This is a genomic window from Pseudoclavibacter sp. VKM Ac-2888 (assembly GCF_015351285.1).
In the GTDB taxonomy this organism is placed as follows: Bacteria; Actinomycetota; Actinomycetes; order Actinomycetales; family Microbacteriaceae; genus Pseudoclavibacter.
In genome coordinates this window covers 1-56,634 of sequence record NZ_JADKSM010000002.1, presented here as the reverse complement: position 1 = coordinate 56,634, position 56,634 = coordinate 1, and the positions used below count along the sequence as shown (strand labels likewise).

The 56,634-nt window shown below is 70.2% G+C and carries 49 protein-coding genes and 1 tRNA gene (1 of these 50 only partly in view); 24 read left to right on the top strand and 26 right to left on the bottom strand.

The annotated features are described in order from the left end of the window. From ITJ61_RS15725 to ITJ61_RS15695, 7 genes are all read right to left on the bottom strand, one after another. Positions 1–4,321: the 5' portion of an Ig-like domain-containing protein gene (locus ITJ61_RS15725; RefSeq protein WP_194686802.1), read on the bottom strand. Its footprint begins 1,025 nt before the window's first position; the window shows 4,321 of its 5,346 coding nt (coding positions 1–4,321); its start codon is at positions 4,319–4,321; the stop codon falls past the left edge of the window. Between the two features lie 147 nt (positions 4,322–4,468). Then, a complete protein-coding gene (locus ITJ61_RS15720) occupies positions 4,469–5,260 on the bottom strand; it encodes a hypothetical protein (protein WP_228497128.1) in 792 nt (263 codons plus the stop codon). 26 nt (positions 5,261–5,286) lie between these two features. After that, complete coding sequence (locus ITJ61_RS15715) at positions 5,287–7,038, bottom strand: serine/threonine-protein kinase (RefSeq protein ID WP_228497127.1); 1,752 nt, start codon at positions 7,036–7,038, stop codon at positions 5,287–5,289. Positions 7,039–7,040: 2 nt separating this feature from the next. Beyond that, on the bottom strand, positions 7,041–8,810 hold the full coding sequence (locus ITJ61_RS19940; protein WP_228497126.1) for an FHA domain-containing protein: 1,770 nt from the start codon (positions 8,808–8,810) through the stop codon (positions 7,041–7,043). Positions 8,811–8,812: 2 nt separating this feature from the next. Next, positions 8,813–9,703 carry a PP2C family protein-serine/threonine phosphatase gene (locus ITJ61_RS15705; protein ID WP_258063054.1) on the bottom strand — a complete coding sequence of 297 codons (891 nt, stop codon included), beginning with the start codon at positions 9,701–9,703 and terminating at the stop codon, positions 8,813–8,815. Positions 9,704–9,835: 132 nt separating this feature from the next. Continuing rightward, a complete protein-coding gene (locus ITJ61_RS15700; RefSeq protein WP_194686801.1) occupies positions 9,836–11,593 on the bottom strand; it encodes an ABC-F family ATP-binding cassette domain-containing protein in 1,758 nt (585 codons plus the stop codon). Between the two features lie 297 nt (positions 11,594–11,890). Next, positions 11,891–11,966, bottom strand: a tRNA-Glu gene (locus ITJ61_RS15695). A 241-nt stretch (positions 11,967–12,207) separates the two neighbouring features. On the opposite strand from ITJ61_RS15695, the gene ITJ61_RS15690 reads away from it, so the two are divergent. Beyond that, the gene (locus tag ITJ61_RS15690) at positions 12,208–12,870 is read left to right on the top strand and encodes an MBL fold metallo-hydrolase (protein ID WP_194686800.1); all 663 of its coding nucleotides are present in this window, start codon (positions 12,208–12,210) and stop codon (positions 12,868–12,870) included. 52 nt (positions 12,871–12,922) lie between these two features. On the opposite strand, the gene ITJ61_RS15685 is transcribed toward ITJ61_RS15690, so the two are convergent. The 4 genes from ITJ61_RS15685 to ITJ61_RS15670 form a co-directional block, all read right to left on the bottom strand. After that, a complete protein-coding gene (locus tag ITJ61_RS15685; RefSeq protein WP_194686799.1) occupies positions 12,923–13,204 on the bottom strand; it encodes a Rho termination factor N-terminal domain-containing protein in 282 nt (93 codons plus the stop codon). 68 nt (positions 13,205–13,272) lie between these two features. Beyond that, complete coding sequence (locus ITJ61_RS15680; RefSeq protein ID WP_104298464.1) at positions 13,273–14,154, bottom strand: SDR family oxidoreductase; 882 nt, start codon at positions 14,152–14,154, stop codon at positions 13,273–13,275. A 174-nt stretch (positions 14,155–14,328) separates the two neighbouring features. After that, positions 14,329–15,549 (bottom strand): MFS transporter, encoded by a 1,221-nt coding sequence (locus tag ITJ61_RS15675; protein ID WP_194686798.1) that lies wholly within the window; start codon positions 15,547–15,549, stop codon positions 14,329–14,331. Then, positions 15,546–15,980 (bottom strand): Lrp/AsnC family transcriptional regulator, encoded by a 435-nt coding sequence (locus tag ITJ61_RS15670; protein WP_104330679.1) that lies wholly within the window; start codon positions 15,978–15,980, stop codon positions 15,546–15,548. Before ITJ61_RS15670 ends, ITJ61_RS15675 begins: the two co-directional genes overlap by 4 nt. Before the next feature lie 79 nt (positions 15,981–16,059). Here ITJ61_RS15670 and ITJ61_RS15665 point away from each other — a divergent pair, with 79 nt between their 5' ends. Both ITJ61_RS15665 and ITJ61_RS15660 read left to right on the top strand, forming a co-directional pair. Beyond that, complete coding sequence (locus ITJ61_RS15665; protein WP_104341577.1) at positions 16,060–16,887, top strand: AzlC family ABC transporter permease; 828 nt, start codon at positions 16,060–16,062, stop codon at positions 16,885–16,887. Then, positions 16,880–17,203: a branched-chain amino acid transporter permease gene (locus tag ITJ61_RS15660; RefSeq protein ID WP_104298460.1), complete on the top strand. Its 324-nt coding sequence runs from the start codon at positions 16,880–16,882 to the stop codon at positions 17,201–17,203. Before ITJ61_RS15665 ends, ITJ61_RS15660 begins: the two co-directional genes overlap by 8 nt. A gap of 91 nt (positions 17,204–17,294) precedes the next feature. Here ITJ61_RS15660 and ITJ61_RS15655 read toward each other — a convergent pair whose 3' ends face one another. After that, positions 17,295–17,441, bottom strand: coding sequence for a hypothetical protein (locus ITJ61_RS15655; RefSeq protein WP_181057770.1), 147 nt, complete (start codon positions 17,439–17,441; stop codon positions 17,295–17,297). A 98-nt stretch (positions 17,442–17,539) separates the two neighbouring features. Here ITJ61_RS15655 and ITJ61_RS15650 point away from each other — a divergent pair, with 98 nt between their 5' ends. The 3 genes from ITJ61_RS15650 to ITJ61_RS15640 all read left to right on the top strand — a co-directional run bounded on the left by ITJ61_RS15650 (position 17,540) and on the right by ITJ61_RS15640 (position 20,064). Beyond that, positions 17,540–19,006, top strand: coding sequence for a PLP-dependent aminotransferase family protein (locus ITJ61_RS15650; protein WP_194686797.1), 1,467 nt, complete (start codon positions 17,540–17,542; stop codon positions 19,004–19,006). Positions 19,007–19,009: 3 nt separating this feature from the next. Beyond that, positions 19,010–19,819: a Cof-type HAD-IIB family hydrolase gene (locus ITJ61_RS15645; protein WP_104298459.1), complete on the top strand. Its 810-nt coding sequence runs from the start codon at positions 19,010–19,012 to the stop codon at positions 19,817–19,819. Positions 19,820–19,926: 107 nt separating this feature from the next. Next, complete coding sequence (locus tag ITJ61_RS15640; protein WP_160072589.1) at positions 19,927–20,064, top strand: hypothetical protein; 138 nt, start codon at positions 19,927–19,929, stop codon at positions 20,062–20,064. A 214-nt stretch (positions 20,065–20,278) separates the two neighbouring features. Here the strand turns inward: ITJ61_RS15640 and ITJ61_RS15635 are convergent, their stop codons facing one another. Next, the gene (locus ITJ61_RS15635; RefSeq protein ID WP_194686796.1) at positions 20,279–21,781 is read right to left on the bottom strand and encodes an HNH endonuclease signature motif containing protein; all 1,503 of its coding nucleotides are present in this window, start codon (positions 21,779–21,781) and stop codon (positions 20,279–20,281) included. A 300-nt stretch (positions 21,782–22,081) separates the two neighbouring features. Between ITJ61_RS15635 and ITJ61_RS15630 the strand changes: the two genes are divergently transcribed. Next, on the top strand, positions 22,082–22,687 hold the full coding sequence (locus tag ITJ61_RS15630) for a GNAT family N-acetyltransferase (protein WP_104298457.1): 606 nt from the start codon (positions 22,082–22,084) through the stop codon (positions 22,685–22,687). Positions 22,688–22,802: 115 nt separating this feature from the next. Here ITJ61_RS15630 and ITJ61_RS15625 read toward each other — a convergent pair whose 3' ends face one another. Both ITJ61_RS15625 and ITJ61_RS15620 read right to left on the bottom strand, forming a co-directional pair. After that, positions 22,803–22,967: a hypothetical protein gene (locus tag ITJ61_RS15625; RefSeq protein WP_181057766.1), complete on the bottom strand. Its 165-nt coding sequence runs from the start codon at positions 22,965–22,967 to the stop codon at positions 22,803–22,805. 157 nt (positions 22,968–23,124) lie between these two features. After that, the gene (locus ITJ61_RS15620) at positions 23,125–23,412 is read right to left on the bottom strand and encodes a hypothetical protein (protein WP_104341581.1); all 288 of its coding nucleotides are present in this window, start codon (positions 23,410–23,412) and stop codon (positions 23,125–23,127) included. Positions 23,413–23,518: 106 nt separating this feature from the next. Between ITJ61_RS15620 and ITJ61_RS15615 the strand changes: the two genes are divergently transcribed. Next, a complete protein-coding gene (locus ITJ61_RS15615; protein ID WP_104240588.1) occupies positions 23,519–24,790 on the top strand; it encodes a DUF445 domain-containing protein in 1,272 nt (423 codons plus the stop codon). A 38-nt stretch (positions 24,791–24,828) separates the two neighbouring features. Here ITJ61_RS15615 and ITJ61_RS15610 read toward each other — a convergent pair whose 3' ends face one another. The 3 genes from ITJ61_RS15610 to ITJ61_RS15600 are packed head-to-tail and all read right to left on the bottom strand — an operon-like array spanning position 24,829 to position 27,916. Next, on the bottom strand, positions 24,829–25,767 hold the full coding sequence (locus tag ITJ61_RS15610; RefSeq protein WP_194686795.1) for a TAXI family TRAP transporter solute-binding subunit: 939 nt from the start codon (positions 25,765–25,767) through the stop codon (positions 24,829–24,831). Next, positions 25,761–27,257, bottom strand: coding sequence for a sensor histidine kinase (locus ITJ61_RS15605; protein WP_194686794.1), 1,497 nt, complete (start codon positions 27,255–27,257; stop codon positions 25,761–25,763). The genes ITJ61_RS15610 and ITJ61_RS15605 overlap by 7 nt, the downstream gene beginning before the upstream one ends. Continuing rightward, entirely contained in the window at positions 27,254–27,916 is a 663-nt protein-coding gene (locus ITJ61_RS15600; RefSeq protein ID WP_104240585.1) for a response regulator transcription factor, read from the bottom strand. Before ITJ61_RS15600 ends, ITJ61_RS15605 begins: the two co-directional genes overlap by 4 nt. A 167-nt stretch (positions 27,917–28,083) precedes the next feature. Here ITJ61_RS15600 and ITJ61_RS15595 point away from each other — a divergent pair, with 167 nt between their 5' ends. Beyond that, the gene (locus ITJ61_RS15595; protein ID WP_228497125.1) at positions 28,084–29,460 is read left to right on the top strand and encodes an MFS transporter; all 1,377 of its coding nucleotides are present in this window, start codon (positions 28,084–28,086) and stop codon (positions 29,458–29,460) included. A 273-nt stretch (positions 29,461–29,733) separates the two neighbouring features. After that, positions 29,734–30,537, top strand: a complete 804-nt coding sequence (locus tag ITJ61_RS15590) for an SDR family NAD(P)-dependent oxidoreductase (protein WP_228497124.1) — start codon at positions 29,734–29,736, stop codon at positions 30,535–30,537. A 20-nt stretch (positions 30,538–30,557) separates the two neighbouring features. Here the strand turns inward: ITJ61_RS15590 and ITJ61_RS15585 are convergent, their stop codons facing one another. Together ITJ61_RS15585 and ITJ61_RS15580 are read right to left on the bottom strand one after the other, a co-directional pair. Further along, entirely contained in the window at positions 30,558–31,916 is a 1,359-nt protein-coding gene (locus tag ITJ61_RS15585) for a 6-phospho-beta-glucosidase (RefSeq protein ID WP_194686792.1), read from the bottom strand. Then, positions 31,913–32,662, bottom strand: coding sequence for a DeoR/GlpR family DNA-binding transcription regulator (locus tag ITJ61_RS15580; protein WP_104240581.1), 750 nt, complete (start codon positions 32,660–32,662; stop codon positions 31,913–31,915). The genes ITJ61_RS15585 and ITJ61_RS15580 overlap by 4 nt, the downstream gene beginning before the upstream one ends. A 123-nt stretch (positions 32,663–32,785) precedes the next feature. On the opposite strand from ITJ61_RS15580, the gene ITJ61_RS15575 reads away from it, so the two are divergent. The 4 genes from ITJ61_RS15575 (at position 32,786) to ITJ61_RS15560 (ending at position 37,118) form a co-directional block, all read left to right on the top strand. Beyond that, positions 32,786–33,877, top strand: coding sequence for a carbohydrate kinase family protein (locus ITJ61_RS15575; RefSeq protein WP_194686791.1), 1,092 nt, complete (start codon positions 32,786–32,788; stop codon positions 33,875–33,877). Positions 33,878–33,987: 110 nt separating this feature from the next. Beyond that, complete coding sequence (locus ITJ61_RS15570; protein ID WP_104240579.1) at positions 33,988–35,346, top strand: ABC transporter substrate-binding protein; 1,359 nt, start codon at positions 33,988–33,990, stop codon at positions 35,344–35,346. Positions 35,347–35,388: 42 nt separating this feature from the next. After that, positions 35,389–36,303: a carbohydrate ABC transporter permease gene (locus ITJ61_RS15565; RefSeq protein WP_104240578.1), complete on the top strand. Its 915-nt coding sequence runs from the start codon at positions 35,389–35,391 to the stop codon at positions 36,301–36,303. Then, on the top strand, positions 36,300–37,118 hold the full coding sequence (locus ITJ61_RS15560) for a carbohydrate ABC transporter permease (RefSeq protein ID WP_104306176.1): 819 nt from the start codon (positions 36,300–36,302) through the stop codon (positions 37,116–37,118). The genes ITJ61_RS15565 and ITJ61_RS15560 overlap by 4 nt, the downstream gene beginning before the upstream one ends. On the opposite strand, the gene ITJ61_RS15555 is transcribed toward ITJ61_RS15560, so the two are convergent. From ITJ61_RS15555 to ITJ61_RS15535, 5 genes are read right to left on the bottom strand one after another with little or no spacing between them, the layout of a single operon-like run. Beyond that, entirely contained in the window at positions 37,108–37,968 is an 861-nt protein-coding gene (locus ITJ61_RS15555; RefSeq protein WP_194686790.1) for a citryl-CoA lyase, read from the bottom strand. The genes ITJ61_RS15560 and ITJ61_RS15555 overlap by 11 nt on opposite strands. After that, a complete protein-coding gene (locus ITJ61_RS15550; RefSeq protein WP_228497123.1) occupies positions 37,965–39,179 on the bottom strand; it encodes a CaiB/BaiF CoA transferase family protein in 1,215 nt (404 codons plus the stop codon). The genes ITJ61_RS15555 and ITJ61_RS15550 overlap by 4 nt, the downstream gene beginning before the upstream one ends. Then, positions 39,176–40,693: a tripartite tricarboxylate transporter permease gene (locus ITJ61_RS15545; protein ID WP_104240575.1), complete on the bottom strand. Its 1,518-nt coding sequence runs from the start codon at positions 40,691–40,693 to the stop codon at positions 39,176–39,178. The genes ITJ61_RS15550 and ITJ61_RS15545 overlap by 4 nt, the downstream gene beginning before the upstream one ends. Continuing rightward, positions 40,693–41,331 carry a tripartite tricarboxylate transporter TctB family protein gene (locus ITJ61_RS15540; RefSeq protein WP_104240574.1) on the bottom strand — a complete coding sequence of 213 codons (639 nt, stop codon included), beginning with the start codon at positions 41,329–41,331 and terminating at the stop codon, positions 40,693–40,695. Before ITJ61_RS15540 ends, ITJ61_RS15545 begins: the two co-directional genes overlap by 1 nt. Further along, complete coding sequence (locus tag ITJ61_RS15535) at positions 41,328–42,314, bottom strand: Bug family tripartite tricarboxylate transporter substrate binding protein (protein ID WP_258063047.1); 987 nt, start codon at positions 42,312–42,314, stop codon at positions 41,328–41,330. Before ITJ61_RS15535 ends, ITJ61_RS15540 begins: the two co-directional genes overlap by 4 nt. A 103-nt stretch (positions 42,315–42,417) precedes the next feature. On the opposite strand from ITJ61_RS15535, the gene ITJ61_RS15530 reads away from it, so the two are divergent. The 4 genes from ITJ61_RS15530 (at position 42,418) to ITJ61_RS15515 (ending at position 46,165) form a co-directional block, all read left to right on the top strand. Further along, complete coding sequence (locus ITJ61_RS15530) at positions 42,418–43,218, top strand: IclR family transcriptional regulator (RefSeq protein WP_194686789.1); 801 nt, start codon at positions 42,418–42,420, stop codon at positions 43,216–43,218. Positions 43,219–43,345: 127 nt separating this feature from the next. After that, entirely contained in the window at positions 43,346–44,335 is a 990-nt protein-coding gene (locus tag ITJ61_RS15525; protein WP_194686788.1) for a hydroxyacid dehydrogenase, read from the top strand. Continuing rightward, on the top strand, positions 44,332–45,033 hold the full coding sequence (locus tag ITJ61_RS15520; protein WP_194686787.1) for an RraA family protein: 702 nt from the start codon (positions 44,332–44,334) through the stop codon (positions 45,031–45,033). The genes ITJ61_RS15525 and ITJ61_RS15520 overlap by 4 nt, the downstream gene beginning before the upstream one ends. A 127-nt stretch (positions 45,034–45,160) precedes the next feature. Beyond that, entirely contained in the window at positions 45,161–46,165 is a 1,005-nt protein-coding gene (locus tag ITJ61_RS15515) for a zinc-binding metallopeptidase family protein (RefSeq protein ID WP_194686786.1), read from the top strand. Between the two features lie 294 nt (positions 46,166–46,459). Here the strand turns inward: ITJ61_RS15515 and ITJ61_RS15510 are convergent, their stop codons facing one another. Further along, the gene (locus ITJ61_RS15510; protein ID WP_104240568.1) at positions 46,460–47,122 is read right to left on the bottom strand and encodes a carbonic anhydrase; all 663 of its coding nucleotides are present in this window, start codon (positions 47,120–47,122) and stop codon (positions 46,460–46,462) included. Between the two features lie 235 nt (positions 47,123–47,357). Here ITJ61_RS15510 and ITJ61_RS15505 point away from each other — a divergent pair, with 235 nt between their 5' ends. From ITJ61_RS15505 to ITJ61_RS15480, 6 genes are all read left to right on the top strand, one after another. Further along, on the top strand, positions 47,358–48,593 hold the full coding sequence (locus tag ITJ61_RS15505; RefSeq protein WP_194686785.1) for an ROK family transcriptional regulator: 1,236 nt from the start codon (positions 47,358–47,360) through the stop codon (positions 48,591–48,593). A gap of 264 nt (positions 48,594–48,857) precedes the next feature. Then, positions 48,858–50,219: an extracellular solute-binding protein gene (locus tag ITJ61_RS15500; protein ID WP_104240566.1), complete on the top strand. Its 1,362-nt coding sequence runs from the start codon at positions 48,858–48,860 to the stop codon at positions 50,217–50,219. Then, positions 50,219–51,163 carry a carbohydrate ABC transporter permease gene (locus ITJ61_RS15495; protein WP_194686784.1) on the top strand — a complete coding sequence of 315 codons (945 nt, stop codon included), beginning with the start codon at positions 50,219–50,221 and terminating at the stop codon, positions 51,161–51,163. Before ITJ61_RS15500 ends, ITJ61_RS15495 begins: the two co-directional genes overlap by 1 nt. 89 nt (positions 51,164–51,252) lie before the next feature. Further along, positions 51,253–52,083, top strand: a complete 831-nt coding sequence (locus ITJ61_RS15490; protein WP_194686949.1) for a carbohydrate ABC transporter permease — start codon at positions 51,253–51,255, stop codon at positions 52,081–52,083. Positions 52,084–52,125: 42 nt separating this feature from the next. Next, positions 52,126–55,176, top strand: coding sequence for an alpha-mannosidase (locus ITJ61_RS15485; RefSeq protein WP_194686783.1), 3,051 nt, complete (start codon positions 52,126–52,128; stop codon positions 55,174–55,176). A 702-nt stretch (positions 55,177–55,878) separates the two neighbouring features. Then, complete coding sequence (locus tag ITJ61_RS15480) at positions 55,879–56,280, top strand: VOC family protein (protein WP_104240563.1); 402 nt, start codon at positions 55,879–55,881, stop codon at positions 56,278–56,280. Positions 56,281–56,634: the final 354 nt, after the last annotated feature.

Genomic DNA, 56,634 nt, shown 5'->3' with positions numbered 1-56,634 from the left:
CTCGCACCTGCCCGTCGACGAGGGAGACAGCCGATCCGGTGGCGGAGCCCGCGACCTCGCTCGCGGACATGAGCGTGAGCGGGGACTCGGGAAACGGGTTGAAGTCGTTGGCGGTGACGTCGACCAGGACGGGCCCGTTGCGGCGGGCCAGCTGCTCATCCGGCACGGCGCGCGGCAGCGGCTTGGAGGTGGAGACGACGGTCACCGTGACGGTTCCGGTCTGCACGAAGTCGCGGAAGGTGTAGGTGACCGTGTACTTGACGACGGTGCCGACCTTCGTGTCCACCCCAGCGGCGACCTTGACGGTGCTGCCGTCGAGGCTCGAGCGCAGCTCGCCCGTGCCGCCCGTGAGCTTCGAGAACTCCACCTGGGGGACGACGTCCTTGTTCGGGTGGCCGGTGGCGGTGCGGAGGTCGAAGCTCTGCTCGGTGCCCTGCTCGACGGTGAGCTGGGGCGCGACGAAGGTCGGTGCGACGTCGTAGAAGTCGGGGTCGCCGACCGTGATCGGGACGCGGATGGTCGCGATGCCGGCGTTCTGGTCGTCGGCGCTCTCCGCATCGCTCACCTGGAAGGTGATGGATGCCGGCCCGCGGAAGCCGGGCTTCGGGGTGAACTTCAGCCTGGTGTCGCTCTCCACGAGCGGGCTGCCGTCGGCCTGCTCGGCCCACACCTGCTCGGGGTTGATGAGCGAGACGCGGTTGCCGGACGGGGCGCGCACGAGGTCGTTGACGTCCCACGAGATCGACTCCCCGACCTTCGCATTCTGGGCGGGCAGGTCAGGGATGAGGAACGGGGACTGGCGCTTGGACTCCTCCGTGATGAGGGCTGGCACCATGATGAAGCCCGCCGCGGTGAGCCCCGTGTCCTCGGCGGTGAGCCGGTAGACGACGATCTGCCTGGCGTCGCTGAGGGAGACCGTGACCCGTCCGTCCTCCTCGACCGTCGCGGCTCCCGCGCCGGCCCCCGCCAGATCGACCGCGAGCTCGCTGACTCTCCCGCCAGGGTTGGTGGCGCCGTCTCGCACGTTGATGCTGAGCGTCTCGGAGGCGGCGAAGTCGTCGAGGCGCACCACGTGGTCGACCGCAGTCGGGGGAAGCGTGGGCGCATCCGCATTGATCGTGACGTGGATGAACGCGGCATCCTGCCCACCCTGGCCGTTGATGATCGTGTACGGCACGGAGATGAACTCGCCATCGCTCGGCACCGTGATGATGACCGAGTCGCCGTCGACCTCGGCCTCGAGGCTCGGGTCGACGCCGACGAGCTCTGGCACGACCTCGAGCGTGTAGCCGTTCGGATCGGAGTCGTTCTTCAGCACGGGGACCGCGATGCGCAAGCCCGGCTTGGCGCGCACGTTGTCGTCGACCGCGATCGGGGGCGCTGTCGCGGCGGGACGGGCGACGACGCCGACCCTGATCGTGCCCTCGGCGCGCTGGCCGTACCCGTCGACGACCTCGTACCGCAGCACGTCGGTGCCCGTGGCTCCAGGGAACGCCTCGTAGACGAAGGAGGTCTGCGTGAGCTCGCTCACGGAGCCGAGCGTCGGAACGTCGACGAGCTGCGTGAGCTCGACCGAGTCGCCGTCCGGGTCGATGCCGTCGAGCGGCACCTCGATGCGCACGCTCGCGCCCTCGAAGACCCTGGCGGTGTCGACGCCGGGGGCCGGGGGCCGGTTGCTCGACTCGTCGGGCGCCGTCACCTGGAAGGACACGGTCGCCCCCGCCTGCTCGCCGTGCTCGTCGACGACGGTGTAGCCGAGCGAGTAGGTGCCGGGCTCGGACGGGGCCTGGAGGCGGACGTCGTCGCCGGAGACGAAGGCGTAGCCGTCTCCGACCTGCACGGTGCTGAGGGCGGGCGAGAGGGACATCTGCGCCTCGTCCGGGTGGGAGTCGTTCTCGAGCACGGAGACGCTCGTGTAGTCGCCGGCGCGCACGCGCCTCGTGTCGTCGACGGCGACGGGCGGCTCGTGCGTCACGGCGGGCTCCACCGGGACGACGACGATGTAGCCGACCGACGTCGATGCGCCGTCGGTGATCGTGTACGGGAGCTCGATGGTCTGCTGGATCGCGGACTGCGAGGAGAGGCGCACGATCGTGTTGTCGATGAGCTCGACGGCGAGGCCTGCCGTGCGGGCCTCGTCGGTGGTCTCCACGCTCTGCACGGACAGCACGCCCGTTCCGGTGGACACGTCGTTGCCGAGCACGTCCACGACGTTCGACTGGCCAGGGCGGAGGTAGGCGAGGTCGCGCACCGCGGTCACCTGCGCCACGCCCTCGACGGGCTCCTCGACGTCGAAGCGGATGATGCCGACCGACGTGGCCGCCCCCGCCGAGACCGTGTACTGCACGTACGCGGTCATGGCGCTCGCCGAGGTGAAGGTGACGGTGCCGAGGTCGGGGTTGAAGCTCGCGCCCCCCGTGCTGGTGCCGAGCTCGGCGATCTCGACGAGCTCGAGCGCCTGACCGTTGGGCGAGAGGTCGTTCACGAGCGGCTGTGCCGTGATGGAGTCGCCGACCACTCCGCTCGCGAAGTCCGGCGTGCCGATCGGCCCGAGCGTGCCGGGCGCCTCGACGCGGATGCGCAGCTCGCCGGCCACCTGCGCGGTGCCGTCCGAGACGAGGTACGGCACGACCCGCTCCCCCAGCTCTGCGCTGACGGCGGTGAAGGTGAGGCGTCCGTCCGGTGTGAAGCTGACGGTGTCGCCCACGGGAGCGGTGGCCCCCTGGAGGAAGACGGGGTCGCCCTCCGGGTCCGTCCAGTCGGGCATCACGTTGTAGGAGATCTTCTGGCCAGCCTCGACCGCCACGGCGCTCGCGCGGTTCGTCGTCGGGGCCTGGTTCTCCGCGTCGGCCGGCTGGATGCGGATCGTGACCCGTGCCTCCGCCACGCCGCCAGGCCTGCCGTCCGAGGCCGTGTACGTGAGCGTCTGCTCGCCGGACGCGCCCTCCGTGGCGCGGAACTGCAGGGCCCGGCCGTCGTCGATGACCCGCAGCTCGCCGAACGATGGCGGCGGGTCGGCGGAGAGGCTGGTGATCGTGAGGATGTCGCCGTCGACGTCCGAGTCGTTGTCGAGGACCGTGAGGTAGGCGGTCGATCCGGCACGGACCCCGTAGGAGTCGTCGACGAGCTCCGGCGGGGTGTTCTCCTCGCCTCGCTCGGCGAGGGTCGCCTCGAACGATTCCTCGGTGGCCTCGTTCTCGCCCTCCGTGCCGTCGGTGTCCTCCGGCGGGACGAGCTCGTTCCAGTTCTCGACCAGGCGCATGTTCTCCTGCGGCAGCCACACCTGGCCCGTGGCGACGTCGTTGAGTGCGACGACGTTGCGGTTGACGCGGTAGAGGAGCTCGCCGAGGGGCGGCGTCGACATGGACTGCACGCTCGGCTGCTCGTCACCGCACGCGACCATCGTGACGGCCGCCTGCGCCCAGGCGGCGTGCGCGCAGCCCGCGACCACGGCGGGGCGCGCCGTGCCCTGGTCGGTCGCCAGCGAGCCATCGATTCCCGCCGGGAGCGCAACGGCCTCGCCACCGCCGAGCGGCACGCGCAGGATCCCGTCGCCGGTCGCGAACACCACATCGGGGGATGGCGCGCCCTGGAGCTGCACGCGCAGCGCGCTCTCCTGCACCTCACGGGCCTGCCCGTCGACGAGGAGCGCACGTGCGGCGGTGTCGAACACCACCGGCTGCTCGCCGACGGCAGTGAACTCGTAGTCGACGGGGGCTCCCGCGAGCGGCTCCCAGAGCTGCTCGCCGCCGATGCCCTCCATGCGCAGGATCTGCTGCTGCTCCGGTGCGACGGCGAGCACCGTGCCGAGCGAGGTCACGAGGACCTGGGCGTCGGCGCCGAGCTCCGCCACGGGCTCCGCGGTCGCGGCGTCGAACGCGAGCGGCTGCGTGGCGTCGACGAGCCAGAGCCGTCCCGTCGCCGGGTCGAGGAGCGCCAGGACGCCGCCGCCGTAGGAGCTCCGACTGCCCGCGGGCGTCAGGATGCTCTCGCGCAGGTCGGTGAGCGCGGGGTCGACGCGGCCGAGCGAGCCGCTGGTCTGGTCGTGCAGGAAGACGGTGTCGCCGTCCTGCAGGATGCCGACATCCGCCGTCACGAGGCTCACGCTCGCGTCGAGCTCCTGGATCTGCGCGTTGAGGCGGCCCGCTCGGAGGTCCGAGCTGTTCGACACCCAGACGTCGCTGCTCTCCAGTTCGACCTCGGCCGCGGGGAACCCCTCGTGCAGGAGGGCGAAGAGCAGGGGCGTGCCGATGAGGAGCGCCATGACCAGCGCCATCGCCAGCTGTCGGCGGCTTCGCGGGGTCAGCGCTGTTCGGCGCATGCGTACCCACCCCCAGCAGAGCTCGTCAGTGCCTCACCTCGGAGCGCACGAGACTTCATTGTGCACGAGGACCCGATGCCAGCGCGACAGGGAGTGCTGCCCGTGGCCCGGCGAGTGCGGCGCCGTGCGCCTGTCCGCCGAGTGCCGTCAGCGGCGGTCGAGCGTGTCCAGGTCGTCCGGCGTCACCAGGCGAGTCGAGATGGCGTACTCGACGAGACGTGCTCGTCGGTTCGAGGCGAGCTTGCTGCGGCCGCCGCGCAGCCCCGAGACGCCGAACTTGTCGAGCTTGTCGCACACGTTGTCGAGCTTGCGGTTGAACGTCGGGAGCGTCCAGCCGAGGCGAGCCGCAGCATCCGCCGAGCTCGGGATGACCCCGCGACCCGGGACGGCGTTGCGCAGGACGTCTTCCGCGAGGGCGAGGATCAGCTCGCGCTGCGACTCGGTGAGGTGGATGACCGCCTGCGTCGTGTTGCCGGACGGCGACATGTTCACGTGGGAAGTGTTGTAGAAGTCCGACGCGGAGTGGATCGCGAAATCGTAGGTCGTCGATCCCGCCGTGAACATGACCTGCATGTGCTGGAACACGACCGGGAGCTTGGCGCCAGGCGAGAGCCACGACTGCACCTGGCCGGAGTCGTCCGTGACCGTCGCGGAGAGCACGGAGCCGACGTTCGAGAGCCACCACATGCCGAACTCCGCCTGCAGCACCAGGAACTGGCGGTGCAGGTACGGGTTCTCGTCGATCACGAGGTCGGCGTCTCGGCCGATCGTGAAGGGCTCAGCCGGGTTCAGCTCGTACCACTCGCCGACGAACTCGACGCGGAGCGGCCCGAGCGGGGGCACCTGGCTCACGATTCGCTCATCGGAATCCGGAATCTCGATGGACTCTTCCGGAGCCTCGTTCGCTTCCGCGGCCGAGGTGTACTTGCTCTCACTCATGACACCATCATGGCGGATCGGCGAGGTCATTGCGGATAGCAGACTTCGAGCGGCTCGGAGCTGACCTTCCCTCCACGGCGGATCTCGACCTCGATGCACGTCACGGCGCCGTCCTGCACGTTGGGGATGACGACCGAGGTCTCACTTGTCGTCGCCCCTTCCTTGCCGCCCTCGCCGAGCCTCCAGTAGTAGACGTCGCCCGGCTGCGGGTCGGGGTTCGACCAGGAGAAGGTGACGGATCCGTCGGGGCTCCGGACGGCGACGGGGGCGACGAGCACCGGGGGGAAGCCGCCGGACTGGATGGAGACGGGGGTCGTCGTCGCACGGCCGATCTCCTCGTCTGCGGGGGCGAGCATCCAGGAGATCGCCGCGACGATGCCGATCGCGAGCACGAGCCCTCCGGCGATGACGCCGACGAGCCCGTTCCTGGAGAGCTTCCTCGACGAGGCGGCGGCGTTCGCCGCGCGCTCGCGCGCCAGCTCGTCTGCCCTCGACGCGGGCGCGTCGATCGTGCTCCCAGATGCCTCTCCGAACGTGCGAGCGGGCGCGGCGGCCACGGCGTCCGCACGAGCGGGGGTCGTGATGGGGCGAGCCGTCGTCGGACCCGAGTCGTCGCTCGGTGCTCCCCCGGTGTGCTCCGTCCCGCGGGGCCGCCTGCCGGTTCGGGGTCCGCTGGCCGTCTCGTACCTCGCGGCGAACCCGCCCCGGGACTGCTGAGCCGCGACCCTGACCACGGCGCGCGCCGAGGTCAGCTCGGCCTTGCTGGCGCGGGCCCCCTCGTGCACCTGGGCGTTGATGAGGGAGACGGGCCGCAGGCTCGTGGCGTCCGCATCGCCGCCGCCGGTCGCAGCCGTGGCCGAGATCGTCATGTTGGGCACGTCGATCGCCGTCGGGGCGTAGTTGAGCTCCAGCTCGACGCGCTGCAGCGCGTAGGCGAACTCGACAGCGCTCTGGTACCGGTGGGCTGGGTTGCGGGCCATGGCCTTGTGGAGCACGCTCACGAGCGACCGGGGCACGTCGCCGCGGAGGATCGGCGAGATGGCGCCGCGCTCGATGCGGGAGATGAGGTCGAGCGTCGTGTTGCGCTCACCGGGGCGCTCGAAGGGAGTGTGGCCGGCGACGAGCGAGTAGACGGTCGCGCCCAGCGAGAACACCTCGCTGCGCACGTCGGGCTTGGGCTCGTCCTCGAACATCTCCGGCGGCGACCATGGCACGGACAGGCCGCCACCACCAGTGGGGGGCGCCTCGACGAGGTCGTCCGCCTCTGCGAGCTCGTCGTCGACGGCGGACGAGATGCCGAAATCGGTGAGGGCGGGCCAGCCGAAGTCGTTCGTGAGGATGTTCGCCGGCTTCACGTCACGGTGCAGGATGCCGACGGTGTGCGCCGTCGCGACGGCGCTGGAGATGCGCACGCCCGTGCGCAGCGCCTCCTCGACGGGGATCTGCTCGCGCTTGTAGCGATCCGAGAGGCTGAGCCCGGACGCGTACTCCATGACGAAGTAGGGACGCCCGTCGCCGGCCACATCCGCCTGGAAGATCGTGACGATGTACGGGTGCGACGACATCTGCGCCATCAGGTTGGCCTCGCCGATGAACGCCTGCCTGCTGGTCTCGCCGAGGTCGTCGCCGCCGAGGAGCACCTTCACGGCGACGAGGCGCCTCGGGAACTGCTGCTCATACAGGAAGACGTCGGAGAACCCGCCGGAACCTAAGTGCTTTCGGTAGAGGTAGCCAGGGATCTCGGGCGGCTCGGCTGGGGATCGTCGCTGCCCTGCCATGGCTAGCGCCTCGCCGTCATGGCGAGGTTCCGCACGGTGAGGAAGACCCCGCTTCCGAGGTCGATGACCGTGTCCGGCATGACCGCGGTCGGCTCCCCCGCTCGCAGGCGCTGCGGGCCGCGTCCGGGCATGACGACGTCGGTGCCGTTGCGGGAGTGGAGGTCGGTGACGACGATGACGCCGCCCTCGACGGTGAGGAGCACGTGGTTGCGTGAGATGTCGGTGGCGCCGGTCAGCTTGACGTGGCGAGGCAGGACGCCGCCCGTCTGCTCCGCGCCCATGCTGGGCGCCCTTCCGAGCACGAGCGGACCCGCCAGATCGACGGTGGCACCCGTGGACAGCTCGACGATGTACGACGCATCTCCCCCGCCGGCGCGCTGCTCTAGCGGGTTCTGCGCAGGCGGGTTCTGCGCAGGCGGGTTCTGCTCAGCTGACGAGTCCGGTGAGACGTCGACGGCGCGCTGCTGCCGCCGCTGGTCGGCGGCGTGGGCCGTGAGGGAGGCGAGGTCCGCCTCCGGGCGCGTCTCGGAGGAGAGCGCCTGGACGAGCACGGTGTCGGCGAGGTCTCCGCCACGCGGGGCGGACTCGTGGCGGTGGGCGTCGTCGACGCGGAGGTCTCGGAGGGAGCCGCCGACGATCGTGAGGCCGTCGTGCTCCCCGACCTCGTCGAGCGCCGCCGGGGCCTCGAGCACCTCGGAGGCCGGAGGGGTCGCGTGGGCCGCAGGCTGCTGGGCGCTGCCGTCCCGGAACTCCTGGCGGGCGGCGCTGCGCGCTGAGGCCTCCTGGCGGATGCGGCTCGCCTCGGCGCTCAGGATCGTACGGCCATCGTGCTCCCCGACCTGATCCGCAGTGACCTCCGGGTCGAGGATCGGCACGGGGAAGGTCTGGACGTCACGGATCGGTGACTGGTCGCGGGTCGGCAGCTCGTCACGGTCGAGTCTCGGCGCATCGACGCCGTCGTCGGAGCCGGAGTCGGAGTCGGAGCCGGGTGTCGTCGTGGCCTCGGGCGGCAGGTCGAGGATGGTCGCCTCGGAGATGGCGTCGCTGCTATGCCCGCTGTCGCCGATGTGCCTGCTCTCTTCGCCGTCTGGACCTGAAGCCGGGTCCGCGTCCGGACCGTGGGTGCCGCGCGACTCGAGGGCCCGCGAGTGCAGGTTCGGCGTGTCGAGATCCGGGTCCGGGGCGACGACCGTCTCCGGTCCCACGCCCACGGGGGCGCGCGTCTCGGAGATCTCCTCGTCGCAGGCGGCGAAGAGCAGCTGGATCGGGACCTGGTCGAGTCCCCGCCGATCGTTCTCCACCGTGACCTCGACGCCTCGCGCCGACGGCAGGAGCACCTCGACCCACGTCGATGCCTCCCCCGCGCTGATGACGGCCGGTCGGATGCCGACGTGCGGTGCGCTCGGCAGCTCCTCGACGCGGAGGGGGCCCCGCGCGAAGACACGCAGCCCGTTGCCCTCGCGCGTCAGGTAGACGAATGGGGCGACCTCGCTGAGCGGTCCTGTGCCGATGATGGCGGCGAAGACCTTGTCGAGCGAGAGGGCACCGTCGGCGAACGCGAGGCGTGCGGCCCCGATGGTCCCGGTCCCCTCGCGGGCGCCACGAGACTCGGCGCTCGCATCCACGGGGGTCGACTCCGCAGGATGCGACGGGGCAGATTGCGATGGGGCGGGGTGCGACGGGGCAGACGGGCGCACCAGAAGAAGGGCATGCCGACGCTGGCGGAAGACCACCGGAGCTTCTGCCTCGACCTCGTGGGGTGCCTCGGTCATGGTTACCTCGGCGTCGTGTCTTCGAAGGTGTCGTCTGCGGCCGGGGCTGCGATCGGCCCCGTCGTGACGGGCGGGGTCGCCGATGCCTGGTCGGCGTTCGCGTACTCGGAGTCGATGACGACGACGCTCACGTTGTCTCGTCCGCCGACCTCGACGGCCGTCTGCACGAGCGTCTCCGCGAGGGTCAGCTCCGGTTCCGGATCGGAGTGGTACTCGAGCATGACCTGCGAGATCTGCTCGTCGCTGAGCTCCTTCGTGAGTCCGTCGGAGCAGACGAGGAAGACCTGATGGCCGTGCACGGGCATGAGCCAGATGTCGGCCTCGACGTCGCTCTCGGAGCCGACCGCCCGCGTGATGACGTTCCGGTCGGGGTGGATGAGCGCATCCGCTGCCGAGATGAGGCCCATGGCCACCATCTCCTGCACGGCGGAGTGGTCGACGGTCACCTGCACGAGCGCGCGACCGTTCCAGCCGTACACGCGGGAGTCGCCGACGTTGAAGATCATCCAGTGCAGCAGCTCGGCGCCGAGGTCGGCGAGGTCGACGAGGGCGATGCCGGACAGCGTGGTTCCCGCCACGGCGCCTGGCCCGTCGGCTTCGGTCACGAGGTCCTGCACGGCACGGTTGGCGCGGTCGATGGTGCGCAGCACGCGGTCCGGGGTTGCCGGCTCCTCGACCTGGAACTCCTCGTCGAAGGTCGCGACGACGGTCTGGCTCGCGCGGTCGCCGTAGGCGTGGCCGCCCATTCCATCTGCGACGAAGAAGACGGGCATGCGCGCCAGCACGGAGTCCTCGTTCACCTGGCGCACGCTTCCGACGTCGCTGGCGGCGCTCACGCGCAGCGCGACGGCTTCCTCCGCGCGTGCGTACGACGAAGCCAGTTCAGTATTCACAAATAGCACCTCTGGAACTCTGCCCGGGTGGCCTGCCCCGAAGGCACACCTTGTACGCGTAGATCGCGCGTGCGTCCATTGTGGCATTGCGGCGGCGCTGCTGCGAGACCGGCCCGCGACACCGTCGGACTCTCACACCTCGTCCAGGATCGTGCCGAGCCGGTCGAGGCGGATGCGGCGCGTCACGCCGAGCCGTCCCAGGAAGCGCTCATCGTGGCTCACGACGAGCAGCGCGCCACGGTAGTCGCGCAGCGCGTCGACGAGCTGCGCCGTCGACTCCCGGTCGAGGTTGTTCGTGGGCTCGTCGAACAGCAGGAGCTGCGCGGGCGGGGTGGCGAGCAGCAGGCGCACGAGGGAGACCCGGAAGCGCTCGCCGCCCGAGAGCGAGGAGACGGGCCGCTCGACGACGGCGCCTCGCAGCAGGAACCGCGCGAGCTGGGCGCGGAGCTCCTGGGCGGCGGTCTCGGGGGCGGAGCGCTGCACGTTCTCGAGGACGCTCGCGTCGTCGTCCAGCCCGTCGAGGCGCTGGCGCAGGTATCCGACTCGGCTCGTGGACGCCGTGACCCAGGCTCCCCCTCGGGTCTCGATGCGCTCGCCGCCGGCGGCGGCACCGGCACCGGCACCCTCCACGCCGAGCGACTGCGCCGACGCGGCGATCGCGTCGAGGAGCGTGGTCTTGCCGGAGCCGTTCGGACCCGTCAGCGCGATGCGCTCCGGGCCCATGATGACCAGCCGCCCGGCGGCCTCGGGCCGCGCAGGCTCGGGCCGGGCAGGATCAGGGTGCGCCGGGCCGGGCTGCGTCGGTTCGGCGCGCGCGGGGTCAGCGCGTGCCGCTGCCAGCTCGAGCGTCACGAGGCGGCGGGAGGTCGCGACATCCGGGTCCGGGAGGTGGATGCGGATGCTCGCGTCGTCCCGAACTCGCCCCTCGGCGAGCTCCACCGCCGCCTCGGCCCCCGCGAGGCGGGAGTCGTGCTGGCTCCGGAGCCTGCCGGCGGAGACCTGGGCTCGCGCCTTCTGCCCGTTGAGGAGGATCTTGGGCGCGCGCTTGTTGGCCTGCGCCTTCTTCCCCGCGCGCAGGCTGCTCGCGATCTTCACCTCGGCTTCGCGCCGATCGCGCTGCTCTGACCTCAGGGCGCTCTCCGCGGATCGGAGCGCCTGCGCGGCCGCCGCCTGCTCGCGCTCGAGCTGCAGCAGGTAGGCGCTGTACCCGCCGCCGGTCACCGCCAGCTCACCGCCCCTCACCTCGGCGATCTGGTCGACGTGCTCGAGCAGCTCCTCGTCGTGGCTCGCGATGACCAGCGTGCCTCGCCACGATTCGACGAGCGCCGCGAGGCGGTGTCGCGCATCCCGGTCGAGATTGTTGCTCGGCTCGTCCAGCAGCACGATGGGCGCCCTGCCGAGGCGGAGCCCGGCGATGGCGACGAGCATCGCCTCGCCGCCGGAGAGGCCGCCGAGGGTGCGCGTGAGCATCCCCTCGTCGAGCCCTATGGCGCGCAGCTCGGCCGCGGCGAGCGTCTCGATGTCCCAGTCGTCGCCGAGCACGTCGTAGTCGGCGGGGTCGACGGAGCCGCCCTCGATGGCGCGGAGGGCGGCGATCTTGCGATCGACGCCGAGGAGCGCGGCGACGGGAAGCTCCGTGTCGAGGGTCAGCTGCTGCGGCAGGTAGGCCACGTCCGCATCAGCTCGGACCGCGCCTCCCGTCGGCGCCAGCTCCCCCGCGAGCAGGCGCAGCAGCGTCGACTTGCCGCTGCCGTTTCGGCCCACGAGGCCGGTTCGCCCGGGCGGGAAGGCCCCGGTGAGCGCATCGATGGCCGGGGACCCGTCCGGCCAGCTCAGGCTGAGGCGGTCGAATGAGAGTGGGTGGTTGTTCTTCGGTGTCGTCTGAGACACGGTGCTCCCTGAAGGTTCAGTGCGCGCACTGACACCGGGAGCCTCAGGAGGTGGGTTCGACGGGCGTCAGCGCACAGCGTGCGGTGCGGGGGCGTCGAGAGTCTTCACCGGCCTGCCGATCTTCGGGAACAAGAACGCGAAGACTTTAGCACTGGACGCCGAGAACCGTCCGAATTCCCGAGAGCACAGCCGGGGCGCGCAGGCCCGGCGAAGCGCACAGAGCCCGGCCGGAATGAACAGAGCCAGGCAAGAATGCACGAAGCCCGGTGCGAGAGAATTCTCGAACCGGGCTTGTGTTGGTGATCCCAGCGGGATTCGAACCCGCGCTGCCGCCGTGAGAGGGCGGTGTCCTAGGCCGCTAAACGATGGGACCGTTTTGGCAACTCGGATATTCTGGCACACCGGGGAACGGCAAAGCAAATCGGGTTTTCGGAGTCGGCGCGTCGCCCGCCATTCCGGGCCACGACTCGGGCCACGCGCCAGCCGTGCCGCGGGGCGCGCTGCCGGTCGATGATCCGTGGAACGGGCCACCCGTCGAGGAGTCCGTCAGTCACGAGTTGCTAGCGTTGCACTTCGTCTGGGCCTGCACGGGGCCGCCGCCACCAAGGGGGAACATGCGCCTCACCAAGCTCGAGCACGCCGCACTCTCGATCGAGAAGAGCGGCTCGCGTCTCTTCATCGACCCGGGCAAGTTCACGACCCCGATCACTGAGGCGGCCGGGACGGTCGCCATCGTCATCACGCACGAGCACGACGACCACTGGACGCCGGAGCAGCTGACGCGCATCCTGTCCCGGAATCCGAGGACGCCCATCTTCACCACGCCGTCCGCGGCGGAGAAGATCATCGCTGCAGACCTCCCCGACATCGGCGAGGTCATCGACGTCGTTGCCGGGGAATCGGTGCTGGTCGGGGGCTTCGACCTGCAGTTCTTCGGCGGCGAGCACGCCGTCATCCACAGCTCGATCCCCCGCATCGAGAACATCGGCGTGCTCGTGGAACGAGGCGCGTTCTACTACGGCGGCGATGCCTACGTCGCGCCGGAGGGGGTCGACATCGACGTGCTCGCGGTCTGCGCGAACGCGCCGTGGATGCGCCTCGCCGAGTCCATGGACTACGTCGAGCGGGTGCGCCCCAAGCGAGTGCTGCCCGTGCACGAGATGCTGCTGGCCAAGGTCGGCAAGACGCTCGCGGTCACGCGTCTGCGGGAATCCGCGGACCGGGTCGGCGCGAACCTCATCGACCTGCAGCCCTTCGAGACGCTCGAGCTCGACTGACGCCCGGCCCCGCTGAGCTGATGCTCTCCGGCCCGCACCGGTCGGCCCGGCGTCAGTGATCGCGGAGCAGGTCGATGAGCTCGCTCTTGCGCTTGCCGGAGTATCCGGTCAGCTCGAGCTCCTTGGCCCGCTTCCGCAGCTCATCGACGGTCCAATCCTCGTAGGAGCCGGCTTCCCCGCCCTTCTTGCCGACCTCGCTTCGCCCCTTCCGGGCGGCGGCGTTCGAGATCCTGGCGGCTTTCTCCTTCGAGTTGCCCTCGTCGCGCAGCTTCTCGTAGAGCTCTTCGTCCTTCAGGCCCGGCTGGTTGTCGGCGCCGGACTTCTTCTTGGCCATCGACTGTTCCTCTCGCTCGTGAGCTGACGCTCGCCCTGTGCTCGTGCCCGCTCGCTCGCGGTGCCCGCTCAGAGGTTCTTGCCGCCCGTGACGGCGATGATGGCGCCCGTCGTGTAGCTGGCGTCGTCGGACGCGAGGTAGACGTAGGCGCCAGCGAGCTCGGCGGGCTGGCCGGCGCGCCCGAGTGGCGTGTCCTGCCCGAAGCTCGCGAGCTTCTCCTCGTCCCACCCAGTGGCGGGGATGAGCGGCGTCCAGACAGGGCCGGGGGCGACGGCGTTCACGCGCACGCCCTTCGGCCCGAACTCCTTCGCCATGGACTCGGTGAGCGAGACGAGGGCCGCCTTCGTCATGGCGTAGTCGAAGAGCCCATCACTCGGCTCGTAGCCCTGCACCGACGAGGAGAAGATGACGGATGCGCCGGGCGGGAGGTGCGACTCAGCTGCTCGGAGCGTGTAGATGGGCGCCTCGAGGTTCGTCGCGATCACGCGCCTGATCTCGTCGGTCGGGGTGTCGCCGATGCTCGTGCGGTCTCGCTGGTAGGCGGCGTTGAGGACCAGCAGGTCGATGCCCCCGAAGGCGGCGACGGTCGCGTGGACGATCTCGGCGCAGTACTGCTCGTTGCGCAGGTCGCCCGGCAGGAGGAGCCCGGTCTCGCCCGCCTCGTTGATGAGGCGCGCCGTCTCTTGCGCATCGGCTTCTTCCTCGGGCAGGTACGAGATCGCGACCTTGGCGCCCTCTCTGGCGTAGGCGATGGCGACGGCGCGGCCGATCCCGGAGTCTCCCCCGGTGATGAGCGCGCGGCGGCCCTTGAGCCTGCCGTGGCCGGTGTAGCTCCGCTCTCCATGGTCGGGGGCCGGGGTGGTCTCGCCCGTGAGTCCGGGCTGCTGCTGCCCCTGGCCGGGGAATCCGCTCTCGCGGAACAGGGTGCGGGGGTCGGTGAGTGCGGTCATCGTGCGCCTCCGTGGGGTCGGTCGTGCGTCGTGACTGGCGGGAGGCTCTCGTGACGAGGTGCGCCCCGGCCGGGACCGAATCAACGCTAGGGACCGAACGTGGGCATTCACTGACCAGCGGGTGCACGCGCTCCCAGCTTCTTGCGCGGCACGCGCCCCGACCTTCCCGCGCGGCTACCGCGTGCGCCGCACCCCGAACGCGACGATCGCCGCACATCCGCTTGCCAGGACCGCAACCGCGACGAGCAGCGGGAGCATGCCGAAGGTCGGGGCGAGGGCGGAGAGGATGGCGGGCAGCGCGAAGCCGATGTAGGTGAGCGCGTAGTACAGGCCGGTGAGTCCCGCGAGGTTGCGGCCGCCGGCCATCGCCTGCACCTCGACGAGCCCCGTGAGCATGCAGACGCCGTAGGAGCCGCCGAGGAGCACCCCGGCGGCGCAGGCGACGAGCGGAGACTGGACGGCGACGTTGGCGGCGACGAGGAGGGTCCCGAGGGCCAGGAGCCCGAGCCCCACCGAACCGGAGGCTCCGCCGACGCGGGCGGCGATGCGCGGCACGCTCGGCTGGATGAGGAAGCCGACGGTGAGCGACACGAGCGTGAGGAGCGCCGCGAAGGCGATCTCGAGGCCCCCGAGCCGCTCGACGACGATGGCGGGCGACACGGCGAAGGCCAGCGCCGGGGCGGCGAACACCCACGGCGCCATGGGCACCACGACGGTGAAGAAGCGCCGACGATGCTCGGGCGCGATGACGACATCCACGAGCGGGCGACGCTCACGTCCCCTTCCCTGCGGGCCAGATCGATCGCCGGCGGTCTCGATACCGCGAGCCAGCGCGACGGCTGCGGCGCTCGTCAGGACGAGCTGCACGACGTAGGGCGTGATGGTCGGCCACGGGGCCCACTGGGCGAGCACTCCGGCGGCGACCGCGCCGAGCAGGAAGCCCGCCGTGATGGTGAGGGATGCGCGTCTGGCGGTGACGGCTGGCGGTACGGTGCCGGTCGAGAGCTCGCGGATCCATGTGGTTCCGACGACCATCGCGACGGCCACGGAGAGGCCGGAGAGGAGGCGCCCGATCATCATGGCTGTGGGGCTCGCGCTGCCGAGCGCGAGCACGACCGCGGCGGCCACGCTCAGGACCACGGAGACCGCCATGAGGGGCTTCCGCCCGAAGCGGTCGGAGAGGGAGCCGGCGATGAGGAACCCGGGAATCAGCCCGATGATGTACGCGCCGAAGAAGAGGTCGACCTGCAGGGCGGAGTAGCCCTCGACCTTCCGGTAGAGCAGCAGGAGCGGGGTGAACTGGTTGCCACCCCACGCCATCATGAGCACGGCCGGCGCGGCGGCGAGCCACGAGCGCTTGCCGCGCGCGGCAGACGCCGCCGTCGGCTGGGTCATCCCTTGAGCACCTTCATCGTGAAGTGCGAGGTCACCCGGTGGACGCCGGGGAGGCGCCACATCTTCTCGCGGAGCAGCTTCTCGAAGCTCTCGAGGTCGGCCACCTCGACGCGGATCGCGTAGTCGGGCGAGCCGAACATGCGGCGAACCTCGGTGACCTCGTCGAGCTCGACGGCCTGCGACTCGAACGCCTCCACCGTGGTGTGCGCCTGGCTCGTGAGGTCGACGTCGATGAGCACCTTGAAGGCGCGTCCGACCCTGTCGGGGTTCACCTCGGCGTGGTAGCCGAGAAGGACCCCGTCCTCCTCGAGGCGGCGAACTCGGCGCAGGCAGGGCGCCGGGGTGAGCCCCACGCGCTGCGCGAGTTCAGCGTTCGTCAGTCTGGCGTTTCCCTGCAGTTCGCGAACGATTGCGCGATCGATGGTGTCCACACTTGATTATTGCCGAATGTGGCGCCTGGAGGCACGCATCCGCTCTCGGAATGCGCGGCTTCCGTGCCAAGATCTCCGCATGACCACCGCAGATCCAGGAGCGCGCGGCGCCCGCCCGCCGGGATCCGCGGCGCCCCAGACGGACCCTGCCGCGGATCCAACCGCGGGAGCGCTCTTGGGGCCACCCGCCGAGATCCCGGCGACTCGCGGGGAGCGCATCCGGGCCGGACTGCGCGACTCGCTCGCCGCGGGACTCGGAGTGGTGCCGCTCGGCGTGGCGTTCGGCGTGCTGGTCCTGCAGGCAGGCCTGCCCTGGTGGGTCGCCCCGTCCCTGTCGGTGTTCGTGTACGCGGGTTCGATCGAGCTGCTGCTCGTCGGGCTCATCGCCGCGGGCACGCCCATCGCGACGATGGCCCTCACCACGTTCTTCGTCAACTTCCGCCACGTGTTCTACGCGTTCTCGTTCCCCCTGCACCTCGTTCGGGGCCGGCTCGCGCGCCTCTACTCGATCTGGGCGATGACCGACGAGGCCTACGCGATCGTCACGCCCATCCCCCGCGAGCAGCGGTCCGCGACGCGACTGCTCACCCTGCAGCTCGCCCTGCAGACGTACTGGGTCGGCGGGGGCCTGCTCGGGGTGGCACTCGCGAGCGTCCTCCCCGGCGAGATCAAGGGCCTCGAGTTCTCGCTGTGCGCGCTCTTCACGGTGCTCGCCCTCGACGCGATCCGCTCCCGTGACGACGTGCCGTCGCTCCTCATCGCCGGCCTGAGCGTCTCTTTCGGGCTGCTCTTCGTGCCAGGGGCGCCCCTCTTCGCGGCGCTCATCCTCTTCGCCGTCGCGCTCGCGGTGCGCGCGCTCTTCGCCGCGAGACGAGACCGCACGGAGGCACCGGTGAGCGATGTTTGACGCCTGGTGGTTCGTGGGCGCACTCGCGGTGTGCGGCGGCATCACGTTCGGGCTCCGCGCCCTGCCGTTCGTCGCGCTCAAGCCGCTTCGCGACTCCAAGACGGTCCAGCGACTCTCGGTCTGGATGCCCGCGGGAATCCTCGCGATCCTCGCCGCCGTCACCTTCAGCGACTTCGCGAGCGAGCCGCGCACGGCACTCTGGGCGGCGCTCGCGCTCGCCGTGACGGTGGGCGTGCACCTGGGCTTGGGGCGCAGGACACTGCTCAGCGTCGGACTCGGCACGGCGACCTTCGTCGTGCTCGTAAACCTCTTCTAACGCCCTCCAGCTCTGAGCGTCTTCCAGCTTTTCCGGGTCCCTTCCCGTTTCTCCGAGCCGGGTCGAGCGAACACCCCGAGGCCGGGGTTCGCTACCTCGGCTGGCGAGTGTCGTAACTGGACTGGAATGCGCGGTGCCCGTAGCCGTCGCGCAGCATGACGACGAGGGTCGCGGTCACTCCGGCAACGGCGATGGCGGCGACGACGATTCCTGTGATGATGAGCGTGATGAGTTCCATGGGGCCACCTCCGTGACGGTCGACGAGTACTGCAGATAGGCACATCCAATCGCCACATTGGCCTGGCCGTCGCGGTCCACTTGGCGCATACTGGACCCATGGAGTCGACATCTGGTTCTCGCATATCCGCACGCACGCTGCTCTCCTTGGCGGGCGAGCTTCGTGACGACTCGTCCGCCTACGAGGCCCTCGCGGAGCGCATCCGCCTGTTGATCGTCGATGGGCGCATCCCGGTGGGGACGCGCCTGCCCTCGGAGCGCGAGCTGGCTGTGCAGTCCGGGCGCAGTCGCACGACGATCGTGGCCGCCTACCAGTCGCTGCGCGACAGCGGGCATGTGCTGAGCCGGCAGGGTTCGGGGAGCCGGGTGACGCTCCCCCGCCTCGGCAGGCAGGATTACCGCCCGAGCGGCGAGGGAGAGAACTTCGGGGTCGATTTCGCTCGCGCGGTGCCGCCGCCCGTCGAGGGGCTGGCCGAGATCATCGCGGACGCCGCGAGCTCGATGCCGCTTGCGCTCGGCGCCCCCGGTTTCGACCTCCTCGGCACCCTGTCGCTGCGCTCGGCGATCGCCGAGCGCTACACGGCGCGCGGGCTGCCGACGACGCCCGAGCAGATCATCGTGACGATGGGCGCCCAGCACGCGATCTCGCTGACGGCCCACACGCTCCTCACGCGCTCGGATCTCGTCCTGGTGGAGTCGCCCACGTATCCGCACGCCTACGAGGCGATGCGCCGCGCCGGCGCTCGACTCATCGCGACGCCGGTGACCACTGGCGGCTGGGAGATCGAGCACCTCATCGAGACCATCGAGCGGATGCGCCCCGCGCTCGCGTACCTCATCCCCGACTTCCACAACCCGACGGGCGCGTCGATGCGGCCGGAAGACCGGGTGCGGGTCACGGAGGCGGCTCGGGCGGCCGGCACGATCCTCGTCGTGGACGAGACGACCGCGGACCTGTCGATCGACCGGCCGTGGGACGACGGCCCGTTCGCACGTCACGCGCGCGGTGCGTCCCCGTTCTCCGGCTCGGGAGTCGTGACGGTCGGCTCTCTCAGCAAGGCGGCCTGGGCCGGTCTGCGCATCGGGTGGATCCGCGCCGATGCAGCTCTGATCCGCCGCTTCGTGCAGGCCCGTCCGGCCGGCGATCTGGGGACGCCGCAGATCGAGCAGCTCCTCGCGGAGCGTGTCGTGCGGGCGCTTCCGGAGCTGCTGCCCCGGCGCCGCGAGCAGATGCGCCTGCACCGCGACGCCCTGCACGCCGCGTTGAGCCTCCACCTGCCGGAGTGGCACGTGCCGTGGCCAGACGGTGGGCTGTCGATGTGGGTGCACCTGGCGCAGCCGGCGAGCTCCGCGATGACGTCCCTGTCGGAGGCGCGCGGCCTGGCCCTGGTCGCTGGTCCGAAGTTCTCCATCGACGGAAGCCTCGAGCGGTTCCTTCGGGTGCCGTTCACAGCACCCGTCGCCGATCTCGAAGCTGGCACGCGGATCCTCGCCGAATCCTGGGCGCAACTCTCGGCGCGCGACGTGCGATCGATGGCGGATACGCGTCTTCCTGAGATGGTGTAGTCCATGGTTCTCTTCCTCAGCGACATCGACGGCACGCTGCTCAGCGCTCAGCGCACGCTCTCTCCACGGACGATCGCGGCGATCGAGGCGGTGCGAGCGGCCGGCCATCACTTCGTGCTGTGCTCGTCCAGGCCCCCGGAGTCGATGCGGGTGCTCGAGCGCCTGTACGGCGGCATCGGCTCGCCGCTCGTGGCCTTCAACGGCGGGCTGGTGCTGTCCGGCGACGGCGAGGTGCGACACGACGTTGCCATCTCGGCCGCTGATGCGCGCTTCATCGCCGATCACTGCGAGGCGAGCGGCTTGCACGCGAGCTTCTTCGCCGGCGAGCACTGGTATGCGTGGGGTGAGGACGAGTGGACGGACCGGGAGCGCACCCACACGTGGGTGTTCCCGGAGCCTGCCTCGACGTTGGAGTTCGTCGCCTCTGGCGGCGTGGATGTGACGCCGCCGCACAAGGTGATGTGCATGGGTGACCCTGCCCTGGTCGATGCGCTGGAGGCGGCCCTCGCGGACCGTTCGGGCGTCGTGACGTACCGGTCGAAGGACACGTACCTGGAGATCGCGAACGCAGCGTGCTCGAAGGGCACGGGCCTGCTCGCGGTCGCTGATCTGCTGGGGGTGGCGCGGGAGGACCTCTACTACTTCGGCGACAACTTCAACGACCTGCCGGCCTTCGAGGTCGTCGGCCACCCGATCGCCGTTGCGAACGCCCGCCCGGAGGCACTCGCGGTGGTGGAGTCGGTGATTCCGAGCAACACCGATGACGGTGTCGCGGTGTTCCTCGAAGATTGGCTCGCCGGAAGCGCGGGTTGACCTGGCGCGACCAGTCCACTGACCTTCGGGTGGACCGCGACACGCCCGGGCGTCTCCGATTGGATTGCGGTATCCGGTGTTTGCCGGCAGATCACGGAGGTGGACTCATGGAACTTCTCGCTCTTGGTATCGGGGTTGTGGCGGTTGTCGCCTTCGCGGCGGAGACTGTTCGCGCCGTCCGCAAGGATGGGTACGCGCAGCGCCCCACGCGCTTCGGCTACAACACTCGTCAGCCGCAGCTCTAGCAGCAGCTCTCGTCGCAGCTCTCCTCGCAGCACTTCATCGCAGCACTTCATCGCACTGCTGCGCTCTCTCGATTGAGAGGGCTTGGGAGGGTCTTGGTGAGCAAACGGTGCCGCCCTGGTCTTCGTGACCACGGCGGCACTTTCGCGTTTGCGCGCCATAGCGGGGCCCTCTGAGCCGCGCCGCTCCTCTCCGCGCTTGCCACCCTGGCCGGTCTCAGGGTCTTCGGTTGAACTGCGGTCGGGTGGCCTGGGTGTTGCTGGGTGCGTATCCGCGGCGGCGGACGGTTCTGGGCGGCACGTGGCGTCCGAGCGCGGGTACGACGTGCCAGCGTCCGTTGCTGCTGCGAGTGAGGGTGAGTCTTTCGCGGTGCACTTCGTGGTGGTGGAAGGAGCACAGCAGGATGCCGTCTTTCGCGTCGGTTGGTCCGCCCTGACTCCAGGGGAGGGCGTGGTGCACTTCGCACCAGCGGACTGGTGCGCTGCATCCGGGTGCGCGGCAGTGCCGGTCGCGGGTTGCGATCGCCCGGCGTTGGGCTGTGGTGAAGAGGCGTTGCTTGCGGCCGAGGTCGAGGATCTCGCCGTTGGTGTCGGTGATCGCGATGCGGATGAACCCGTCGCAGACGACCTGGGCTGCGACCGACGGTGGGATTGGCTCTCCGGTGCGCTCGAGGTGGGGCAGGTCTTCGGGTCTGGTGGCTGTGCCGTCTTGTCCGGCGGTGGTGGTGACGATGATGACCGTTGGGGCCTCGCCGCCGGTGCGGGGCGCGTCGGGCGACTCGGCGTAGGCGCGGACGATCATCGTCAACGCGTCGATGCGCTGCTGCTCGATCGACCGCGGGTCAACCAGTGGGACGTCAACGATCTCGTCCTCACCGACGTCGCCTTGGTTGTCACCGTCGCTGCAGCCGGCACCGGACGGGAGTTCATCTGGTCCGAGTGCTGGCGCAAGTGGTTCCCCGCACTCGGATGCGGCCGGGAACTCCACGGCACGGCGCGGAGAGAGGAGGGCGTCGAAGACTGAGAGCAGCTGCTCGCCTTGCTCGGGCGTCGCGACGAACTTCCCTGACACCGCACCGTCGGCGCAACGCGTAAACCAGAGGCCGCGCTCTTCGGCGATCTTGTCGGCGCGCGGCTCGTCGCCGTCGGGGTCGAGGTAGGAAACCCAGGTCGCGGCCTGCACCTCGAGCACCTTCGGCACCGCGGGCTGTTCATCTTCCGGATTCAGGCCGCACGCGGACGCCACCAGCTCGATCTCGGCACGCGCGAGCTCGTCGACGTCCACCCGGTTGCCGGTGCGGTCGAGCCCCTTCGTGATCGCGGTCGCCTGCGCCACCGACAGAACCCCGGAGCCCACCGCCCTCGACACCTCCGCGTATCTCGGCGGGATCGGCTCACCTGTAGCGCTCATCCGCTCCCTCGTCGCCTCTGCGACGTGCAACAAGGTCTTCGCCTCGAAGGGCTTCACCGCGAGCACCTGCTCGACCATCGCCGCAAGGTTCCGAAACCCGGACTTCCGAGCGACCGTCTCCGATCTCGGAGACTCGTCTTCGCGGCGCAAGAGTTCGCCAGCTACCTCAACGAGCGCGGCGTCCAGGACGCGTCGGCGAGCAGCGAGCTCGCGGAGCACGACGACGATCTCTGCGTCCGGAAGGCTTGCCATCTGGCATCGCGCCTCGAGGAGCGCGTCCACGACAGCCGTCTCGCCGGTGGACTGCATTAACGACTGTCCTGACGACTCTCCTGACGACTGACGATGCGCCTCCTGCTCAGCCTGCGATGCCACGATAACCTCCCCCAAGATCACCATCAGACTAGCACTGGACCGCACCAAAATCTATATCAGGACCAGGTTTTCTTCGAGAAAATAGAAGCTAGCTTCGAACGGAAGATCTGCCCCGGAATACCCCAGGTGAGCAGAGGAAATCCACCCGCACTTCGCCACGGGCCCCGCCCGAGCGAGCACGAGCCGCGCCGCTGCCGAGCGAGGAGGAGCACAGCAGCGTCCTACGCTGACGTGATGACCTACCTCCCCCGAGTGGTCGAGCACTCAGCCCTCACACCGGCCGAGCTCACGGCCCTGCGTGCACTCTTCGATCGCGAGTACCGCTCAGTGCACGGCGAGTGGGATCCCGAGCAGCCCTACGGCTACGCCCCGGCCTCCACGCACGCGATCGTCTTCGACGCAGCAGGTTCGGCCGTGGCGCACGTCGGGTTCCAGCGACGCGAGATCACGGTCGGCCGCGCCCAGGTCGTCGTGGCCGGCACGGGTGGCGTGCTCGTCGATGACGGGCTCCGAGGCCAAGGCCTTGGCGAGCTCGCGATGTCGCTCGCTCGAGGTGCGATGCGAGCCACCCACGACCTCGAGTACGGCTATCTGGGATGCCGGGAAGACGTCGTGCCCTTCTACGAGCGGACCGGGTGGCATCGCATCCGCGTCGTCGAGCGAAGCACTCCGCGCTCGCTCCCACCCGAGACGATGATGCCACCCGAGACAGTGATGCGAGCGGAGACGAGTGTCGAGGCAGTCGTCGAAGCGGGGTCTCCGGTGCTCATCTCGCCGATCCGGCAGAGCGTCGATTCCTGGCCTCCTGGTGTGGTCGACCTCCGGGGCAGACCCTGGTAGCGCGGGGCGGGTAGCCGGCAACGACCAGCGGCAGCAAGCAACAGGTAGCCGCGTCGGGCAGCCAGCAACGCGCGACGGACAGTCGGCAGCGAGTAGGAGGCAGCGACCGGCGGCGCTAAAGAGCTGGGGTCGGCCCCTCGCCGGCTCCCCCTGACTCGGGCCGGCCTGCGGCGTACCGCGCCTCGAGCTCGCGGAGGCGCTTGAGTCGCGCCCACGGGACGAATCCGATCCACATGACGGATGCCACTGCCGCTCCCATGATCATCGACGAGATATCCATGCGGCCCACGGTACGAGATCCGCCCCAGCCGGCGCATCGGCTGCGCGACGGAGATCGCGGACGCCGACCGCCGGGCCGTGCCTGCGCGTCTGCCCGTCCCGCGGCCCCTGCCCTTGTCCCCTACCCGTGCGCTGTGCCTGTGCCCCTGCCCCTGCCCCTACTCCCCGCTCCAGCGCCGGTCGCTGCGGTCGAGCAGCACGTAGATCGTGCGGATGAAGGCGACCAGGGCACCGATCGCGCAGATGCCGCTCACGACGAGGGACACCCAGAAGATCATCGTGAGCGCCTCCTGCTGCTGGGTGCCGACCGTGAGCTGGGCGGACGCCAGCGATGACACGACTCCGCTGAGCGCGCCGACGAGCACGAACACCATCCACCACATGAACGAGGTCGTGGACGACCCGTCGGCCGCCGACCGGAACGAGCCCCTGGAGTGCGAAGTCATGCGTCCAGTCTGTCGATCTCGGCCCGTCGGGGAATCCCCGGAGACCCGAGGCAGACCTGGGGCACCCCGCAGTCGCCGTCCGGCTCGGGCGTGCAAAGATGACCGCATGTCGCGCACCCCGACCGAGCTTCTGAGCCCCGCAGACCAGGAGCGCCGGCGCAGCCTGCGAGTCATGAAGGCGGTGGCGTTGGGGGCCCTCCTCTTCATGGCGGTGGTGTTCGTGGTCGCGTTCGCGCTGCAACGAGATGTGCCGGCGTTCGCGTACGTCCGCGCCGCCGCGGAGGGCGGCATGGTGGGCGCGCTCGCCGACTGGTTCGCCGTGACGGCCCTCTTCCGGCACCCGCTGGGCATCCCGATCCCGCACACGGCGATCATCCCGAAGCGGAAGGACGAGATCGGCCGCACGCTCGGCGAGTTCGTGGAGACCGAGTTCCTGCGCGGCGACGTGGTGCGGACGAAGCTGCAGGCCACGTCGATCGCGGCCCGCCTCGGCGAATGGATCGAGCAGCCGGAGCACGCCGAGCGAATCGCCTCCGAGGCCTCCATCATGGCGACGGGCGTGCTCGAGGCGCTCAGCGACGACGACGTCCAGGGCCTCATCGAGGACCTGGCTCGCGAGCACCTCGTCGAACCGCAGTGGGCTCCCCCGTTGGGTGAGTGGATGTCGCGCGTCGTCGCGACCGGCGCACATCGGGGCGCCGTGGACCTGGCCGCCGACAGCGCCGCCGCGTGGCTCGCCGCCAACCAGAGCGCCTTCGATGGCCTCGTGTCGAGGCGTCTCCCCTCGTGGGTTCCGTCGGTCGCGACCAAGCTCGTCGACAACACCGCGTACAACGAGGCGGTCAAGTTCGTCGCGGCGGTGCGAGCGGACGACGCGCATCCCGCCAGGGCCGCCATCGACGGCTACCTGGCTCGCCTCTCGGACCAGCTGCAGCACGACCCGGAGCTCATCGCCCGCTTCGAGGGCGCCAAGGGCAACATCTTCGACAGCCCCCGCATGCGCGAGCTGGCCGCGGAGGCCTGGAACGCCGCGAAGACGGGCCTCCTGCGCTCGCTCGCCGACCCGGAGAGCGCGCTCCGCACCCGCGCCACGGCGGCGCTCGTCGACATCGGTCAGCGACTGACGACGGATGCGCAGCTCCAGCAGCGGGTGAACACGTGGGTCATCGACGCGGCGGTGTTCCTCGTCGACCGGTATCGGCACGAGATCTCGTCGATCATCTCGGACACCGTCGCCAGCTGGGACGCCGATGAGACGAGCGAGAAGATCGAGCTCATGGTGGGCCGCGACCTGCAGTACATCCGCCTGAACGGCACGATCGTGGGCGCCCTCGCGGGCGTGACGATCTTCACGGTCGCCCACGCCTTCCTCGGCTGAGGTCCCGCGGCCAGCATCCTTCACTGTCTCGAGGCCGGTCAGCCGTAGAGCTCCCGGTAGCGTCTCTGGGCGGCGGGGTGCAGCGCGATGGGGACGGTGTCGATGAGGTTCGACGCGGTCAGGTACTGCACGCCGAGCGACCCTTCCGGCACGAGCTGCGCGGCGTCTCGGATGAGGACGTCGACGAGCGCCCTCGCCACCTGGTCCGGGAGGTCGGGCCTGGCAAGCAGGTAGTTGGAGACCCCGATCGCGGGCACCGCTTCGGCGCTCCCGTAGGTGCTGGCAGGAACCGCCGTGAGCGTGTAGACGCCGGGATGCTCGAGCTCGAGGGCCGGGAGCGCATCGGTGAGGTCGACGAGCTCCACCGCGGTGTCGAGGTCCTGCACGGCGGGGAGCGGCAGTCCGCCCGACCAGAAGATCGCGTCGACGGTGCCGGCCTCGAGGGCGGAGACGGCCTCATCGAGGTACAGCTCGGAGATGACGCTCGCGCCCGCGCCCTCGAGGAGGCCCAGCGTGCCGAGGAGCCGCCTGGCGGTGAGCGCCGCACCGGATTGGGGCGCCCCGACCGAGACGCGCCGCCCGGCGAGATCGCCGATGGCGCTGACGGGCCCGTCTGAGCGCACGAAGCACTGCAGGTAGTTCTGGTAGACGCGCCCGATCGCGACCTTGTTCTGCGCGTCGGTCGCCGCCGCGTCGGCGAGCACGATGGCGAGCTCGGCGTCGCGGGCCTGCAGCATGGCCAGGTTCTCGACGCTGCCACCCGTCGTGACCACGTCGAGCCCCGCAGTGCCGTCTCGGCGGAGCGCTTCGCGGAGCAGCTCGCCGAACTGCACGTAGGTGCCGCCCTGCTCGCCGCAGGCCATGCGGATGCGCGGGGACGGCTGCCCGAGAGAGCATCCGGCGAGCGCAAAGGTCGCGGCGGCGGCCGAGGCCGCACCGGCGCCGAACAGCAGGCCGCGCCTCGTGAGGGTCACCACGTCCGCACCAAGCTGATGCGGGCGCGGAGCCCTCCTTCTGGGGCGCGGTCGTAGTCGACGGTGGCGCGGTTGGCGCGTGCCAGCTCCCCGACGATCGCGAGGCCGAGCCCGGTCCCCGGCAGGGATCGGTGGCTCGGCGAGCGCCAGAACCGCGTGCCGAGCTGGGCGAGCTCGTCCTCGTCGACGCCTGGTCCGTCATCGCTGATCTCGAGCACCGCGCGTGGACCGTCGATCTCGAACGCCTCGAACGCCTCAGGCGGTTGGCTGCGGCCGTCAAACGCACCGTCAGGCTCCCCCTCGCCGGGCGCCGCCGCGGACCACCCGGAGCTGGGCGTCGCGGCGAACCGGATCGTGACGCTCGCCCCCTCGCCCGCGTACTTCCGCGCGTTGTCGAGCATGGTCTCGACGATCTCCTCCAGGTCGCTCTTGCGGCACGCGACCCTGATCTCCTCGTGGCCGTCGAAGCGCAGCCGCATGCCCTCCTCGCGGAACCGCTCCTCGTGGGGTGCCGCGAGCATGGCCGCCGAGGTGAGGTGCTCTCGCGCGGCGCCGTCGGCGAAGCCCGTGCGCCTGCCGCTCGCCTCTGCCGTGGCGCGGTGCTCGGCATCGGCGAGCACCAGCATCCGGTCGACGACGTGCTCGAGACGGTCGAGGTCGCCGCCGACGGCCTCCAGCGCCGCCTCCTCCGACTCGTCGCGCGGGAGGGCGTCGATGCGCAGGCGGATCGCGGCGAGCGGGTTGCGCAGCTGATGCGACGCCTCGGCGACGAACCCCCGCTGCTGCTCGAGCGCGTCCTCGACTCCCCTCGACATGCGCGCGAACGAGGAGGAGAGGCGCCTGAGCTCGAGGGGCCCGGTCGCGGCCGCGAGGTCGGGCTCCCGCTGCTCGGCGAGGGCGTTCGCGGCCGCGTCCAGGGCACGAACGGGACGCAGCACCCAGCTGGTCCAGAACTGCGACGCGGCGAAGAGCAGCAGCAGGAGCAGCAGGCCCGCGAGCGCGACGAGCGCCCACCAGCCGGTGATCTGCGCTTTCGCCTCCGTCTGGTTCACCTCGAGGACGACCGCCCCGGATGCGGCGCTCGCGCCGTTCGCGAACGGCTCGGCCACGAGGTGGGTGTCGTCGCTCCACGGGTAGATCGTCGAGATGGAGCGCTGCGGCACCGTGCGCGACGCGGCGAGCACGAGCGACGCGACCTGCGGGTCCAGCTCGATGCCGCCGACGGCGGACACGACCTGGCCCTCGCTGTCGACGACCATCGCCGCTTCGCCGTACGTCTCGGCGAAGCGCTCGAGGTAGCGCTCGAGCCCGGACGCGTCGTCGGCGGCCACCGCCGTCTCCGCGCGCTGCACGATCTGGTCCATCGAGGTGGCGCGCTGCAGGGTGAGCTGCTGGGTGCGGTTCACGGCGATGCCCTCGCTGGCCGGGACGATGATGGCGATGACCGTGAGCAGTCCGAAGAGCATGAGGGGCAGCAGCACCTGCAGCTTCATCGCGCCGGCTTCGTCTCGAGCCGGTAGCCGAAGCCGCGGATCGTGGTGATGGCGACGGCGGGCAGCTTCTGGCGCAGCTGCGCGAGGTGCACGTCGAAGGAGCGCGAGGTGGCGGCGTAGGCGTCGCCCCACACCTGGTCGAGGAGCTCCTGCCTGCTCACGGCCCTGCCGAGCCGTTTCGCGAGAATCGCGAGCAGCTCGAACTCGGTCGGCGTGAGCGAGACCTCGGCGCCGCCGACGACGACTCGCCGCGAGAGCAGCTCGATCCTCGCGTCGCCGAGCTGCACCACCTCGGGCTCGGCCGCGGGCGCGCGACGCCTGGCGACGGCGTCGATGCGGGCGAGCAGCTCGTGCATGCGAACGGGCTTCACGAGGTAGTCGTCGGCGCCGAGGCCGAGCGCTCGCACCGTCGAGCGCTCGTCGCCGCGGGCCGTGACGACGATGACGGGCACCTGGCTCACCTGGCGGAGCCGCCTGAGCACCTCCAGGCCGTCCATGTCCTCGAGTCCCAGGTCGAGGAGCACGAGCTCGGCGTCTCGGTGCTGGAGCAGCACGTCGCTGCCGCGGGCGACCTGCACGCAGGCGTGATCGGCGCGGCCGAGCACGGCCGCGAGGGCGGCGGAGACGGACGCGTCATCCTCGGCGACGAGCACACGCATACCCCCAATGGTAGGCGCGGGCAGAGATGCGAGGTCCACGTAAAGGGAATGTAAGGATCCGCTCGCGCCCCTTGCCCGGTGCAGAGAGTTGTCCAGTACACCCACACCGAGGTGGGGCCAGGGCTCCGCCTGCTGGCAGATGAAGATCAACGACGATGGAGAAGTCAATGACGACGACACAAGTGCCGGGCAGCCTGCGCCGCTCGGTTTCCAACACCCTGAAGGGCTCGGCAGGCAACCTCGTCGAGTGGTACGACGTCTACGTCTACTCGGTCTTCGCCTCGTACTTCGAGTTCCAGTTCTTCGACTCCGAGGACAAGAACTCGCAGATCTACATCTGGGCGATCTTCGCCGTCACGTTCCTCATGCGCCCCATCGGGGCCTGGTTCTTCGGCCGCTTCGCGGACCGCCACGGGCGTCGCCTCGCGCTCACCGTGTCGGTGTCGATCATGGCCGGATGCTCGTTTGTCATCGCCCTCACCCCCTCCGCTGCCGTCATCGGCGCCGGAGCAGCCATCATCCTCATCGTCTGCCGCCTCGTGCAGGGCTTCGCGACGGGCGGCGAGTACGGCACGAGCGCGACCTACATGTCGGAGGCGGCCATCCGCGGCCGCCGCGGCTTCCTCTCGTCGTTCCACTACGTGACCCTCGTCGGCGGCCACGTGCTCGCGCAGGCGACCCTCCTCATCATGGTGCTGGCCATGCCGACCGAGGCGATCTCAGAGTGGGGCTGGCGCATCGCGTTCGCGATCGGCGGCGTCGCCGCGATCGTCGTCTTCTACCTGCGACGCACCATGGACGAGTCGCTCAGCGAGTCTGCGCTCGAGTCGGTGAAGGACGGCAAGTCCCGCTCCTCCGGCTCGATGAAGGAGCTCATCCTGCACCAGTGGCGCCCGCTGCTGCTCTGCTTCCTCATCACGATGGGCGGCACCGTCGCCTTCTACACGTACTCGGTCACGGGCCCTGGCATCGTGAAGAAGGCGTTCGCGGGCGACGACGTCGTGTCCGGCACGATCCTGAACCTCATCGCGCTCACCGTGCTCATGCTGCTGCAGCCCATCGGCGGCTGGCTGTCCGACATCGTTGGCCGCAAGACGCTGCTCGTGTTCTTCGGCGCAGGCGGCGTGCTCTACACGTGGTTCCTGCTCACCTACCTGCCGCAGCAGACCAACGAGTTCGCGGCGTTCGGCATCCTCGTGGGCGGCTTCGTGATCCTCACCGGCTACACGTCGATCAACGCCGTCGTGAAGGCCGAGCTGTTCCCGACGCACATCCGCGCCCTCGGCGTCGGCTTCGGCTACGCCATGGCGAACTCCATCTTCGGCGGCACGGCGCCGCTCCTCTACACGGCGGCCGGCGAAGCGCAGCAGGTGCCGCTGTTCATCCTCTACGTCACCATCGCGATCGCCGCGTCGCTCGTCGTCTACGTCTTCTTCCTCCACAACAAGGGCGCGAACTGGCTCGACGACGAGAAGGCGATGCGGGCGAGGGACACGGATCGGGACGAGAAGCGCGAGGCGCGTCAGACCGCCGGCGCACGCTGACCCGCGCTGCCTCCGCAGTCCTCCGCAGTCCGTCGCTGACCGCCGCTGAGGCGGAACGCATCCCCACGGCGAATGCAGGCTCGTTTCCGAACGAGCCTGCATTCCTCGTCTGGCTGCGCGACGCCGGAGAACTGGCCGCGCCGCGGCGGAGGTGGAACGGAGGCGGAGCGGGGCGTGCCCGGGCGGGCAACCCCCGAGCCGCGTCCCGGCAGCTGCGGGGACGGCAGGGCCCACGCGCAGGCTTCCACCGTCACGCACCCGTACATTGACGGCATGACTTCCCGGATGCTCCCCCTTCGTTTCGGATCCCAGACAGTGCTCATCACGGGCGCGAGCTCTGGGCTCGGGGCGGAGTTCGCCCGCCAGCTCGCCTCTCGCGGCAGCGACCTCGTGCTCGTGGCCCGGCGCGAATCGAAGCTGGAGAGCCTCGCCGCCGAGCTGCGCGACCGGTTCGGCGTGACGGTGACGACGATCGCCGCCGACCTCGGTGAGCCGGGCGCCGCGTCCGCACTCAGGACCGCGCTCGAGGGCCGCGGAGTGAGCGTGACGAGCCTCATCAACAACGCGGGGTTCGGCACGAGCGGCGGCTTCCACGAGGAGGACCCCGAGCGGGTGCGCGCCGAGATCGCGCTGAACGTCGCGGCGCTCGTCGACCTCACGCACACCTTCATCGCGCAGCTGCGCGCGGGCGACGGCTTCCTCGTCAACGTCGCGAGCGTCGCCGGCTACCAGCCCACGCCGGGCTTCGCCGTCTACGGCGCGACCAAGGCGTTCGTCCGCAGCTTCACCGAGGCGCTGTGGGCCGAGTCGGCAGACACCGGGCTGCGCGTTCTCGCGCTCTCCCCCGGCCCCACAGCAACCGAGTTCTTCGAGGTCGCCGGCGAGGACATCGGCTCCGGCCTGCCGAAGATGACGGCCCGCAAGGTCGTCGGCCTGACGCTTCGCGAACTCAAGAAGCCGAACCCTGGACCCTCCATCGTCCCCGGCCCGATCAACACGTCCCTGACGATCGCCTCGAAGCTCGTCCCGCGGAAGCTGCTGCTGCGCGCCATGAGCCGGGCCTCGCGCTCCCGCTGACGACACGCGCCACGCTCGGCTTACCGCAGCAGCGCACCGATCCCGGCGAAGTGCTGGCTGTACCTGTCGACGAGCTTCCGGGCCACCCCGACCGAGTCGACAAGCGGATGCGCCGCGAAGCCGCGCCAGGCGAGCTCGCGGGAGCCGCGCGTCGCGGCCTCGATGACCAGCCGCTCGGCGGACTTCACCTGCACCATCAACCCGAGCATCTCGCCCTCGACGGGCGCGACCGGCCACGGATGCACGCCATCGGCGTCGACGACGCAGCCGACCTCGACAACCGCGTCGTCGGGGAGCGCGGGCACGAGGGAGCCGTTGCGCACGTTCAGGATCATGGTGGCTGGCCGCCCGGAGGAGAGGGCCGCCATGAGGTCGAGCGCGACGCTCTCGTAGCCGCCGCCCGCGACGTCCTCGACCTCGCGCTCCTCCCCCTCCTCGCGGCTCTCGGCCATGTAGCTCGCCTCGCGCTCGTGGCGGGTACGCATCCACGACTCGAAGGGGTCGGCGCCCGGGTTCGCGAAGAACTCGCCCTGCTGCGCGTCGAGGTACTCGCCCCTGGTCGCGTCCGCGGCGCGGATGCTGGCGTTGGCCTCACGCGTGAACGAGTAGTAGTACAGGTACTCGTTGGGCAGGGCGCCGAGCGCCCGCACCCAGTCGAAGCCGAGGAGGCGCGCCTCCTCGATGCGCTGCAGGGACGTGTCGGACGCGAGCAGCTCCGGCAGGCGCTCGACGCCGTCGACCCGCAGCGAGCGCAGCCAGCCGAGGTGGTTCAAGCCGACGTAGTCGAAGGCGACCTCCGAGGGCTCTCCCCGACCCTCGGGGCCGGCGGAGACGCGGGCCCCCGCAACCGCCGCCGCTCGGCGCATGAGCCCGATCGGGGTGTCGCAGATGCCGACGACACGGTCGCCGAGCACGCCCCGCATCGCCTCGGTGACGATTCCGGCGGGGTTTGTGAAGTTGATCACCCAGGCATCGGGAGCGACCCGCTTGATGGTCTCGGCGAGCGAGACCATGAACGGGATCGTGCGCAGCGCATACGCGAGCCCGCCAGGCCCGACCGTCTCCTGGCCGAGCACCCCCAGCTCGAGGGCGATGCGCTCATCCGCGACCCTGCCGGCCGTGCCGCCCACGCGGACGGCGCTGAACACGAAGTCCGTCCCGCGCAGCGCCTCCTCGAGGTCGGTCGTGACGCTGATGCGCGGCGCGAAGCGCTTCTCGCTCGCGATGCGCTCGACGATGACGCGAATGATCGCCAGCCGCTCCGGCGAGACGTCGTAGAGGCTCAGCTCGTCGATGCGCACGGGCGCCTCGTCGGAGGCCACCGCCTCGAATACCTGGGGGACGCGGAACCCTCCGCCTCCGATGATCGTGAGCTTCACGAGAACATCACCTCGACTTTCGCTGTCCGCAGCACGGCGAGCGTCGCCGGGTCCGCATGGTCTTCCGTGACGATCGCGGAGATGGCGGATGCGCCGCACACGCTCAGCAGACCGACTCCAGGGAACTTCGTGGCATCCGCCAGCACGACCGTGCGCTGCGAGGAGGCGATCATCGCGAGCTTCACGGGCACCTCGGTGCCGGTCGTATCGGAGATCGTGCCGTCTGCTCTGATGCCGCTCGTGCCGAGGAAGCACACGGTCGCGCGGATCTGCGCGAGCGCCTGCTCGGTCAGCACCCCGACCATCGAGCTGTAGTTCTTCCGCACGACCCCGCCGAGCACGATGAGCTCGACGGCGTCGTCGTCGCGGAGCGCGTCCACCACGGCGAGGCTCGAGGTGATGACGGTGATACGTCGCCCACGCAGCTGCCTGGCGAGCAGCGCCGTCGTGGTGCCGATGTCGATGAGGACGACGTCGCCGTCCCGGACGAGCGTGGCTGCCCGCGCCGCGATGGCGGTCTTCTGCGCGCTCTGGTGGGTCGCGACCTCGGCGAACGGCACCCGGTCGGGCTCGACGCCGCCACCACCGCGGACGCGGCGCAGCAGCCCCTCGGCGCTGAGGGCGTTGAGGTCCCGCCGGACCGTCGACGGCGACACCCCGAACTCGACGGCGAGCTCCTCGACCGTGACCTGACCATCCGCGCGCAGCGACTGCAGGATGCGAGCCTGACGCGTCGTGGTGAGCATGCGAGGCATCGTAGCAGTCACCAACGAGCACGTCGCAAGCACGAACGAGCGGGACTTGACGCACGAACGATCACCGCGCAGGATGTGTGAGCAACACCGCTGTTGCTACCGAGAGGAGCCGCGATGGCTTCGGCCCATCACGACACACCCCCGACCCGCTCGGTCGATGGTGCGCGATTCGATGTGGTCCTCGCGGGCTCCGTCTTCTTCGACATCGTCTTCACCGACCTCCACGGCTCGCCGAGCGCGGGCACGGAGGTGTGGGCAGAGGGCATGGGGTCGACGCCGGGCGGCATCGCCAACCTCGCCGTCGCGGCTAGCCGCCTCGGGCTCACCACCTCGCTCGCCTCCGTCTTCGGCGACGACGTCTACGGGCGCTGGTGCTGGGAGCTGCTGGAGGAGCACGAGGGCATCGACCTCAGCCGTTCGCGGCGCTTCGAGAACTGGCACACCGCGGTCACGGTCTCCGTGGCGCAGGACGGCGACCGCAGCATGATCACGCACGGGCACCCGAGCCCCATCTCGAGCGACGCGCTCCTCAGCGACGGCGTCTCGAGCCGCACCGCGCTCGCCGAGCTCGGCGCCATGACGAGCCTCGAGCAGGAGCCGTGGTGGCTGCGCGCGGCGGCCGACGGCACCCGGATCTTCGCCGACGTGGGCTGGGACGACACGGGCGTGTGGGACCGAGCCGTGCTCGAGCCCCTGTCGTCCTGCTACGCCTTCATGCCGAACGAGCGGGAGGCCGTCGAGTACACGCGCACCAGCTCGCCCCTCGCCGCGGCCCGCGCCCTCGCCGAGCACGTGCCCATCGTCGTCGTGACCTGCGGCAAAGACGGCGCCATCGGCATCGACTCCGCGACGGGTGAAGAGGTCCGGGTTCCCGCCGTGCCCGTCCGCGCCCTCGACGCGACCGGCGCCGGGGACGTGTTCGGCGCATCCTTCGTGCTCGGCTCGCTGCGCGACTGGCCGCTCGAGCAGCGCCTCCAGTTCTCGGCGCTCTGCTCGGCCCTCGCCGTGCAGCAGTTCGGCGGATCGCTCGCGGCCCCCGGCTGGGGCGACATCGCCGACTGGTGGGATGCGACGCGCGCCTCGGGAGACACCGAGCTCACGGAGCGGTACGGCTTCCTGCAGGACGTGCTGCCGTCGGAGCGCCCAGGTGCGGTCCGCCGCGCGGAGGCCACGTTCCGCCTCGTCGACCACTTCCCCGGAGTCTGACCGGCGCGCCAGAGCCGACCCAGCCGGGCTGTCGGCACCGCATCCGCGACAATTGACCGCTGGTCCCCCATCGCACGAAACGCACCCTCAGCGAAAGAAGGAAGCCGAACATGAACGAGAAGCATCGGAGAACCGCGGCGGTCGCCGGCGGGTTGGCACTCGCGCTCGCCCTCGCGGGATGCGCGCCCGGCACGGGCCAGCAGGCTGCCCCCGATGCCTCCACGGCGGAGATCAGCACCGATATCTCGCAGGTCGGCGACGTCACGCTGACCGTCTGGGACCAGGAGGTGCGCGGCGGGCAGAACGAGCAGATCGAGCAGCTGAACGCGGCGTTCGAGGAGAAGTACCCGAACGTCACGATCGAGCGGAACTCGCAGGCCTTCGACGACCTCGCGACGACGCTCCGCCTCGCCCTGACCGACGAGAACGCGCCGGACGTCGTGCAGGCCAACAACGGCCGCAACACGATGGGGGCGTTCGTCGAGGCCGGGCAGCTGCGCGCGCTCGACGACTACGCGGAGGCCTACGGCTGGTTCGACCGCTACCAGGAGTCGATCCTGCAGTACTCGACGTACAGCGAGGACGCGAAGGTCTTCGGAGACGGCAACCTCTACGGCCTGCCGCAGGTCGGCGAGGTCGTCGGCATCTTCTACTCGAAGGCGAAGCTCGCGTCGCTCGGCGTCGAGGTGCCGGGAACGTGGCCCGAGTTCGAGGCGGCGCTCGCGACGGCGAAGGCCGCAGGCGAGACGCCCATGCAGCTCGGCAACATCGAGCAGTGGCCGGCGGGCCACGTGTTCGGCCCGCTCCAGGGCGAGTACGTAGATGCGGAGACCATCACGAACCTCGGGCTCGGCAACCCCGGCGCGAGCTGGACCACTCCGGAGAACGTGGAGGCGGCGACCGCGCTCAAGGGCTGGGTCGACGACGGCTACTTCAACACGGGCGTGAACGGCACCGACTACGACGCGGCCTGGCAGGCGCTCGCCGAGGGCAACGGCGTGTTCCTCATCGGCGGCTCGTGGCTCGCGGCCGATCTCGAGGCGAGCATGGGCGACGACCTCGGCTTCTTCGTCCCGAAGACGAGCGACGGGGCGCTCGCGACGACCGGAGGCACCGGACTCCCGTTCGCGATGACCTCCGCGGCAGACAACACGGACGTCGCGGCCGCCTACATCGACTTCCTGACGAGCGACGAGGCCATGCAGATCCTGGCCGACACCGGCAACCTGCCCGTCAACAACTCGGCTGAGCTCGCGCCGGAGTCCGGCGTCTTCGCCGACATCTACGGGGCGTTCGGCGAGGTCACCGAGTCGGGCAGCGTGCTCCCCTACCTGGACTACGCGACGCCGACCTTCGGCGACACCATCGGCCAGTCCCTGCAGGGGCTCATCGACGGGCAGCTCACGCCGGAGCAGTTCACCGAGACCCTCGAGACCGACTACGCCGACTTCATCGCGGCGAATGAGTAGCCTGCGCCCGGTGGCGCCCGCGCAGCCCGAGCGACGCCCCGAATGACGAGCTCGAGCGCGACGGCGCGCGAACGCCGCCCGGCGAAGGGCGCCCGCCGCGGCACCCCCGCCTGGGTGCCGTTCGCGTACCTCGCGCCCGCGTTCCTCCTCTACGGCACGTTCCTGCTGTTCCCGCTCGGCCGGGCCGTGCAGTTCTCGTTCTTCGAGTGGGACGGGCTGGGCGCATCCACCTTCGTCGGGTTCGACAACTACGTGCAGATCGTGCAGGACGAGCGGCTGCGGGAGGCGTTCGGGCACGCGTTCGTGCTGATCTTCTTCTACTCGATCCTGCCCCTCGCGGTGGGCCTCATGCTCGCGGCGATCCTCACGCGGGCGCGGGTGCGGGGCCTCGGCTTCTTCCGCACGCTCATCTTCCTGCCGCAGGTCATCGCGATGGTCGTCGTCGCGGTCACGTGGCGGCAGATCTACGCGCCCGACGGGCCCCTCAACGGGCTGCTGCGCCTCGTCGGGCTGGAGAGCTGGACGCGGGCGTGGCTCGGCGACTACACCTTCACGCTGCCGGCCGTCGGCCTCATCGGCTCGTGGGTGTCGCTCGGGCTCGTGACCGTGCTGCTCATGGCCGGGATGAGCCGCGTGCCGAAGGAGCTCTACGAGGCGGCCAGGCTCGACGGCGCGGGCCCGGTGCGCGAGTTCTTCTCGATCACGCTGCCCTCGGTGCGGGGCGAGATCACGGTGGCGCTGACGCTCACGATCGTCGCGGCGCTCAAGACCTTCGACCTCATCTACGTCACCACGAGCGGCGGTCCTGGCACGTCCACGACGGTGCCGAGCTTCGAGGTGTACCGGCGCGCGTTCGAGCTCGGCGAGGTCGGGGCCGCGACCGCCGTCGGCGCCGTGCTCACGCTCATCGTGTTCGCCATCAACTTCGTCGTGAACCGGATCGGGGACCGCGCATGAACGTCTCCGTGTTCGAGAAGATCGCGAACTACCTGATCCTCGGCGTCTTCGGGCTGGTTATCCTCGGCCCGATCAGCGTCATCGTCACGCTCGCGTTCGGGCCGGAGAACGCGAGCGTCGCGCAGGAAGGGCGCGTCTTCCACTGGGAGAACTTCCCCACGGCGTGGGAGGTCGCGCGGTTCGGGCAGTACATGCTGACCTCGGTCGTCGTCGCCGTCATCGTGGTCGTGGTCGCAGTGCTCGCGTCGATCCTCGCGGGCTACGCGCTCGGCACCATGAAGTTCCGCGGCGCGACGCCCATCTTCTACCTGTTCCTGCTCGGCATCATGGTGCCGACCGAGGCGTTCATCGTGCCCCTCTACTTCGACCTGCGCACCGTGGGCCTCACGAACACGGTGTGGGGCGTCGCGTTCCCACAGATCGCCATGTCGATCGCGTTCGGCACGTTCTGGATGCGCACCTACTTCCGCTCCTCCAGCCAGGCGCTCATCGACGCGGCCAAGCTCGACGGGGCTGGCTCCATGCGCATCCTGTGGCAGGTGCTCGTCCCCATCGGCCGGCCCGCCATCCTGACGCTCGTGCTGCTGACGTTCATGTGGACCTGGAACGAGTTCCTCATCCCCCTCGTGATGTCGCCGAACGGCAGCGTGCGCACCGCGCCACTGGGCCTGGCCTTCTTCCAGGGGCAGTACACGCAGGGCACCGCGCTGCTCGCGGCGGGCGCCATCATGGTCGCGCTGCCCGTCGTCGTGCTCTACATCTTCCTGCAGCGGCACTTCATCCAGGGGATGCTCGAGGGGGCGGTCAGGGAGTAGCTGGGCGGCGCGCGCCTGGCACGTCCCGAGTCGGCTCGCCGGTGTAGTCGGCGAGGAGGGGCGGGGGCAGCGGCCCCTTGATGCGCTGGCCCGCCTGCTTCTCCTCCCACGCATGGGCGAGGATCCCCACGGAGCGGGAGAGCACGAACAGGCCCCTCGCGAGCTCCGGCTCGACGCCGAGTTCCGCGTAGACGATCGCGGAGATGCCGTCGATGTTCATGGGGATGCGCCGCTCCCCCCGTTCCAGGGCCCGCTCCACCGCGAGCCCGGCGGCAAGGTGCCTCCCGGAGATATCTCCCGCGGCGAGCGCGTCCTCCACGAGCGTCAGCAGCGGGTCCCGCCGCGGGTCGCGGGGGTGGAAGCGGTGCCCGAAGCCCGGCACGAACACGCCCCGGCTCTTGTGGTCGGCGATCGCCTCACGGGCGAGCTGATCCAGCGGGACGCCCTCGGTCTCGTGGCGTTCGACGAGGTCGTTCAGCAGCTGCACGCACTGCTGGCCCGCGCCACCGTGCGTGTCCCCGAGGACGTTCACGCCGTTGGCGACGGCCGAGTTGAGGCCGACGCCGCACGTAGCGGCCATGCGTGCGCTCGCGATGGAGGGCGCCTGCGGGCCGTGATCGACGCTCGCGACGAGGGTCGCCTCGAGGAGGTTCGAGACCGTCGCGCTCGGCAGGCTCCCCGTCGTGAGCAGCCAGATCGTGCTCACGAACCCGACGTTGCCGATGACCTGCTCGATCGGATACCCCCGCAGCTCGATCTCCCCCGGGGCGATTCGGGTCACGCTTGTGCTCCACCACGCCGTGGTGTCAGCGACGGTGGGCTGGTCGGCGGGACTGGTGCTGCTGGTCATACGGCTCGCTCCTCGTGGAATGCTCGGATCTGCGCGGCGTCGTAGCCGAGCTCGCCCAGGATCTCGTCGGTGTGCTGCCCGAGACCCGGAGGCGGCATGGTCGGTGCGCTCGGGCGGTCGTCGAGGCGGATGCCGTTGCCGAGCACCCGCAGCGTCTCCCCCTCTCGTCCCGGGAACGGGAGGTCGTGCACGAGCTCACGGTCGACGATCTGCGGGCTCTCGAGCATCTCGGGAACCGTGAGCACCGCCGCCGCCGGCACTCCCGCCGCCGAGAGCCGCTCCTCCCAGTGGGCCGTGTCCTCGGCGCCAAGGGCCGCTTCGATCTCGCTCGTGAGCTCGGCCCTGAATCGCTTGCGGTCCTCCCGGTCGCGGAAGCGGGCATCCGCCGCCAGCTCCGGGCGCCCGATGACCCGCGTCAGGGCTTCGAACTGCTCCTGCTTGTTCGCGGCGATGTTGAGCGCCCCGGTCGCCGTCTGGAAGGTGCCGGACGGCGCGGCAGTGCCGTTGTCGTTGCCGAGCGCTCGGGGCACCTGGCCGGCCACGAGGTGGTTGGAGACGACCCAGCCCATGGCGGTCACGGCGGTCTCCAGCATCGACACATCGATGCTGGATCCCTCGCCCGTGCGCTCGCGCCCGTGCAGTGCCGAGGTGATGGCGAACGCGGCCGCGAGCCCGCCGAGCGTGTCGGCGATGGGGTAGCCGGCTCGGAGCGGGGAGGTCTCCGGCGTGCCGGTGACGCTCATCATGCCCGAGCCGCCCTGGATGATCTGGTCGTAGGCGGGCTTGGATCGGAGCGGCCCCGTCTGCCCGAATCCGGAGATCGCGCAGTACACGAGGCGTGGGTTGATGGCGCGCAGCTCCTCCCAGCCGAAGCCGAGACGCGCGAGCACCCCCGGCCGGAAGTTCTCGCAGAGCACGTCGGCCTCGGCGACCAGGCGGCGCATGACCTCCTTGCCCCCGTCCGACTTCAGGTCGAGGGTGATCGATCGCTTCTGGGCGTTCTGCGCCAGGAACGAGACCCCCATCAGCTCGCTGTTCAGCTCCGAGTCGGACCCGAGGCTCCGTGCGAGGTCTCCCCCCTTCGGCACCTCGACCTTGATGACCTCGGCCCCCATGAGGGCCAGCTGGTAGCACGCGTACGGCCCGGCGAGGACGTTGGTCATGTCGAGCACGCGCACCCCCGCGAGGGGTCCCGATGTCTTGTCCGTCAAACCGTGACTTCCTTTCTGGTGGCGAGCTTCGCGCGGATGACGCGCACGATGACGAACGCCACGGTGATCGCGAGAACGGAGTAGAGGGTGATGGTGATGGGGCTGTCGATCAGCACGCTCGGGTCGCCCTCGCTGACCGCCATCGCGCGGCGGAACTCCGTCTCGGCGAGCGGCCCGAGGATGATCGCGATGAGCATCGGGGCGACCGGCAGCCCGTAGCGCCGCATCGTGAAGCCGATGAGGCCGATGACGACGACGAGCACGAGGTCGAGGATCTTGCCGCTCGTGGCGTAGACGCCGAGCATCGCGAAGAGCGTGATGCTCGCGTAGAGGTAGTGACGCGGGATCTTGAGCAGCTTCGCCCAGAGCGGAGCGAAGGGCAGGTTCAGGATGAGGAGCACGACCATGCCGATGAAGAAGCTCGCGAGGAGCGCCCAGACGAGCTCGCTCGACCGCTCGAAGAGCAGCGGCCCTGGCTGCAGGCCGTACTGCCGGAAGGCGGCGAGCAGGATCGCGGCGGTCGCCGAGGTCGGCAGTCCGAGCGCGAGCAGCGCACCCATCGCGGTTCCGGCGGTCGCGTTGCCAGCGGCCTCCGGGCCTGCGACGCCCTGGATGGCGCCGAGGCCGAACATGGGCTTCTTCCGGCGCTTGTCGAGCCTGCGCTCGGTCCCATAGGCGAGGAACGTTGGCACCTCGGCGCCGCCGACGGGGATGATGCCGAACGGAATCCCGATCGCGGTGCCGCGGAGCCATGCGGGCATCGCCTGGCGAAGCTCGCGGAGGGACAGCCAGAGGCGCCCCTTCGACTGGATGAGCCCCGTGTCGTCGGAGTAGCCGCGTCGGCCGGCGACCGCGAAGACCTCGCCGAGGGCCAGGAGTCCGACGGTGATGACGACGATGTCGATGCCGTCGAACAGCTCCGGGATGCCGGCCGTGTAGCGCGAGGCGCCCGAGATGGAGTCGATGCCGACGACCGAGATCGCGAGGCCGAGCACGAGGGCGGCGAGGCCGCGGATGATCGACTGCGTCACGACGGCGGAGATGGCGATGAAGGCGAACACGGCGAGCGCGAGGTACTCGGCGGGGCCGAACAGGGTCGCGAGCTCGGCGAGGCGGGGCGCGAAGAAGACCACGAGGATCGACGCGAGGATGCCGCCGATGAACGCGCCGATGGCCGACGTCGCCAGCGCCTGCGCCGCGCGACCGTTCTTGGCCATGATGTGGCCCTCGATGGAGCCCGCGATGGCCGTGCTGTTGCCCGGGGTGTTCATGAGGATGCCGGCGATGGAGTCGCCGAAGAGTCCGCCGAAGAGGACACCCGCGAACATGATGAACGCGCCGATGGGGTCGAGGGAGAAGGTGACGGGGAGCAGGAGGGCGACGGCCATCGCGGACCCGAGGCCGGGGAGGACGCCGACGGCGGTGCCGAGCACGGCACCGATGAGCACCCACAGCATGTTGATGGGGGTGAGGACCGTCAGGAACCCCTCCCCGAGATTGGCGAGCGTATCCATCAGAGGACTCCTACGAAGATGCCGGGGGGCAGGTTGAGGCCCAGCCCGATCGAGAACGCGATCTGCACGATGGAGGACATCGCGAGGGCGAGGAAGATGTCGAAGAACGGACGCCGGCTTCCGAGCGCCCGGGAGATGCCCCAGAAGAGGAAGGCTCCGGAGAGCAGCCAGCCGAGCGGGGTGAGCGCCGCGATGAACACGATGGTCGTGCCGAGGGCGCCGAGGAGCGAGCGCACGTTGGTGCGGGGGCGGATGTGCTCGGCCTGCAGCTCGCGGTCCTGGGCGACGGCGAGCTCGTCGAGGTCGTAGTCGGGATCCTCCTCGATCACTCGCCGCTCTCCGCGCAGCTCGGCCTGATCGGGTTCGGCGACGCGCTCCGGCTCCGGGTTGCGGATCACGTCGATGGCCAGCAGCACCGCGATCACGAAGACCGCGACCGTGACGATGGCCGGGAAGACCTGCGGCCCTGGCTGCGAGACGTTGCCGGGAACGTCCATGGTGATCGTGCCGATGGTGAGGCCGATGCCGGTCAGCGTGAGGATGCCGGGCACGACGAGGCCCGTTCGGCGACGCCACCAGCCTGGCCTGGAGGTGGTGTCGTGCTGCGTCCACGCGGAGGTGGGGATGACGCCGGTCATAGTCCGAGCTCCTCGATGATCTGGTCGACTCTCGCCTGGTCTTCCTCGATGAACGCGGCGAAGTCGTCTCCCGTGAGGAGGGCCGGCTCCCAGCTGTTGCGCTCGAGGGTGTCCTGCCACTCCGGCGTCGCGGCCATCTCCTCGAAGATGGCGACGAGCTGGTCCCGTTCGGCCTCCGTGATGCCGGGAGGCGCGACGATGCCTCGCCAGTTCGGGAGGTGCACGTCCACGCCCTGGTCGATGAGCGTCGGGACGTCGATGCCGTCGATCGGCTCCTCAGCGGAGACGGCGAGGGCACGGAGGTTGCCCGCCTCGATCTGGTCGCTGAACTCGTTGTAGCCGCTGACCCCGATCGCGACGGTGTTGGAGAGCAGCGACGTGAGCACCTCTCCGCCGCCCGCGTAGGAGACGTAGTTGATGTCGCCCGGGTCGATGCCGGCTTCCTCGGCGACCAGTCCGGCGAGGAGGTGGTCGGTCCCGCCGACGCCTCCCCCGCCGATCGCGACGGAGTGCGGGTTCTGCTTCCAGTCGGCGATGAAGTCGTCGAGCGTCTCGTACGGCGAGTTCGCGGGGACGATGAAGACCTCGTAGTCCTCGGCGAGGCGTGCGATGGGGGTCGTGTCCGACAGGTCGACGGTCGACTTGTTGACGTTGATGGCGCCCATCATGACCGTGCCGGTCATCATGAGGTTGGTCGGGTCGGCGCCGAGGCCGACGAACTGGGAGAGGCCGATCGTGCCGCCAGCTCCTGGCACGTTGACGACCTGCACGTTGTTCACGATGCCGCCGGCCCGGAGCGCCTGCTGCGATTCCCTGGCCGCGAGATCCCAGCCGCCGCCCGGGGCGGAGGGCGACATGAAGGTCAGTTTGGTGCTGGGGTCGGTCCCCGTCGTCGATTGGCTCGCGTCGAACGCGGCCACTCCGACGAGCACCATGGTCGCGGCGATGCCCACCGCGCCCATGAGCTTCCGTTTTGCTGTCACGATCACTCCCTTGTGATTGACTGTCCACACAGCGGACATATCTGTCCACCAGATGGTACGCTAGTGTGACCGGGCAAGCAAACGATCCGAAGCCGGAGACCCCATGACAAGCGCCGACGACGCACCAGCCCAGCGGTCAGAACCGGGCGGCATCCGCGCCGTGAGCCGAGCCCTCGATGTCCTCGACTGCTTCGAGAACGAGGGCCAGTCGCTCGCCATCGCCGACATCGTCCGCCGCTGCGAGCTCCCGCGAACGACCGTGCTGCGCCTCGTCGACACCCTGGTGGGCGAGCGGATGCTGCAGCTCCTCCCCGACGGACGCGTGAGCGTGGGCCCCCGCATGATCCGCTGGGGAGCATTCGCGAAGGCAGCCTGGTCGGCTCCCGCCCCCACACTGGAGCGCCTCCGCGAGCTCGCCGAGCAGACGGGCGAGACGGTGAGCCTCTACGTCCGCCGCGACCTCAAGCGCGTCGCCATCGCCCAGGCCCCGGGGCGACACACCATCCGCCACGTGGTCCAGGTCGGCGACGAGCTCCCGATCTGGCGGGGCGCCGCATCCACGACACTCCTCAGCGGCGAACGCCCGGAGATGCTCGACGCCGTGCTCGCGAAGCTCGACGCAGACCCGGCGATCGACGTCGACACCGCCGCCCTCCGACACCGGGTCGACGAGATCCGCGAGCGGGGCTGGGGGCTCAGCCACGGCGAGCGGGAGTCCGGCAACAGCGGCCTGGCGATGCTCGTCCCCGAGAATCCCGAGCGACCGCACCTGCAGCCCGTCGTCGTCGTGCTCGGTGGGCCTACAGCGAGATTCGTCGACGCGCGCATCCCCGAGTTCGTCGACGCGCTGCGCGCCTGCGTGCGCGACGTGCCGCGCACCGGGCTGCCCCCGGCACTCGAGTGAAGAGGCGGCGCGGCCGAAGACGGCCAGCGCCCCGAGCGGAGCAGGACCAGGACCAGAACCAGGACCAGGACCGAGAGCAAGAGCAGGACCTCGAGCAGGACTGTGAACCGACGAAGGAGACGGTGCGATGAGCGCAACGGTGTTCGTGACGGCCCCTCGCCTCGGCGAGTCGGGGGTGCGTGCCCTCGCCGAGTCCGGCAGGAGGGTGATCTACCTGCCGGAAGGTGGCGGGCGCGCTGAGGTCGAGGAGATCCTGGCGCGCGAAGCGGTCGACGCCGTGATCTCCCGCACCGTCGAGCTGTCGGCCGAGGCGATCGAGTCGTGCCCGTCGCTTCGAGTCATCACGAAGCACGGCGTCGGCGTCGGCAACATCGACGTCGAAGCCGCGACTCGGCGCGGCATCCCGGTGCTCACCACACCGGGGGCGAACGCCCAGTCCGTCGCCGAGCTCACGATCGCGCTCATGTTCACCGCCGCCCGCAGAGTGTCCTGGATGGACGCGGAGATCCGGCAGGGCCGCTGGAGTCGAGCGCAGGATGGGCGGCAGCTGGCCGGCGCAACGCTTGGCCTCGTCGGGGCAGGACAGATCGGGCAGCGGGTCGCCCGCACCGCGGCGGCGACCGGCATGCGAGTGCTGGCCTTCGATCCCGGGCTCAGCCTCGACGCCCCCATCCCCGAGCTCACGATGGTCGGCACCCTCGAGGAACTGCTCGGCCAGGCTGACGTGCTGAGCCTCCATGTGCCACTCAATGAGCGCACGCGCGGCCTCATCGGGGCCGCCCAGCTCGCCCTGCTGCCGGCAGACGCCATCGTGCTGAACACGGCGCGGGGCGAGATCGTCGACGAGCCAGCCCTCGTCGACGCGCTCCGCAGCGGACGGCTCTTCGCCGCGGGCCTCGACACCACCTGGTCTGAGCCCATCGAGCAGGACAACCCGCTGCTCGCCTGCCCGAACGTCGTCATCACGCCGCACGTCGGCGGGTCGACCCCTGCAGCACTCGAGGCGATGGCGCTGGCGGCCGCCCGCAACGTCCTCGGCTACCTCGATGGCGCCAGCCTGGACGCGCGCTCCTGCGCGAACCCCTCCACCCTCTCGGCCGAACGGAGCACCGCATGACCCAGCAGGACCCCACCGAAGCACCCGCCTGGCCGACCGGCTACTTCATCGGCGAGCGCGCGGCAGAGCTGCCGACTGCGCTGATCGACGCGTTCCGCGCCATCCCGGTCGCCGTCGCCGGCGACTGCCTCGGACGCTCCGTGGGAGCGCTCGGCCTCACCGCTTACCACGGCGACGCCCCGCTCTCGGGGCAGGCCGTGACCGTCAAGATCCGACCGGGCGACAACCTCATGATCCACAAGGCCATGATGGATGCCCACCCCGGCGATGTCATCGTGATCGAGGGCGGCGGCGACCTCAGCCAGGCGGTCATCGGCGGGCTCATCCGCACGACAGCGCTCGCGAAGGGCCTCGGCGGCTTCGTCCTCGACGGAGCCCTGCGCGACGTCGCAGAGTGGCGGGAAGGCGGCATGCCCGCCTACGCGCTCGGGCACACGCACCGCGGCCCCACGAAGGACGGCCCCGGCCAGATCAACGTGCCCGTCTCGATAGCCGGCCTCGTCGTGAACCCAGGCGACCTCATCCTCGGCGACCTCGATGGGGTACTCGCCGTCCCGGCGCAGCGGACGGAGTCGCTCCTGCACGACGCGCGTCGGCACCTGGAGCGGGAGGCCCGCATCCGCAAGCACAACGAGGAGGGCACCTCAGACCCCGAGCGGTTCAACGCGCTCCTCCGACAGAAGGGGCTCCCCGTCTGACCCGGTGCCCCGCCGACCGCCCCGCAGGGGGCTTGTCAAGCGCCGCGGCCTCCCATGTGCGCCCGCGTACAGTGATCCGTCGGTCGCCGCGGCACTCCTGAGCCGCGGCAGAAGAGAGGCTCCCCCCGTGCGACGGTTCGACTGTGATGTGTGCGAGAACGAGGTCTTCTTCGACTCGGTGTCCTGCGAGCGATGCTCGTCCAAGCTCGGCTACGTGCTCAGCCTCGACGACGTGCTCGTCGAAGGGGGCACATCCGCGACGGATGCCGGCCTGCGGCGGTGCAGCAACGCCGAGCTCGCCGGATGCACGTGGTTGACCGCGCAGGCCGGCGGGCTCTGCGAGAGCTGCCAGCTCACGCGCACCCGCCCCAGCGACGCCGACGCGAAGGGCCTGCGCCTCTTCCCGATCGCGGAGGAGTCGAAGCGGCACCTGGTACGCGACCTCACGCGCCTCGGGTTCGCGACGCGCCCCAAGGAGAGCGGCGAGCCCGCCACGGTCGGCCAGACGCCCGTCTTCGACCTGCTGTCGAGCGTGTCGGAGAGCGTCACGATCGGCCACGCCAACGGCGTCATCACGATCGACCTCGCGGAGGGCGACGACAGCTACCGCGAGCAGGTCCGGCAGCGCCTCGCCGAGCCGTACCGCACCATGCTGGGGCACTTCCGCCACGAGAGCGGCCACTACTACGAGTGGCAGCTCGTCGAGCAGACGTCCCGCATCGACGAGGCCAGGGAGCTGTTCGGCGACGAGCGCGCCGACTACCAGGCCGAGATCGACCGCCACTACGAGGAGGGCCCGCCGGAGAACTGGCGCAGCGACTACCTCAGCAGCTACGCGACGATGCACCCGTACGAGGATTTCGCGGAGACCTGGGCGCACTACCTGCACATCCAGGACACCCTCGAGACTGCCGTCGCGTTCGAGCTGCTGCCCGCGCCGGAGGCGGGCGCGTCCGCCCGCGACGTGGTCGTCGACAGCTGGATGCCGTTCGCGACCGCCATGAACGTCGTCAACCGCTCGCTCGGGCAGCGCGACCTCTACCCGTTCGTCCTGCCGGACAAGGTCATCGAGAAGCTCGCGTTCGTGCACTCGCTGCGCGACCCCGCGAGCACCTCGGGCTCGGCCGACTGACGCATCCGCCCCGCAGCCGACGACGCCGCCGCCACCACCGCCACCGCCACCGCCACCGCCGAATGGGTCACTTTCACCCCATTTCAGCGGCCGTTACGGGGTGAAAGCGACCTATTCGGCGACGATCGCGGCGAGCGGGCGGGCCTTCGAAGCCCCTGCCGAGCAGGTCCGTGTCCTCGCGAGCGCGACGAACGGAGGCCCGGACGGTCTCACCGGCGCTCCTCGGCGCTCATCGAGGCACTTCGGCGCACCTCGATGTAAGCGCCGAGTCGTGTCGGCGCAGCTACGCGGCGCTCAGCGGGTGATGGCGAGCTGGCCGATCGCGGTCACGGGGGCGACGCGACCGTCGGACAGCTCGTACTGGCAGCCGACGATGCTCAGCGCGCCGCTCGCGACGGCGTCGCTGATGACACGCGAGCTGCGCACGAGCGAGTTGATGGTCGAGTACAGGTGGCGGCGGCCGACGGCTTCCACGTCGATCTGCGCCTCGTCGACGTACGGGGTCGACTGGTCGCTCGTGAACCACTCCTCCTGCACGGAGGGCTGGATGCGCGCGAGCTCGTCCTTGATGGCGGGCGTCACGTCGCGCGGGTGCGCCGTGGTCTGGTTGATGGCGGCCTTCACCGCGCCGCAGGAGCCGTGCGCGAGCACCACGATGAGGGCCACGCCGAGCTCGGCGACGGCGAACTCCATGGTCGCGGTCGTGTTCTCGTTCGCGATCTGCCCCATGTTGCGGGCGACGAAGAGGTCACCGAGGCCGCAGTCGAAGAGGATCTCGGCGGCGACACGCGAGTCGGAGCAGCCGAGGAACGCGGCGTTCGGTGCCTGGCTGCCCGAGATCTCGGTGCGGCGCGCCGCGCTCTGCTGGGGGTGGAGGAGGTCGCCCTTGATGAAGCGCTCGTTGCCCTGGACGAGGTCGTCCCACGCTTCCTGGGGAGTGACTCTTGCTGCCGTCATCGTTGCTCCTTCGTGCTGAAACCTGTGACTGCCGACGCGCATCCGGTGCCGGATGCGCGTGCCCCGTTCGAGGGTGCGGCGCCGTCCAAGCGTACTCACCCCCGAGCCATCCCTCTGCGCCGACTGGGACGCCCGGAGTCGACGCGCCGCAGCGGATTCGACCGCGAACGTCCGCGGCCGCCCGGAAAATGTGAGAACGTCAGTTCCCAAGATCAGGGTTGATGGGAGGTGGCGCATGCGACGAGGACACAACCTGCTGGCCGTCGGCGACTACAACCAGGCCGTCATCCTCGACTTCATCCGCCGGGCCCCGGACGGGGTGAGCCGCGTCGAGGTCGCCCAGGCCAGCGGCCTCTCGGCCCAGACCGTGTCGAACGTCACCCGCCGCCTCATCGACGGGGGCCTCGTCCGGGAGGGCGAGCGCCTCATCACCGGGCCGGGCAAACCCCGCACCAGGCTGCGCCTCGACGCGACGAGCCGCTACGCCGTCGGCGTGCACCTCGACCCGACCGTCATCACCTACGCGGTCCTCGACCTCGCGGGCGCCGTCGTCGTCGACCACCGCACGCGCACCCCCACCGAGCCGGACCCCGGCGTCGTCATCGCCGACATGACGAGGGAGATCGCCGCGATCCTCGGGCGAGCCGGGATCCCCCGCGACCGGGTGCTCGGCGTTGGCATCGCGGCCCCCGGCCCGCTCGACTCGGCGCGCGGCGTGGTGCTCGACCCGCCCATGCTCGACGGCTGGGAGTCGGTGCCGCTGCGCGACGCCCTCAGCGAGGCCACCGGCTTCCCCGTGGTGCTCGAGAAGGACGTCACCGCTGCGGCCGTCGCCGAGCTCTGGCTCGACTCCGGCCCCCGCCGCGACAACTTCGCGTTCCTCTACTACGGCACCGGCATCGGCATCGGTCTCGTCGTCAACCACGAGGTGCTCCGCGGCGCGAGCGACAACGCCGGCGACCTCGGACACATCATGGTGCAGGCGGATGGCCCCGTCTGCTCGTGCGGTCGCCGCGGCTGCGTCGGCGAGCTCGTCGTCCCGCACCGCCTCGTGAAGCACGCCATCCGCATCGGCGCACTCCCGGGCGAGGAGAGCGTCGACCGGTCCGACTTCGACGAGGTCGACCGGCTCTTCACGGAGTTCGCGGCGGCCGCCGTCCGCGGCGAGCCCCGCTCGATGGAGGTCATCGAGGCCGCGGCGACGCAGATCGCGCGCGCCCTCGTGAGCCTCATCAACCTGCTCGACATCGACACCGTCGTCTGCGGCGGGCCGTTCTGGCGCCGCATCGAGCCAGCGCTGCGCTCGCGCATCGAGGAGCTCGTCAACGCTGACGCGGCCCTCATCCCCCACCACCCGATCTTCGTCCCGAACTCCACGATCGGCGAGGACGTCGCCGCCGTCGGCGCCGGCTGCCTCGTGCTCGACCAGACCCTCGCGCCCCACACGTCGGCGCTCCTGATCTCGCGCTAAGGGCTGCCGGGTCGCTCTCAGCTCGCACGTTCAGCTCACGCACCGGCCGCACGCCCCGAGGCCGTTCATCCGTGCCGTCGTCCGTGCGGTCAGCCTGCCGCCAGCCTGCCGGCAACCCTGCCGTGAACGCTCCCAGCCCCGGCCGCCGCGTGGTGGCAAGAAGCTCTTGACATGAGTTAGTCCAATCGGTTTACTTATGGCAGGCCGAAGGCGCGACACCGATGTCGAGCCGCACGGAGAACGGTCGTGGAGCAAGGGAGCACCATGAAAAATCGCACACTCGGGGTCGTGGCACTCGCCGCCGCCTCTGTGCTCGCACTGTCCGCCTGCGCGGGCGGCGACTCGGGCGGAGGCGACTCGAACACCATCAAGGTCGCCTACCAGAAGTTCGGGCAGTTCACCCAGATGGACGACCACATGCAGAAGGTCAAGGCCGAGTACGAAGCGGCCAACGAGGGAATGACCGTCGAGCTCATCCCGATCGAGGCGCAGGAAGCCGACTACTTCGCGAAGCTCGCCCTCATGAACCGCTCCCCCGCCACCGCGCCGGACGTCATGTACGAGGACACGTTCATGGTCAAGACCGACGTCGAGGCCGGCTACCTCGCCCCGCTCGACGACTACGTCGCGAACTGGGCCGACTGGGAGCAGTTCCCCGAGAACGCCCGCCAGGCCGGACTCGGCGACGACGGCAAGGTGTACGGCATCCCGATGGGCACCGACACGCGCGCCCTCTGGTACAACCAGGACATCCTGAAGGCCGCCGGCGTGCAGGTGCCGTGGGAGCCGAAGACCTGGGACGACATCATCGCGGCCGCGGAAGCCGTGAAGGCACACGACCCCAACATCCGCCCCTTCAACATCTACTCGGGCAAGGCCATGTCAGAAGGCGCCTCGATGCAGGGCTTCCAGATGCTCCTCACCGGCACCGAGGACGAGCTCTTCAACACCGACGAGCAGAAGTGGGTCACGGGCTCGCAGGGCTTCATCGACTCGCTCTCCTTCGTCGGCGACATCTACCAGGGCGGCCTCGGACCGACCCCGCAGGAGGCGCTCGACAAGAACGTCGGCACCAGCATCAACACCGAATGGATCCCGAACGGGCAGCTCGCGATGAGCCTCGACGGCTCCTGGGTGAGCGGCACCTGGCTCGACTCCGGCTCGAAGCCGTGGCCGGAATGGTCGGACGTCATGCAGGTCACGCCGATGCCGACGCAGGACGGCCAGGACCCGGGCGTCACGAGCATGTCCGGTGGATGGACCCTCGCCATGGGCGCCGGGACCAAGAACCCGGACGCGGCCTGGGACTTCATCAGCCTCGCCCTCAACCAGGAGAACGCGCTGAGCTACGACGTGGCAGCAAGCCAGGTGCCGGTGCGCACCGACGTCGCCGAAGCCCCCGAGTACACGGACGCCAACCCGACGTTCGGCTTCTTCGCGGACCTCGTGCCCGACACGAACTTCCGCCCAGCGAACTCCGACTACTCGCAGGTCTCCGCCGCGATCACGGTCGCCATGGAAGCCGTCATGACGGGTCAGCAGACACCAGAGGAAGCCGCCGCCGCCTACGACAAGGCCGTCATCGGCATCGTCGGCGAAGAGAACACGACGTCGGCGTCGAGCTGATGACCGCCACCCTCTCCCCCGTCTCGGGAGCGCCCCGCGCTCCCGAGACGGGGCGGCCCGCCCCCAGGAAGCGGAAGGCGCTGCAGCGGGTCACCCGCGGCGTGCCGCTGATCCCAGCGGTCGGCCTCCTCGCCGTCTTCCTCCTCGGGCCCGTCATCTCGTCGTTCTACGGCTCGTTCACCAACTCCACGCTGAGCGGCGTCGGCGCCTCGAGCGCGGAGTTCGTCGGGTTCCAGAACTACCTCGACCTCTTCGCGAGCCCCGACTTCCCGAAGTCCGTGCTCATCACGCTCGTCTTCCTCGTCGCCTCCGCGATCCTGGGGCAGAACGTGCTCGGTCTCGGCCTCGCCGTGCTCATGCAGTCGTCGAACAAGTTCGTGCGCAGCACCGTGAGCACCATCGTCGTGACCGCCTGGGTGCTGCCGGAGATCGTCGCCGCGTTCGCGGCCTACGCGTTCTTCAGCGACGCGGGCACGCTCAACACGATGCTCGCCGCGATCGGCATCACCGGCCCCAACTGGCTCTACACGCTGCCACTGCTGAGCGTGATCCTCGCCAACACGTGGCGCGGCACCGCCTTCTCGATGCTCGTCTACCGGGCGGCCCTCAACGACGTCCCACCGGAGATCACCGAGGCGGCCGAGGTCGACGGCGCGAGAGGCTGGCAGCGCTTCACGCTCATCACGCTGCCCATGATCCGCCGCAGCATCTCGACGAACCTCATGCTCACGACCCTGCAGACGCTCTCGGTCTTCGCGCTCATCTTCGTGATGACCAACGGCGGACCGGGCACCGACAGCACGACCCTGCCGCTGCTCGCCTACCAGGAGGCGTTCCGCTTCGGCCAGCTCGGCTTCGGCACCGCCATCGCCACCATGCTGCTGCTTGTCGGCGCGCTGTTCTCGGTCGCCTACATCAGGGCGCTCAAACCGGAGGTGGACTGATCATGTCAACCAACACGTCCGTGGCCGCGGCTGACCCCGCCGTCACGACCAGGTCCATCGCGACGGGCAGCCACCACGTCGAGACGAGCATGGCGGCCCCTCGGGGTCGCGCGATGCGCTGGTTCGCGAACATCGTGCTCAGCGTCATCGGCATCATCTTCCTGCTCCCCCTCGTCTGGCTCCTCCTGGCGTCGTTCGACTCGACCGCGACCCTGTCCGTGAAGTGGCCCGAAGCCCCGTCGCTCGACAACTTCCTCGCCGTCCTCACCCCGGAGATCTCCCTCATCCCGCTCTGGAACAGCCTCGTGCTGTCCGGCGGATGCGCGATCGTCACGGTGCTCGCAGCGATCCTCGCCGCGTATCCGCTCTCCCGCTACAAGTCGCGCATCAACAAGCCGTTCCTGTACGGGGTGCTGTTCGGGACCTGCCTGCCGATCACCGCGATGATGGTGCCCGTCTACGCCCTGTTCGTGGCGTTCAACCTCATCGACAACATGTTCGGCACCATCCTGTTCCTCGCCGCGACCTCGCTGCCCATGGCGATCTGGATGATGAAGAACTTCATGGACTCGGTGCCCGTCTCCCTCGAGGAGGCGGCCTGGACGGACGGCGCCTCGGCCATGGCGACCCTGCGGCTCATCGTCGTACCACTCATGCGCCCCGGCATCGCCGTCGTGTTCATCTTCGTGTTCATCCAGACGTGGGGGAACTTCTTCATCCCCTTCATCCTGCTGCTGAGCCCCGACAAGCTGCCCGCCGCGGTGAGCATCTTCTCGTTCTTCGGCCAGTACGGCGCGGTCGCCTACGGCCAGCTCGCCGCGTTCTCGCTCCTCTACTCCCTGCCGGTCCTGGCGTTGTACGTGCTCGTGTCCCGCCTCGGCGGCGGCTCGTTCGCGCTCGCCGGCGCCGTCAAGGGCTGATCCACGACTTCCAACGTCTCCTTCAACGCAGAAAGGCGCTCCATGCCTGATCCCACGCAGTTCGTCGACCTCCGCATCCGCCGGTTCGTGTCCGAACGACTCACCCCCGCCATCTACCGCGAGCGCGAACAGCTCACCGTCACCTCCTGGGACGTTCCGGGCGAGCCCGTGCCGTTCGCCGAGGCGGTCACCCAGCAGTTCACGCCCTTCCGTGTCGGTGACGAGTGGAGCCGGCCATGGGGAACCACGTGGTTCCACATCACCGGCACCGTCCCAGCCGACTGGGAGATGACGGATGCACGCGTCGAGGTGCTCGTCGACCTCGGCTTCGTGAGCGGCCACCCCGGCTTCCAGGCCGAGGGCCTCGTCTGGACCCCCCAAGGCCACATCCTGAAGGCCATCGAGCCCCGCAACACGGCGGTGCCGCTGAAGATCGGCCCAGGCGACAGCATCGACCTCTACATCGAGGCGGCGTCGAACCCGGACGTGCAGGGCGAGTCGGTCTACGCGCCCACCCCCATGGGCGACCTCGCCACCTCCGGCGACGCCCCCATCTACCGCACCCGGGTGCTCGACATCGGTCTGCGCGACGTGCCCGTGTGGGAGCTGGCGCAGGACGTGTGGACCCTCGACGGTCTGTGGCGCGAGCTCGGCGAGGAGACGCCAAGGCGTGCGGAGATCCTCCGCGGGCTCGAGCGCCTCATCGACACCCTCGACCCCGACGACATCTCCGGCACGGCGAAGGCCGGCCGCGAGGTGCTCGCTCCCCTGCTCGCCTCCCCCGCCTACGCGAGCGCCCACCACGTGGTCGCCGTCGGCCACGCGCACATCGACTCGGCCTGGCTGTGGCCGGTGCGCGAGACGATCCGCAAGTGCGCGCGCACCTTCTCCAACGTGCTCTCGCTCATGGACGAGAACGACGACTTCCTGTTCGCCTGCTCGTCGGCGCAGCAGTTCGCGTGGATGAAGGAGCACTACCCGGACCTGTTCGAGCGCATCAAGGTGCGAGTCCTCGAGGGGCGCTTCGTGCCCGTCGGCGGCATGTGGGTGGAGTCGGACACGAACCTGCCGGGCGGCGAGGCCATGGCCCGCCAGTTCGTGGCGGGCAAGGGCTTCTTCATCCGCGAGTTCGGCATCGAGCCGCCCGAGGTGTGGCTGCCCGACTCCTTCGGCTACTCGGCCGCGCTCCCCCAGATCGTCAAGGCCGCCGGCTCGAAGTACTTCCTCACGCAGAAGCCGTCGTGGAACGAGACGAACGTCATGCCGCACCACACCTTCAACTGGGAGGGCATCGACGGCTCGCAGGTGTTCACGCACTTCCCGCCCGTCGCCACCTACAACTCGGTGCTCTCGCAGGAGGAGCTGCACAAGGCGCAGCGCGACTACAAGGAGAAGGGCGAAGCCAACTCCTCCCTCGTGCCGTTCGGCTACGGCAACGGCGGCGGAGGCCCGACCCGCGAGATGATCGCGGCCGCGGAGCGCACCCGCGACCTCGAAGGCTCGCCGACGGTCGAGATGACGAGCCCGCAGGCGTTCTTCGAGCAGGCCGAGGCCGAGCTCGAGCAGCCGCCCGTCTGGTCCGGCGAGATCTACCTCGAGTTCCACCGTGGCACCTACACGTCGCAGGCGCGCACGAAGCGCGGCAACCGCCGCAGCGAGCACCTGCTGCGCGAGGCGGAGCTGTGGGCGAGTGCGGCGGCGATCCGCACGGGCGCCGCGTACCCGTACGCGGAGCTCGAGTCGGCCTGGCAGACGGTGCTCCTGCAGCAGTTCCACGACATCCTTCCCGGCTCCTCCATCGCCTGGGTGCACCAGGTCGCCGAGGAGCACTACGAGCGGGTCGCGGGCGAGCTCGAGACGCTCATCTCGTCGGCGCTCGGCTCGCTGACGGGCGCCGGAGAGACGGCGCTGCTCGCGAACGCCGGACCGTACGCGGTGGATGGCGTGCCCGCGCTCGGTGGTGGCGCATCCGGTGCCGCCTCGGGTGCCGCCCCGCACGGTGGCCCGGTGACGCTCACGCGCTCCGGTGACACCCTGGTGCTCGACAACTCGCTGGTGCGCGTGACGATCGACGCGGACGGTCTCGTGTCGTCGCTCTTCGACGTCGCCGCGGATCGCGAGCTGGTTCCGGCCGGCGAGCGCGCCGCCGAGCTGTGGATCTACCGCGACACCCCAGCCCAATGGGATGCGTGGGACATCGACGTGCACTACCAGCGCCACGGCCGCCCGATCCGCTCGGTCGACTCGATCGAGGTCGTCTCGGAGGACGCGGACCGGGTCGTCGTGCGTGTGTCGCGCTCGCACGGCTCGAGCACCTTCGTGCAGGAGCTGTCGCTGGGCGCCGGGCGTCCGACGCTCGACCTGACGACGGATGTCGACTGGCACGAGCGCCAGAAGCTCCTCAAGCTGGCGTTCCCGCTGGATGTGCACGCGGAGCGGTCGTCGTCCGAGATCCAGTTCGGGCACGTCAACCGCCCCATCCACCGCAACACGTCGTGGGACGTCGCACGGTTCGAGACGAGCGCACACCGTTGGGTGCACGTCGGGGAGACCGGCTACGGGGTCGCCGTCGCGAATGACTCGACGTACGGGCACGACGTGACCCGCACGACCCGCGAATCCGGTGGCACGACCACCCTCGTGCGGGAGTCGCTGCTGCGCGCTCCCACCTTCCCGGACCCGCACGCCGACCAGGGCCGGCACGTGCTCCGCACCTCGGTGCGAGTGGGTGCGGATGTGCTGGACGCGGCCGCCGAGGGCTACCGGCTCAACGTCGCACCGCGCGCCGTGACCGGAGCCGCTGCGATCGAGCCGCTGCTGACGGTCGACGACCCGGCCGTCGTGGTGGAGGCCGTGAAGCTGGCGGAGGACCAGAGCGGCGACGTCGTCGTCCGCCTGTATGAGGCTCGCGGTGCGAAGGCTCGGGCGACGGTGACGCCCGGGTTCGCGTTCGAGTCGGTCGCTGAGACCGACCTGCTCGAACGTGACGTCGACCAGACGGCGATCGTGGATGCCGAGGGGGCCCTGGCCCTGTCGGTGCGCCCGTTCCAGCTGGTCACGCTCCGCTTCCGTGGGGTGTCGGCGCTGCGCTGACAACTGGGGAGACCGGGCGGGCAGACTGCGCTGCCTGCCCGGTCGGACGCTGTGGCGAACCGCACCCGCGGACTCCTGGGTGCCGGTTCGCCACAGCTGTGTCTGCGGGCATCTGCGTCTGCGGGCGCCTGCGTCTGCGGGCGCCCCCGCGCTCCTCGGGCTCTCTCGCGCTGTCGGCCTTCCTCTCGCTTCCTTTCGCGCTCCCGCACTGTCCCGGCGCCAAGGTTGTGGGTAAGTGCGCTCGCGAAGCACCGCAACCGCACTTGGCCACACCGCTGCCGCCAAAGCCGGCCGCTCGGATTCCCGTGCCGCTCGGGACCCTCCGCTCGGGCTCCCGGCATCTCGGGGCCCTGCCGATCGGCTCCCGGCGTCTCGGGGCCCTGCCGATCGGCTCCCGGCTTCTCGGGCCCCCTGCCGATCGGCTCCCGGCTTCTCGCCCCTCGAGCTCTCCCGCTCAGTCTCTCTCAGCCCCTCCCTCGCAGCCTCCTTCGCGGCCCCTCGCTCGCTGTCCCGGCGCCAAGGTTGTGGGTAAGTGCGCTCGCGAAGCACCGCAACCGCACTTGGCCACACCGCTGCCGTCAAAGCCGGCCGCTCGGATTCCCGTGCCGCTCGGAGCCCGCAGCATCCCGGTTCTTCCCAGCGGGACCGGCGTTAGATGGATGGCGGAGCGCGCAGCCCCGACGCGCGCAGGAATGAGCGACGATGCCCACCTTCACGAACATCCATCACCTCGCGGTGACCGTCCGCGACCTCGAGACGAGCGTCGCCTTCTACGAGCAGGTCTTCGGCTTCGCCCCGGCGACCGAGATCGACGACGAATCGCTGCACCGCAAGCTGTTCGCGCTGCCGGGCGGCACGAACCTCGGACTCACGCAGCACGACGGCGGCACCGACGGGGCGAGTGGCGGAGGGTTCTCGCCGTTCTCGCCGGGACTCGATCACATCGGGCTCACCGTCGAGAGCCGCGATGAGCTCGAGGCGTGGGCAAGCCACCTGAGCGAGCACGGTATCGAACACAGCGGCATCGTCGAGGCGGCGTATGGCTACGCGCTGAGCTTCAAGGACCCCGACCAGATCGCGCTGGAGTTCTTCGTCTCGAAGTAGGTGCCGCGCTAGCGCCTGAGGCGACAGCTCCCCCGCAGAGAGTTGTGGCTCGGTGCACCTGCTGAGCACCGCAACCGCACCCAGCCACAACCCTGCACACCTCCTGCACCACTGCGCGCCGGGCACCACCGCAGAGTTGTGGGGAAACGCTCCTCGCAAGCACCGCAACCGCACCAAGCCACAACCCTGCGCGCGGGGACACGCACTCGCCCGCGCAACGCGCGCCCGACCGCACACCGAGGCTGGCTCACCCCGCGCCGCCCCCAAAGTTGTGGCGAAACGCTCCTTGGGAGCTCCGCAACCGCACCCAGCCACAACCCTGCACACCTCCTGCACCACCGCGCGCCGGGCACC

Bases quoted from the DNA above. Each gene is read 5' to 3' on its own strand.
- ITJ61_RS15720 (WP_228497128.1), bottom strand. From the start codon at position 5,260: ATGAGTGAGAGCAAGTACACCTCGGCCGCGGAAGCGAACGAGGCTCCG.
- ITJ61_RS15715 (WP_228497127.1), bottom strand. From the start codon at position 7,038: ATGGCAGGGCAGCGACGATCCCCAGCCGAGCCGCCCGAGATCCCTGGC.
- ITJ61_RS19940 (WP_228497126.1), bottom strand. From the start codon at position 8,810: ATGACCGAGGCACCCCACGAGGTCGAGGCAGAAGCTCCGGTGGTCTTC.
- ITJ61_RS15690 (WP_194686800.1), top strand. From the start codon at position 12,208: ATGCGCCTCACCAAGCTCGAGCACGCCGCACTCTCGATCGAGAAGAGC.
- ITJ61_RS15685 (WP_194686799.1), bottom strand. From the start codon at position 13,204: ATGGCCAAGAAGAAGTCCGGCGCCGACAACCAGCCGGGCCTGAAGGAC.
- ITJ61_RS15680 (WP_104298464.1), bottom strand. From the start codon at position 14,154: ATGACCGCACTCACCGACCCCCGCACCCTGTTCCGCGAGAGCGGATTC.
- ITJ61_RS15675 (WP_194686798.1), bottom strand. From the start codon at position 15,549: ATGACCCAGCCGACGGCGGCGTCTGCCGCGCGCGGCAAGCGCTCGTGG.
- ITJ61_RS15665 (WP_104341577.1), top strand. From the start codon at position 16,060: ATGACCACCGCAGATCCAGGAGCGCGCGGCGCCCGCCCGCCGGGATCC.
- ITJ61_RS15660 (WP_104298460.1), top strand. From the start codon at position 16,880: ATGTTTGACGCCTGGTGGTTCGTGGGCGCACTCGCGGTGTGCGGCGGC.
- ITJ61_RS15655 (WP_181057770.1), bottom strand. From the start codon at position 17,441: ATGGAACTCATCACGCTCATCATCACAGGAATCGTCGTCGCCGCCATC.
- ITJ61_RS15650 (WP_194686797.1), top strand. From the start codon at position 17,540: ATGGAGTCGACATCTGGTTCTCGCATATCCGCACGCACGCTGCTCTCC.
- ITJ61_RS15645 (WP_104298459.1), top strand. From the start codon at position 19,010: ATGGTTCTCTTCCTCAGCGACATCGACGGCACGCTGCTCAGCGCTCAG.
- ITJ61_RS15640 (WP_160072589.1), top strand. From the start codon at position 19,927: ATGGAACTTCTCGCTCTTGGTATCGGGGTTGTGGCGGTTGTCGCCTTC.
- ITJ61_RS15635 (WP_194686796.1), bottom strand. From the start codon at position 21,781: ATGCAGTCCACCGGCGAGACGGCTGTCGTGGACGCGCTCCTCGAGGCG.
- ITJ61_RS15630 (WP_104298457.1), top strand. From the start codon at position 22,082: ATGACCTACCTCCCCCGAGTGGTCGAGCACTCAGCCCTCACACCGGCC.
- ITJ61_RS15625 (WP_181057766.1), bottom strand. From the start codon at position 22,967: ATGGATATCTCGTCGATGATCATGGGAGCGGCAGTGGCATCCGTCATG.
- ITJ61_RS15620 (WP_104341581.1), bottom strand. From the start codon at position 23,412: ATGACTTCGCACTCCAGGGGCTCGTTCCGGTCGGCGGCCGACGGGTCG.
- ITJ61_RS15615 (WP_104240588.1), top strand. From the start codon at position 23,519: ATGTCGCGCACCCCGACCGAGCTTCTGAGCCCCGCAGACCAGGAGCGC.
- ITJ61_RS15605 (WP_194686794.1), bottom strand. From the start codon at position 27,257: ATGAAGCTGCAGGTGCTGCTGCCCCTCATGCTCTTCGGACTGCTCACG.
- ITJ61_RS15600 (WP_104240585.1), bottom strand. From the start codon at position 27,916: ATGCGTGTGCTCGTCGCCGAGGATGACGCGTCCGTCTCCGCCGCCCTC.
- ITJ61_RS15595 (WP_228497125.1), top strand. From the start codon at position 28,084: ATGACGACGACACAAGTGCCGGGCAGCCTGCGCCGCTCGGTTTCCAAC.
- ITJ61_RS15590 (WP_228497124.1), top strand. From the start codon at position 29,734: ATGACTTCCCGGATGCTCCCCCTTCGTTTCGGATCCCAGACAGTGCTC.
- ITJ61_RS15580 (WP_104240581.1), bottom strand. From the start codon at position 32,662: ATGCTCACCACGACGCGTCAGGCTCGCATCCTGCAGTCGCTGCGCGCG.
- ITJ61_RS15575 (WP_194686791.1), top strand. From the start codon at position 32,786: ATGGCTTCGGCCCATCACGACACACCCCCGACCCGCTCGGTCGATGGT.
- ITJ61_RS15570 (WP_104240579.1), top strand. From the start codon at position 33,988: ATGAACGAGAAGCATCGGAGAACCGCGGCGGTCGCCGGCGGGTTGGCA.
- ITJ61_RS15565 (WP_104240578.1), top strand. From the start codon at position 35,389: ATGACGAGCTCGAGCGCGACGGCGCGCGAACGCCGCCCGGCGAAGGGC.
- ITJ61_RS15560 (WP_104306176.1), top strand. From the start codon at position 36,300: ATGAACGTCTCCGTGTTCGAGAAGATCGCGAACTACCTGATCCTCGGC.
- ITJ61_RS15555 (WP_194686790.1), bottom strand. From the start codon at position 37,968: ATGACCAGCAGCACCAGTCCCGCCGACCAGCCCACCGTCGCTGACACC.
- ITJ61_RS15545 (WP_104240575.1), bottom strand. From the start codon at position 40,693: ATGGATACGCTCGCCAATCTCGGGGAGGGGTTCCTGACGGTCCTCACC.
- ITJ61_RS15540 (WP_104240574.1), bottom strand. From the start codon at position 41,331: ATGACCGGCGTCATCCCCACCTCCGCGTGGACGCAGCACGACACCACC.
- ITJ61_RS15530 (WP_194686789.1), top strand. From the start codon at position 42,418: ATGACAAGCGCCGACGACGCACCAGCCCAGCGGTCAGAACCGGGCGGC.
- ITJ61_RS15525 (WP_194686788.1), top strand. From the start codon at position 43,346: ATGAGCGCAACGGTGTTCGTGACGGCCCCTCGCCTCGGCGAGTCGGGG.
- ITJ61_RS15520 (WP_194686787.1), top strand. From the start codon at position 44,332: ATGACCCAGCAGGACCCCACCGAAGCACCCGCCTGGCCGACCGGCTAC.
- ITJ61_RS15510 (WP_104240568.1), bottom strand. From the start codon at position 47,122: ATGACGGCAGCAAGAGTCACTCCCCAGGAAGCGTGGGACGACCTCGTC.
- ITJ61_RS15505 (WP_194686785.1), top strand. From the start codon at position 47,358: ATGCGACGAGGACACAACCTGCTGGCCGTCGGCGACTACAACCAGGCC.
- ITJ61_RS15500 (WP_104240566.1), top strand. From the start codon at position 48,858: ATGAAAAATCGCACACTCGGGGTCGTGGCACTCGCCGCCGCCTCTGTG.
- ITJ61_RS15495 (WP_194686784.1), top strand. From the start codon at position 50,219: ATGACCGCCACCCTCTCCCCCGTCTCGGGAGCGCCCCGCGCTCCCGAG.
- ITJ61_RS15490 (WP_194686949.1), top strand. From the start codon at position 51,253: ATGGCGGCCCCTCGGGGTCGCGCGATGCGCTGGTTCGCGAACATCGTG.
- ITJ61_RS15485 (WP_194686783.1), top strand. From the start codon at position 52,126: ATGCCTGATCCCACGCAGTTCGTCGACCTCCGCATCCGCCGGTTCGTG.
- ITJ61_RS15480 (WP_104240563.1), top strand. From the start codon at position 55,879: ATGCCCACCTTCACGAACATCCATCACCTCGCGGTGACCGTCCGCGAC.